General features: G+C 72.0%; 55 protein-coding genes and 1 pseudogene (1 of these 56 cut by a window edge). 26 read left to right on the top strand and 30 right to left on the bottom strand.

Going from position 1 to position 56,353, the window contains the following annotated elements; translation table 11 throughout:
* On the top strand, positions 1-757 hold the 3' portion of the coding sequence (locus AYO52_RS03180; RefSeq protein WP_313314231.1) for a dienelactone hydrolase family protein. The gene continues 23 nt to the left of window position 1, outside the view; the window shows 757 of its 780 coding nt (coding positions 24-780); its start codon lies off the left edge, out of view; its stop codon occupies positions 755-757.
* A gap of 281 nt (positions 758-1,038) precedes the next feature.
* Here the strand turns inward: AYO52_RS03180 and AYO52_RS03175 are convergent, their stop codons facing one another.
* From AYO52_RS03175 to AYO52_RS03140, 8 genes are all read right to left on the bottom strand, one after another.
* The gene (locus AYO52_RS03175; protein WP_067713067.1) at positions 1,039-3,210 is read right to left on the bottom strand and encodes a bifunctional lysylphosphatidylglycerol flippase/synthetase MprF; all 2,172 of its coding nucleotides are present in this window, start codon (positions 3,208-3,210) and stop codon (positions 1,039-1,041) included.
* A gap of 83 nt (positions 3,211-3,293) precedes the next feature.
* Positions 3,294-4,199 carry a dihydrodipicolinate synthase family protein gene (locus AYO52_RS03170; RefSeq protein WP_253701828.1) on the bottom strand — a complete coding sequence of 302 codons (906 nt, stop codon included), beginning with the start codon at positions 4,197-4,199 and terminating at the stop codon, positions 3,294-3,296.
* Positions 4,196-4,726 (bottom strand): bifunctional adenosylcobinamide kinase/adenosylcobinamide-phosphate guanylyltransferase, encoded by a 531-nt coding sequence (locus tag AYO52_RS03165; protein WP_067713064.1) that lies wholly within the window; start codon positions 4,724-4,726, stop codon positions 4,196-4,198. Before AYO52_RS03165 ends, AYO52_RS03170 begins: the two co-directional genes overlap by 4 nt.
* Positions 4,723-5,019 (bottom strand): hypothetical protein, encoded by a 297-nt coding sequence (locus tag AYO52_RS03160; RefSeq protein ID WP_067713061.1) that lies wholly within the window; start codon positions 5,017-5,019, stop codon positions 4,723-4,725. The genes AYO52_RS03165 and AYO52_RS03160 overlap by 4 nt, the downstream gene beginning before the upstream one ends.
* On the bottom strand, positions 5,019-5,234 hold the full coding sequence (locus AYO52_RS03155; RefSeq protein WP_067713058.1) for a hypothetical protein: 216 nt from the start codon (positions 5,232-5,234) through the stop codon (positions 5,019-5,021). The genes AYO52_RS03160 and AYO52_RS03155 overlap by 1 nt, the downstream gene beginning before the upstream one ends.
* 26 nt (positions 5,235-5,260) lie before the next feature.
* Positions 5,261-6,169 carry a cytochrome c oxidase assembly protein gene (locus tag AYO52_RS03150; RefSeq protein WP_253695492.1) on the bottom strand — a complete coding sequence of 303 codons (909 nt, stop codon included), beginning with the start codon at positions 6,167-6,169 and terminating at the stop codon, positions 5,261-5,263.
* Between the two features lie 6 nt (positions 6,170-6,175).
* On the bottom strand, positions 6,176-6,706 hold the full coding sequence (locus AYO52_RS03145) for a DUF2243 domain-containing protein (RefSeq protein WP_067713055.1): 531 nt from the start codon (positions 6,704-6,706) through the stop codon (positions 6,176-6,178).
* Positions 6,707-6,721: 15 nt separating this feature from the next.
* The gene (locus AYO52_RS03140) at positions 6,722-8,200 is read right to left on the bottom strand and encodes a sodium/glutamate symporter (RefSeq protein WP_067713052.1); all 1,479 of its coding nucleotides are present in this window, start codon (positions 8,198-8,200) and stop codon (positions 6,722-6,724) included.
* Positions 8,201-8,344: 144 nt separating this feature from the next.
* Between AYO52_RS03140 and AYO52_RS17545 the strand changes: the two are divergent.
* The 4 genes and pseudogenes from AYO52_RS17545 (at position 8,345) to AYO52_RS03120 (ending at position 11,919) form a co-directional block, all read left to right on the top strand.
* A pseudogene (locus AYO52_RS17545) lies at positions 8,345-8,802 on the top strand (SDR family oxidoreductase).
* Positions 8,803-8,856: 54 nt separating this feature from the next.
* On the top strand, positions 8,857-9,561 hold the full coding sequence (locus tag AYO52_RS03130) for a potassium channel family protein (protein ID WP_253701826.1): 705 nt from the start codon (positions 8,857-8,859) through the stop codon (positions 9,559-9,561).
* Complete coding sequence (locus AYO52_RS03125) at positions 9,558-11,003, top strand: YdiU family protein (RefSeq protein WP_067713046.1); 1,446 nt, start codon at positions 9,558-9,560, stop codon at positions 11,001-11,003. Before AYO52_RS03130 ends, AYO52_RS03125 begins: the two co-directional genes overlap by 4 nt.
* Positions 11,004-11,142: 139 nt before the next feature.
* Positions 11,143-11,919 carry a hypothetical protein gene (locus AYO52_RS03120; protein WP_067713044.1) on the top strand — a complete coding sequence of 259 codons (777 nt, stop codon included), beginning with the start codon at positions 11,143-11,145 and terminating at the stop codon, positions 11,917-11,919.
* A 68-nt stretch (positions 11,920-11,987) separates the two neighbouring features.
* Here AYO52_RS03120 and AYO52_RS03115 read toward each other — a convergent pair whose 3' ends face one another.
* From AYO52_RS03115 to AYO52_RS03100, 4 genes are all read right to left on the bottom strand, one after another.
* Positions 11,988-13,547, bottom strand: coding sequence for an FAD-dependent oxidoreductase (locus AYO52_RS03115; protein WP_082923730.1), 1,560 nt, complete (start codon positions 13,545-13,547; stop codon positions 11,988-11,990).
* Between the two features lie 9 nt (positions 13,548-13,556).
* Positions 13,557-14,546 carry a diiron oxygenase gene (locus tag AYO52_RS03110; RefSeq protein ID WP_067713041.1) on the bottom strand — a complete coding sequence of 330 codons (990 nt, stop codon included), beginning with the start codon at positions 14,544-14,546 and terminating at the stop codon, positions 13,557-13,559.
* Positions 14,547-14,974: 428 nt separating this feature from the next.
* Positions 14,975-15,439: a TetR/AcrR family transcriptional regulator gene (locus AYO52_RS03105; RefSeq protein WP_253701823.1), complete on the bottom strand. Its 465-nt coding sequence runs from the start codon at positions 15,437-15,439 to the stop codon at positions 14,975-14,977.
* Positions 15,436-16,473: an AraC family transcriptional regulator gene (locus AYO52_RS03100; RefSeq protein ID WP_067713037.1), complete on the bottom strand. Its 1,038-nt coding sequence runs from the start codon at positions 16,471-16,473 to the stop codon at positions 15,436-15,438. The genes AYO52_RS03105 and AYO52_RS03100 overlap by 4 nt, the downstream gene beginning before the upstream one ends.
* Before the next feature lie 90 nt (positions 16,474-16,563).
* On the opposite strand from AYO52_RS03100, the gene AYO52_RS03095 reads away from it, so the two are divergent.
* Both AYO52_RS03095 and AYO52_RS03090 read left to right on the top strand, forming a co-directional pair.
* Entirely contained in the window at positions 16,564-18,150 is a 1,587-nt protein-coding gene (locus tag AYO52_RS03095; RefSeq protein WP_067713035.1) for an NAD(P)/FAD-dependent oxidoreductase, read from the top strand.
* Positions 18,147-18,980 carry an SDR family NAD(P)-dependent oxidoreductase gene (locus AYO52_RS03090; RefSeq protein WP_082923729.1) on the top strand — a complete coding sequence of 278 codons (834 nt, stop codon included), beginning with the start codon at positions 18,147-18,149 and terminating at the stop codon, positions 18,978-18,980. Before AYO52_RS03095 ends, AYO52_RS03090 begins: the two co-directional genes overlap by 4 nt.
* Before the next feature lie 19 nt (positions 18,981-18,999).
* Here the strand turns inward: AYO52_RS03090 and AYO52_RS03085 are convergent, their stop codons facing one another.
* The 3 genes from AYO52_RS03085 to AYO52_RS03075 are packed head-to-tail and all read right to left on the bottom strand — an operon-like array spanning position 19,000 to position 22,798.
* Positions 19,000-20,133, bottom strand: coding sequence for an ABC transporter ATP-binding protein (locus AYO52_RS03085; RefSeq protein ID WP_067713032.1), 1,134 nt, complete (start codon positions 20,131-20,133; stop codon positions 19,000-19,002).
* Positions 20,126-21,706: an iron ABC transporter permease gene (locus AYO52_RS03080; RefSeq protein ID WP_082923737.1), complete on the bottom strand. Its 1,581-nt coding sequence runs from the start codon at positions 21,704-21,706 to the stop codon at positions 20,126-20,128. Before AYO52_RS03080 ends, AYO52_RS03085 begins: the two co-directional genes overlap by 8 nt.
* Positions 21,707-21,754: 48 nt before the next feature.
* Entirely contained in the window at positions 21,755-22,798 is a 1,044-nt protein-coding gene (locus tag AYO52_RS03075) for an ABC transporter substrate-binding protein (protein WP_067713163.1), read from the bottom strand.
* Positions 22,799-22,949: 151 nt separating this feature from the next.
* Here AYO52_RS03075 and AYO52_RS03070 point away from each other — a divergent pair, with 151 nt between their 5' ends.
* Positions 22,950-23,414, top strand: coding sequence for an SRPBCC family protein (locus AYO52_RS03070; RefSeq protein WP_067713027.1), 465 nt, complete (start codon positions 22,950-22,952; stop codon positions 23,412-23,414).
* Positions 23,415-23,613: 199 nt separating this feature from the next.
* Here the strand turns inward: AYO52_RS03070 and AYO52_RS03065 are convergent, their stop codons facing one another.
* Together AYO52_RS03065 and AYO52_RS03060 are read right to left on the bottom strand one after the other, a co-directional pair.
* On the bottom strand, positions 23,614-23,823 hold the full coding sequence (locus tag AYO52_RS03065) for a DUF2945 domain-containing protein (RefSeq protein WP_067713023.1): 210 nt from the start codon (positions 23,821-23,823) through the stop codon (positions 23,614-23,616).
* Between the two features lie 110 nt (positions 23,824-23,933).
* Entirely contained in the window at positions 23,934-24,812 is an 879-nt protein-coding gene (locus AYO52_RS03060; RefSeq protein ID WP_067713020.1) for an alpha/beta fold hydrolase, read from the bottom strand.
* Positions 24,813-25,095: 283 nt separating this feature from the next.
* Between AYO52_RS03060 and AYO52_RS03055 the strand changes: the two genes are divergently transcribed.
* On the top strand, positions 25,096-25,437 hold the full coding sequence (locus tag AYO52_RS03055; RefSeq protein WP_067713017.1) for a transglycosylase family protein: 342 nt from the start codon (positions 25,096-25,098) through the stop codon (positions 25,435-25,437).
* Between the two features lie 147 nt (positions 25,438-25,584).
* A complete protein-coding gene (locus AYO52_RS03050) occupies positions 25,585-26,952 on the top strand; it encodes an MFS transporter (RefSeq protein ID WP_253701821.1) in 1,368 nt (455 codons plus the stop codon).
* Between the two features lie 3 nt (positions 26,953-26,955).
* On the opposite strand, the gene AYO52_RS03045 is transcribed toward AYO52_RS03050, so the two are convergent.
* Positions 26,956-27,543, bottom strand: coding sequence for a dihydrofolate reductase family protein (locus AYO52_RS03045; RefSeq protein ID WP_067713014.1), 588 nt, complete (start codon positions 27,541-27,543; stop codon positions 26,956-26,958).
* A gap of 116 nt (positions 27,544-27,659) precedes the next feature.
* Between AYO52_RS03045 and AYO52_RS03040 the strand changes: the two genes are divergently transcribed.
* The 3 genes from AYO52_RS03040 (at position 27,660) to AYO52_RS03030 (ending at position 30,788) form a co-directional block, all read left to right on the top strand.
* A complete protein-coding gene (locus tag AYO52_RS03040; protein ID WP_067713012.1) occupies positions 27,660-28,154 on the top strand; it encodes a glutathione peroxidase in 495 nt (164 codons plus the stop codon).
* An 81-nt stretch (positions 28,155-28,235) separates the two neighbouring features.
* Positions 28,236-29,522 (top strand): alpha/beta hydrolase family protein, encoded by a 1,287-nt coding sequence (locus AYO52_RS03035; RefSeq protein WP_067713009.1) that lies wholly within the window; start codon positions 28,236-28,238, stop codon positions 29,520-29,522.
* 93 nt (positions 29,523-29,615) lie between these two features.
* Positions 29,616-30,788 (top strand): alpha/beta hydrolase family protein, encoded by a 1,173-nt coding sequence (locus AYO52_RS03030; protein WP_067713006.1) that lies wholly within the window; start codon positions 29,616-29,618, stop codon positions 30,786-30,788.
* A 120-nt stretch (positions 30,789-30,908) separates the two neighbouring features.
* On the opposite strand, the gene AYO52_RS03025 is transcribed toward AYO52_RS03030, so the two are convergent.
* Positions 30,909-32,138, bottom strand: coding sequence for a pyridoxal phosphate-dependent aminotransferase (locus AYO52_RS03025; RefSeq protein ID WP_067713159.1), 1,230 nt, complete (start codon positions 32,136-32,138; stop codon positions 30,909-30,911).
* A 95-nt stretch (positions 32,139-32,233) separates the two neighbouring features.
* Here AYO52_RS03025 and AYO52_RS03020 point away from each other — a divergent pair, with 95 nt between their 5' ends.
* From AYO52_RS03020 to AYO52_RS03010, 3 genes are all read left to right on the top strand, one after another.
* A complete protein-coding gene (locus AYO52_RS03020) occupies positions 32,234-33,796 on the top strand; it encodes a PLP-dependent aminotransferase family protein (RefSeq protein WP_067713004.1) in 1,563 nt (520 codons plus the stop codon).
* A 37-nt stretch (positions 33,797-33,833) separates the two neighbouring features.
* Positions 33,834-34,661: a mycofactocin-coupled SDR family oxidoreductase gene (locus AYO52_RS03015; RefSeq protein WP_067713001.1), complete on the top strand. Its 828-nt coding sequence runs from the start codon at positions 33,834-33,836 to the stop codon at positions 34,659-34,661.
* A gap of 117 nt (positions 34,662-34,778) precedes the next feature.
* Positions 34,779-36,242, top strand: a complete 1,464-nt coding sequence (locus AYO52_RS03010; RefSeq protein ID WP_082923727.1) for an FAD-dependent oxidoreductase — start codon at positions 34,779-34,781, stop codon at positions 36,240-36,242.
* Between the two features lie 117 nt (positions 36,243-36,359).
* On the opposite strand, the gene AYO52_RS03005 is transcribed toward AYO52_RS03010, so the two are convergent.
* Positions 36,360-36,668 carry a fasciclin domain-containing protein gene (locus AYO52_RS03005; RefSeq protein ID WP_067712999.1) on the bottom strand — a complete coding sequence of 103 codons (309 nt, stop codon included), beginning with the start codon at positions 36,666-36,668 and terminating at the stop codon, positions 36,360-36,362.
* A gap of 2 nt (positions 36,669-36,670) precedes the next feature.
* On the opposite strand from AYO52_RS03005, the gene AYO52_RS03000 reads away from it, so the two are divergent.
* On the top strand, positions 36,671-37,078 hold the full coding sequence (locus AYO52_RS03000; RefSeq protein WP_067712996.1) for a cupin domain-containing protein: 408 nt from the start codon (positions 36,671-36,673) through the stop codon (positions 37,076-37,078).
* Positions 37,079-37,196: 118 nt separating this feature from the next.
* Positions 37,197-38,453 (top strand): glutaminase, encoded by a 1,257-nt coding sequence (locus AYO52_RS02995; protein ID WP_067712993.1) that lies wholly within the window; start codon positions 37,197-37,199, stop codon positions 38,451-38,453.
* A gap of 45 nt (positions 38,454-38,498) precedes the next feature.
* On the opposite strand, the gene AYO52_RS02990 is transcribed toward AYO52_RS02995, so the two are convergent.
* From AYO52_RS02990 to AYO52_RS02970, 5 genes are all read right to left on the bottom strand, one after another.
* Entirely contained in the window at positions 38,499-40,052 is a 1,554-nt protein-coding gene (locus AYO52_RS02990) for an NAD(P)/FAD-dependent oxidoreductase (RefSeq protein WP_067712990.1), read from the bottom strand.
* On the bottom strand, positions 40,049-40,978 hold the full coding sequence (locus AYO52_RS02985) for a patatin-like phospholipase family protein (RefSeq protein ID WP_067712987.1): 930 nt from the start codon (positions 40,976-40,978) through the stop codon (positions 40,049-40,051). Before AYO52_RS02985 ends, AYO52_RS02990 begins: the two co-directional genes overlap by 4 nt.
* Before the next feature lie 57 nt (positions 40,979-41,035).
* Entirely contained in the window at positions 41,036-41,473 is a 438-nt protein-coding gene (locus AYO52_RS02980; RefSeq protein WP_067712984.1) for a nitroreductase family deazaflavin-dependent oxidoreductase, read from the bottom strand.
* A 74-nt stretch (positions 41,474-41,547) separates the two neighbouring features.
* Positions 41,548-42,771, bottom strand: coding sequence for an alpha/beta hydrolase (locus AYO52_RS02975; protein WP_067712981.1), 1,224 nt, complete (start codon positions 42,769-42,771; stop codon positions 41,548-41,550).
* Position 42,772: 1 nt separating this feature from the next.
* On the bottom strand, positions 42,773-43,207 hold the full coding sequence (locus AYO52_RS02970) for a pyrimidine dimer DNA glycosylase/endonuclease V (RefSeq protein ID WP_067712978.1): 435 nt from the start codon (positions 43,205-43,207) through the stop codon (positions 42,773-42,775).
* A gap of 101 nt (positions 43,208-43,308) precedes the next feature.
* On the opposite strand from AYO52_RS02970, the gene AYO52_RS02965 reads away from it, so the two are divergent.
* On the top strand, positions 43,309-43,986 hold the full coding sequence (locus AYO52_RS02965; RefSeq protein ID WP_067712975.1) for a DNA alkylation repair protein: 678 nt from the start codon (positions 43,309-43,311) through the stop codon (positions 43,984-43,986).
* A gap of 129 nt (positions 43,987-44,115) precedes the next feature.
* On the opposite strand, the gene AYO52_RS02960 is transcribed toward AYO52_RS02965, so the two are convergent.
* Positions 44,116-45,369 carry a glycosyltransferase gene (locus tag AYO52_RS02960; protein WP_253701818.1) on the bottom strand — a complete coding sequence of 418 codons (1,254 nt, stop codon included), beginning with the start codon at positions 45,367-45,369 and terminating at the stop codon, positions 44,116-44,118.
* Positions 45,370-45,430: 61 nt separating this feature from the next.
* Between AYO52_RS02960 and AYO52_RS02955 the strand changes: the two genes are divergently transcribed.
* From AYO52_RS02955 to AYO52_RS02930, 6 genes are all read left to right on the top strand, one after another.
* On the top strand, positions 45,431-46,315 hold the full coding sequence (locus AYO52_RS02955) for a WcbI family polysaccharide biosynthesis putative acetyltransferase (RefSeq protein ID WP_067712972.1): 885 nt from the start codon (positions 45,431-45,433) through the stop codon (positions 46,313-46,315).
* Positions 46,312-47,334: a hypothetical protein gene (locus tag AYO52_RS02950; RefSeq protein ID WP_253701816.1), complete on the top strand. Its 1,023-nt coding sequence runs from the start codon at positions 46,312-46,314 to the stop codon at positions 47,332-47,334. Before AYO52_RS02955 ends, AYO52_RS02950 begins: the two co-directional genes overlap by 4 nt.
* The gene (locus AYO52_RS02945; RefSeq protein ID WP_253701814.1) at positions 47,331-48,698 is read left to right on the top strand and encodes a glycosyltransferase family 2 protein; all 1,368 of its coding nucleotides are present in this window, start codon (positions 47,331-47,333) and stop codon (positions 48,696-48,698) included. The genes AYO52_RS02950 and AYO52_RS02945 overlap by 4 nt, the downstream gene beginning before the upstream one ends.
* 104 nt (positions 48,699-48,802) lie before the next feature.
* Complete coding sequence (locus tag AYO52_RS02940; protein ID WP_067712965.1) at positions 48,803-50,032, top strand: glycosyltransferase; 1,230 nt, start codon at positions 48,803-48,805, stop codon at positions 50,030-50,032.
* Positions 50,029-51,159 (top strand): glycosyltransferase, encoded by a 1,131-nt coding sequence (locus tag AYO52_RS02935; protein ID WP_156523503.1) that lies wholly within the window; start codon positions 50,029-50,031, stop codon positions 51,157-51,159. Before AYO52_RS02940 ends, AYO52_RS02935 begins: the two co-directional genes overlap by 4 nt.
* Complete coding sequence (locus tag AYO52_RS02930; protein WP_067712963.1) at positions 51,156-52,001, top strand: glycosyltransferase family 2 protein; 846 nt, start codon at positions 51,156-51,158, stop codon at positions 51,999-52,001. Before AYO52_RS02935 ends, AYO52_RS02930 begins: the two co-directional genes overlap by 4 nt.
* A gap of 175 nt (positions 52,002-52,176) precedes the next feature.
* Here AYO52_RS02930 and AYO52_RS02925 read toward each other — a convergent pair whose 3' ends face one another.
* From AYO52_RS02925 to AYO52_RS02910, 4 genes are all read right to left on the bottom strand, one after another.
* Positions 52,177-52,968 carry an ABC transporter ATP-binding protein gene (locus tag AYO52_RS02925; RefSeq protein WP_067712961.1) on the bottom strand — a complete coding sequence of 264 codons (792 nt, stop codon included), beginning with the start codon at positions 52,966-52,968 and terminating at the stop codon, positions 52,177-52,179.
* A gap of 2 nt (positions 52,969-52,970) precedes the next feature.
* Complete coding sequence (locus AYO52_RS02920) at positions 52,971-53,945, bottom strand: ABC transporter permease (protein WP_067712958.1); 975 nt, start codon at positions 53,943-53,945, stop codon at positions 52,971-52,973.
* On the bottom strand, positions 53,942-54,925 hold the full coding sequence (locus AYO52_RS02915) for an ABC transporter substrate-binding protein (RefSeq protein ID WP_067712954.1): 984 nt from the start codon (positions 54,923-54,925) through the stop codon (positions 53,942-53,944). Before AYO52_RS02915 ends, AYO52_RS02920 begins: the two co-directional genes overlap by 4 nt.
* Before the next feature lie 114 nt (positions 54,926-55,039).
* Positions 55,040-55,843 (bottom strand): siderophore-interacting protein, encoded by an 804-nt coding sequence (locus AYO52_RS02910; protein ID WP_067712951.1) that lies wholly within the window; start codon positions 55,841-55,843, stop codon positions 55,040-55,042.
* A gap of 45 nt (positions 55,844-55,888) precedes the next feature.
* Between AYO52_RS02910 and AYO52_RS02905 the strand changes: the two genes are divergently transcribed.
* Complete coding sequence (locus tag AYO52_RS02905) at positions 55,889-56,209, top strand: oxygenase MpaB family protein (RefSeq protein ID WP_067712949.1); 321 nt, start codon at positions 55,889-55,891, stop codon at positions 56,207-56,209.
* Positions 56,210-56,353: the final 144 nt, after the last annotated feature.

Genomic DNA, 56,353 nt, shown 5'->3' with positions numbered 1-56,353 from the left:
CGTGGACCTGACCATCGACACGGCGGACGGCACCGCGGAGGCGTTCGTCTCGCGGCCCGAGACCGCCGAGCACGACGTGCCGGGCGTGCTGCTGTTCCCGGACATCTTCGGTCTGAGGCCGCAGATACGCACGATGATGGATCGCATCGCGAGCTGGGGTTACGTCGTCCTCGCGCCGAACGTCTTCTACCGCTCCGGCACCGTCGACGACCTGGCCCCGACCGTCGATCTACGCGAACCGGGCGAGCGGGACGGCTACATCGCGAAGGTATTCCCTCTGAGGGAGGGACTCACCTCGGACCTGTCGCGACCGGACACCGCGGCCTACCTGGACGCGCTGCTGACGCTGCCCGGGGTCACCGGCGACGTGGGGGTCATCGGCTACTGCATGGGAGCGCGACTCGCGTTGCGCGCGGGCGGGGACCACACGGACCGCATCGCCACCGTCGGGGGATTCCACGGCGGCGGGCTGGCGACGGACGAGAGCGACAGTCCCCACCTGAGTCTCGCGACCACCCGGGCCGCCGTCCTCCTGCGTCACGCTGACGACGACCCGTCGATGCCGCGGGAAGGGATGGACGTCATCGCGTCCCTGGCCCGGGAATCCGGTGTGCCCCTGGACCAGGACGTCTACCCCGGTGCCCCACACGGGTACTCGATGGCGGATACGTCGATGTACGACGAGACCGCCGCGGAACGGCACTTCGAGGACCTGCGCGAGCATCTGGCACGGCGCCTCGCGCGCCACGGCGAATGAGCTGAGCCCGGACGGAGACCCCCGGCCCACCGCGGCCCTCACGGCCCCTCGGTTACTCCCGCCCGTCACGATGAACTCTCGCCTGCCCGCCGGGGCACGCGAGACGCCAGGCACGGGAGCGGCTGCGTGGTGGGCGGTCAGGCGGGGGAGCGAGACGCCAGGCACGGGAGCGGATGCAGGGCGGGCCGGTGGGCGAGGCGCCAGGCTCGGGAGCGAGACGCCAGGCGCGGGAGCGGATGCCGGGAGGTCAGGGGCGCAGTGGTGCGTCCCGCCCGGGGACGTCAGACGTCGACGGTCTCCGAGGGGCCCGAGCGGGCCAGGGCCGCGAGCTGGCGGGTCGTCGCTCCCGGCAGGTACGCCCGGCCGATCGCCACCCCGATCCGCGGCAGGTCCGCCTCGTCGCGGAAACACAGGTAGACGGGCTCGATCCTCGGATTGAACTTCGACTTGAACTGGTGGAGCGACCGGAACCCGTAGTAGGGCTCGAGTGCCTGACCCAGCAGATCGAGTCCGCGGTCGAGGACGGCCACCTCGTCGTCGTCGCCACTTCGCGCCAACGGCGCACCGGACAACGAGACGTAGTCGGCGCCCTCGTCCTTGAACTCCAGCGCGGAGCGGGCGATGAGGAACTCGACCATGTTGTTCGCGCCGGGGCCGTTGCGTTTGCGCATGAGATCCAGGGTCCAGCCGCGTACGCCACCGTCGGGCTCGCCGCGGTAGACCGGCAGCCAGGACAGCGCCGCCTGGACCACCCCGCCGGAGTCCACGGCCAGCGCGATGCGCACGTCGTCGTCGAGCGCCTCCTCGACCGTGCCGAGCGTGAAGCCCATTTCCGGCAGCTCCTTGTCGCCGACCCACTGCTCGGAGATCTCCCGCACCTGCGCCAGCACCGCGGCGGGCTGCTCGCGCAGTAGCCCGGAGACGTAGGTGGTGCCGCTCTTGTCCGCCTTGTTCATCGCGGACCGGATCTTCTGCCACTTCTTGCCCGCGAAGGCCAGGTCGGGCAAATCCATGATGGTGTCCTCGGCGATCTGCAGTGCCCGCCACCCGTGCACCCGCATCCGATCCGCCGTCTCGCCGGACACCGAGAACAGGCACGGGACGGCGGCCTGCGCCTCGGCGAAGTCGACGAACGAGCTCAGCAGCACGTCGCGGTCGGCGGGGTCGGCGACGGGGTCGGCCAGCGCGATGATGGTGCCGACGTGCACCCGGTACCCCACGACCCCCGCCGAGTCGGGGCCCGCGGTGCTGGTGCCCGCGCCGAAGAAGTAGTTCATCGGCTGCCACGTGATCATCCACGACATCGTGCTGCCGCCGTGGCGCCGGATGAGCTCACGGACGCGCTCCACGACGTCGTCGGAATGGACGCGCGACCCGGTCACCCGTCGCCGCACCCGCACGCCGAACGCGCCCCGGCCCACCACCAGCAGCACGGCCTCGCCCACCCAGAGCAGACCGGTACCGAGGGTGACGGCGCCGAGGGACTCGAAGTCCGCGGCGACGACCAAGACCGTGACGACGAGGGTGACCACCGCGGTGACCAGGGCATAGGCGAGGGCGACGCCCCACGCTGCCCGGTAGCCACGGCGCAGCAGCTCCGCCGTGGCCGCGGCGATGAGGACGGACAGGAGCATGCCGATCAGGTTCACGTCCTCGGCCTCGGTGGGCCCGAGGGGGCCGTCGGAGGGCAGGAAATACACCACCACGTGGACCGCGGCGATGAACCACATGCCCGCCGACACCACGAGCCGGGTCTCCCGTCGCGTCCGCGGCCGCAGGCCGTGTTCGGTGCCGGAGAAGAACCGCTCGCCGACGGCGAGGAACACCACGAACGCGACGAGGTGGGTGAGGTCGGCCAGGCTCCCGACGAACAGGAACGACACGATCACATAGCCGTAGAGCAGCGCCCGCGCGCGCAGTCGCCAGGGCGAGACGAGGGTGGCCGTGGCGGCGGCGAGCACGGCGATCACCGCGGTCGAGCAGCCGACATCCAGCACCACCGACAGCTCCGTGGCCCACTCCCAGCCGACCGCGTCGCCGGGGACGATCACGGCGACCGCCCCGAGCACGCCGATGAGCTGCCCGACGGCCGCGGTCAGCGCAGTCCGCACCGGGCCCAGGCGCCACTCGCCCATCCCGATGCCCGCCGCCACCAGCACCAGCAGGGACACGTGCTGCAGCGGGGTGAGCCCGAGCCAGGGCCCGGTCACGAGTGTCCACCAGCGGCCGCCCTCCAGCGCGGGCACACCGTAGGCGACGTCGGGGAACCAGGTGGCGTCGCGGGCGCTGCGCCACAGGGCCTCGAACACCACCCCGGTGACGAGCAGCGCGGCGACGATCACCGCCGTGACGGGGAGCCGTCGCGCCGCCGTGGCGACCGCGCGGGCGACGGCGGCCACGGGCGAGGGTGCGGCGGGCTCGTCGGACTTCTCGGTCAACTGGTCGGTGCTCACGGGGTCCTCCGGGGGCGGCGCACGGCGAGGGGCGGGGTGGGGGCGGGTGCTCCAAGTATGGAGCCGCCGGCATGAGTGTGCGGTTATTTCCCCAGCGAAAGGGCTGTGACCACCGTCTCTACGACCGTCCGGTCGGCACCGGTGAGGCCGAGCACGGGCCGGGGCAGACAGTTCTCCGCGGCCAGCCCGAGGATCTCGGCGACGGCCGCGACCACCCGCAGGCTGCCGTGCGCGGAGAAGAGTTCCCACAGCGGCGTCAGCCCGGCGGACTCGGCCAACGCCTCCTCGGCCCGACCGGACAGCGCCGCCCGCGCGATCGCCAGGGCGGGGCCCGGGACGGTGCCGGCCAGCACCGAGTACCAGCTGTCGCAGCCCGCGAGCAGTGCCGCCGCGGCCGAGGGGTCGCCGGAGACCCCCAGGCCCACACGCTCGGGCACCGCGGAGCGCAGTCGGGCGAGGTGCTCACGCGCCGCTGTGGGCTCCGCCGGCGGCGGCGGGATCTTGATCGAGGCCACCTGCGGGAGTTCGGCCAGTCGCAGGTAGAGCTCGGGCGTGAATCCGAAACGGGTGGTGCCGGGGTTGTCGTAGACCACCAGTGGCACGGAGAGTTCACCGGCGACGTCCGTGTACAGGCCCATCACGTCGTCGTCGGTGAGCGGCTGGTAGCTCATGGGCGCGAGCATCACCGCCGAGGCGCCGGCCGCCTGCGCGTCGTGGGCGAGGGCCTGCGCGTGGAAGGTCCGCAGGGCACTGATCCCGACGATCACCGGAACCCCCGCCGCGTGTCGGACGGTCGCCTCGGCGACCCGGCGCCGCTCCTCGCGGTCGAAGTAGGCATACGAACCGGTGGAACCGAGCGCACCGATCGAGTCGACGCCCGCGCGTACCAGTCGCTCGATGATCGCCGCATAGGCGCTCTCGTCGACCCGGTCGTCGCTCAGAGGTGTGAGCGGGAAGGCGCTCAGGCCGGTCGCCACATGCCCGGTCACAGCGTGAGGACCCGCCCGCACACGACCAGGTGCACCTCGTCGCAGCATTCGGCGACGGACTGGTTGAGCGCGCCCAGCAGGTCCCGGAACACGCCGCCCGAGCGGTACGGGGGCACGACCCCGGATCCGACCTCGTTGGTCACCAGCACCACGTCGTCGCGGGCGGTGAGGGCGGCGCAGAGGGCGTCGGTCCGTTCGTCGACGGCGGCGCGCGCCTCGTCGGCGGGGGCGTCCCACAGGCCCAGGTCGTCGACGGTGGCGGTGAGCCAGGTGCCCAGGCAGTCGATGAGGACCGGGCCGGGGGCGTGGCGCAGCGCGGAGGCCACATCGGGGGATTCCAGGGTGCGCCACCCCGCGGGCCGGTGTGCCCGGTGGTGGTCGACGCGCGCGGCCCAGTCGGGGTCGTCGAGCTCGTCGGCGGGGCGGCCCGGCGCGACGAACGTCACCGTGTCGGTGTCGCCGAGCAGTCGCACCGCGTGCCGGGACTTGCCGGATCGGACTCCGCCGGTCACCAGGACGCGCGTCATCCCCGCCGCCCCCGGCCGCCGGCGAGGGCCGGGCCAGAGAACAGGGCCAGTCCCACGACGAAGCCGAAGTCGTACCAGTTGCCGTTGTTGTTCACCTCGTAGATCGTCACGGTGTCGGTGAAGAGGGAGATGACGAAGGTGACGGGGAGGATGATCCCGTGCCACAGGCCGAGGAGGAACCCGGCGCCGGTGGGGGCGACGTCGACGTTGGGTCCGGCCGCGCACGCGCCCAGGGCGAGGACGACGACGAGGAGGACACCGGTGGCCAGGCCGGCCCGTGACCGGGTGGTCACTACCGCCGCCCGCGGGTGAAGTAGAGGATCGGCCCGATGAAGTTGATCGCGATGATCGCGGCCCATTTGCCCTTGGAGCCCTGCACCTTCGCCGCGGGACGGGAGGCGAGGTCCGCCCACGCGGTCGCGGCGAGTGACACCTGCACCGAGATGAGCGTGAGCAGGACCGTCTTCTGCGTGTCGGTCAGGTCGTTCCAGCGCTTCTTCGTGGCCACGGCGTACCTCCCGGATCGGATTTTTCTTATCCTAGGCGCTGCCCGGCGCGAGGGATACGCCGTTCGCGGCGTTCGCGCGGGTGACCGGGCAGCAGCCGGGGTCGGAGGCGCGAGCCGGGGTACCACCCGGCGAACAACAGGATGAGGATCGCCAGGTCCACGACGTCGCCCCCGTAGTACATGAGCTGCGCGCCGGCGCGGGCGTCGACCGGGTCCACGCCGGCGGGCGGGTGCGCGTAGAGCCACTTGGCGAGGATCGAGTGGGCGGCGATGAACACCACCAGCACGGTCGCGCGGACGCGCAGGGAGGCGCGGTGCGGGTTGGGGTCCGGGCCGATCATCGCCACGGTGAACGCGATCCCGGCGAGCAGGACGTGGACGTGGACCAGCAGGTGCAGGGCCATCGACCGGTGCATGAGCTCGAAGAGTTCGGTCGCGTAGAGGAGCCACACCCCGCCGCCGTTGAGGACGGCGGCGACGACCGGGTGGGTGACCACCCGTGCGGGCCGAGAGCGCAGGACGGCGGACACGGTGCGTGCGCCCGACGTCGGAAGCGTCCGCAGGGCCAGGGTGACCGGGGCCGCCAGCACGAGGAGCAGCGGCCCGATCATGCCCACGAGCAGGTGGGTGGCCATGTGGGCCGTGAAGTCGTGGCGGGCCGCCTCCGCGAGCGGACCGGCCCAGCCGACGCCCACACTGGTCAGCCCGGCGATCCAGACGGTGGTGCGCCACCAGGCCCACGGTCCGCGGCCACGGTGCCGGTACACACCGAGGAGGTACGCGGTCAGGGCCAGGACGAGGACGGCCGGTCCGACGGACTCGAGGATCCACCACTCGGCGGCGACGGAGGTCGCGTGGTCTCCCGGCGTGGTGCCGACCGCGCCGGCGCCCCCCGGCGTGGCGTCGCGACCGTCGTGCGCGTGTCCGTTGCCCACCGTCGATCAGCTCCGGGGCCGCCGAACCACGGGGGATGTGAGCGGCGCGTTCCTGGTCCGGCGCAACATGACCAGGCCGATCGTCAGCAGGATGATCGCGGAGAGGATCCACACCAGGTCGTAGACGAGCAGGTCCACGCCGTAGCGGATCTGGTGGATGCCGAGGAGCTTGTGGAACACGATCCCGTCGACCAGTTGGAAGAACCCGATGCCGGTGAGGACCGCCCCGGCCCAGCGCGTCCACGGGACGACGATCTGCTGGCGGACGTCCGCGAACATGAACAGCCCCCACACGGTGATCAGCCAGGTCGCCCCGTGGAACAGGCCGTCGGCGACCAGCGCCGTCGTCGTGGTGGACAGGTCGTAGAAGTGATGCCACTGCAGGAGCAGGTGGAAGACGAACAGGTCGATGACCGAGCCGGCGATCCCGCACCCGAAGAGGAATCCCGAGAGCACCAGGCGTCGCCCGGCGGTCGGATCGGGTGCGGGGTCCGGTCTGGGCCCGGCGGCGGGTGCGGGCGTCGACGGCGTGGGCATGGGCGGTCGCCGTGGTCAGCTCGCGGTGGCGGTGTCGGATTCGTCCTCCGGTTTCCAGGCCTTCTTCCACTCGGCCCGCTCCTTCATCTCCCTGGGTCGGAAGTAGAGCAGTCCGGACAGGACGGCGACCAGGAAGACGACCAGCATGGTGATGAACAGCGGCCAGACGCCGGTGAGGAAGATGATCGGTACGGCCATCGCGGTGACGAGTCCGCCGCCGAAGAACGGTTCGAAGACGAGCTGCTTGTAGCCGAACGCCTCGAACGCGGGGCTCTGGGCATCGGGGTCGACGATGCGCATGAGGATGAGGCCGGTGGCGGTGACGCCCATCGACTGGCCGAAGTCTCCGATGCCGCGCTCGAACCAGTAGCGGCCGATGATCCGCGGTGCCAGCCAGAGGAAGATGCCGACGTTGACCAGGATGCCGGCCACGGCGAGGATCGTGAAGGCGCCGATGTTCTCGCCGATCGCCTGCAGGGACAGGGTGCCGATCGCCGCGACGATGAGGAAGTCGAGCGCCCAGCCCTGGATCCGCAGCATGATCTGCGGGTCGATGACGTGTGCCACGCCCAGCTTGGTCGCGACCACCTGGACGATGACGCCGCCGAGCAGGGCGATGGGGAACAGCGGTACGTAGGCGAAGATCTCCAGCGGGGTGTTCTCGTCGAGCATGACCGACGCGTAGGTGGCCTGCTCGATCCATCGCAGCCCCTCGAGGATCCCCAGACCGATGAGGATCGCCAGGGTCACCAGCGCGACGTGGAGGGACAGCGGCTCCACCGACGACGGGCGGGAGGTCATCTTGCCCGCCGAGTAGTACTCGTCCTCGCGGAACAGGCCCTTCTGCTCGCTGATGGACATCTTGGCGCTGCCGCTGATGAGCTCGGTCCTTCCGGTGCGGGCGCCCCAGTTGATCAGGGCGATGCCGAGCACGATGCCACCGACGATGCCCACCGTGGCCATGCCGACGGCGAGGTCGGCCCCCACCGTGAAACCGAGTTCCTCGAACACACCCCGCATGCCGGCCGCGGTTCCGTGACCGCCCTCGAAGCCGATCTCGATGAGGGCGCCCGTCATGGGTGAGGCGCCGAGCAGGGGCACGAGGATCAGGGCGGCCAGCAACAGTCCGACGACGTACTGCCCGGAGCCCAGGGCCACGCCGAGGGAGAGCTGCGGACCGACGAGCTTGACGGCCCGAGAGGGGCGCGGCAGGTCCTGGCCGAGGAACATCGTGGCGAAGATGACGCTGATGAGCAGGCCCGGGAGGGAGGACCACACCTCCACCATCGGTTCGGTGAAGAGCCCGTTCTCGCCCCACGGTCCGGTGAACCTGCCCAGGACCTCCGGCCCGAGCAGGAGGAGCAGTGCACCGCCGACGATGGAGCTGGGGAGGAACAAGGACTGCACGATCCCGACCTTGACGCGGATGATCTTCCCGATCAACAACGCCAGTCCGAGGATGAGAAGGGCGAATCCCACAGCATTTGCGGACATTGGACGACCTCGGTTCCGGAAGTGCGGCTTACGGTGTCCTCCCGAACCTATCCGGCGGGCGCGCGAATAGTCCCCGATCCGCCCACTTCTCGGGACAGTCGACCCTATGGTGAGCCGCAGACTGCAGCGAGGACGGAGTTCGTGATGGCGGGACGAGACACGGCGGGACGACTCGAGGGCAAGGTCGCGTTCATCACGGGGGTCGCGCGCGGGCAGGGCAGGACGCACGCCGTCCGCCTGGCCGCCGAGGGCGCCGACATCATCGGACTCGACCTCGCGGGACCACTGCCGGGGCCGGTCCCCTACGACCCGGCGGGATGACCCGGGCGTTCGCGGCGGAGCTCGGCCCGAAGAATGTCCGGGTCAACAGCATCCACCCCGGCGGCGTGGCCACCCCGATGGGCGGTGGAGACATGGTGAGCACGTTGGAGGCGGTCGGCGAGTCGAACCCCCCGCTCAACCTCATGGGCACGACGTTCCTCGAGCAGACGTGGGCGGAGCCGGAGGAGATCTCGAACGTCGTCGCGTTCCTGGCCTCCGACGAGTCGACGTTCATCACCGCCGAGCACATCAGCATCGACGGCGGGTCGCAGTACTTCTGAGGCCATCACGCGTGTCCGAGGCCACCCCGCCGCGCCCGGGGGGATCATCGACGGGTGACGGAGACGCGGTGGAAGGAGCTGGCGGAGTGGCCCCTGATCGGTGCGGCTCTGGCGTTCCTGGTCGCCTACGCGGTGATGGTGGTCGGACAACCCGTGGGTCCGGTGGGAGTGGTCACCCGGATCGTGATGGCGGGGACCTGGGTTCAGTTCGCCGTGGACTTCGTGGTCAGGTTGGCGTTGGCGGAGCGTCGCGGACCGTGGTTGCTCAGGCACTGGTACGACCTCGCGGTCATCGCTCTGCCGGTCCTGCGACCGCTGCGACTGCTCCGGCTGGTGACCCTGCTCGGGGGGATGAGGCGGTCGGCGGGCACAGTGGTGCGCGGTCAGGCGATCACCTACGCCGCGGGGTGGACGGTGGTCCTGCTCGTGGTGTCCTCGCTCGCGGTGTTGAACGCGGAACGTGGGGCACCGGGGGCGTCGATCCAGACATGGGGTGAGTCCCTGTGGTGGGCGACCGTGACGGTGACGTCCGTGGGGTACGGCGACTACTCGCCGGTGACCCCGGTGGGACGCACGATCGCGGTGGGGCTCATGTTCGGCGGGATCGCCCTGCTGGGCGTGGTCACGGCGACGCTCGCCTCGTGGCTCCTGGAGAGGATCGCCGAACGCGATGGTGCGGGAGTGGACCGGGCCGGACCCGGTGAGCCCGGTCCACGCGCCGACCCGCCCGGCGGCTCGTCCGTATCGTCGGGGCCATGACCACGGACACCGCACGTCCCCTCACTCTCGGAACCCGGTACGCGAGCGAGTTCCCGGAACTGGGTGTGCCGTGGAAGGCCGCGGAGGCGTCCGGGCCGCGGCTGCTCGTGCTCAACGACGCGCTGGTCGACGAGCTCGGCCTGGACGCCGACTACCTGCGTGGCGAGGAGGGCGTGCGGGTGCTGACGGGCACTCACGTGCCGGACGGGGCCACGCCGGTCGCCCAGGCCTATGCCGGACACCAGTTCGGCGGGTACTCGCCCCGGCTCGGCGACGGGCGGGCCCTGCTGATGGGGGAGCTGCCCGATGGCCGTGACCTGCACCTCAAGGGTTCGGGGCGCACCCCGTTCGCCCGCGGTGGCGACGGACTGGCCGCGGTCGGCCCCATGCTCCGCGAGTACGTCATCAGCGAGGCGATGCACGCGCTCGGCGTCCCCACCACCCGCTCGCTCGCCGTGGTGGCCACCGGGAACACCGTGTACCGCGAGTCGCCGCTGCCGGGCGCGGTGCTGGCCCGCGTCGCCGCGAGCCACCTGAGGGTGGGGACGTTCCAGTTCGCGCGATCGGTCGACGACGACGAGCTGCTGCGTCGGCTGGCCGACCACGCCATCGCCCGGCATCACCCGCACGCCGCCGACGCGGAGAACCCGTACCTGGAGCTGTTCGCGTCCGTGCTCCGCGGCCAGGCGGAGCTCGTGGCCCGCTGGATGCTCCTCGGGTTCATCCACGGCGTCATGAACACGGACAACACCACCATCTCGGGCGAGACCATCGACTACGGGCCGTGCGCCTTCATGGATGAGTTCGACCCGGCCACGGTCTTCAGCTCCATCGACACCGGTGGCCGCTACGCCTACGCCAACCAGCCGCCGGTTCTGCAGTGGAACCTCGCCCGGTTCGCCGAGACCCTCGTCCCGCTGGTCGACCCGGACCAGGACGAGGCGGTCCGGCTCCTCACCGAGATGCTGGGTACGTTCCCGGAGCACTACCAGCGGGCGTGGACGGCCGGGATGCGCGCCAAGATCGGCCTGTCGGACGAGGTCGGGGACACCGAGGCGATCGACCTCATCGACGAGCTGTCCCGGTTGCTCAGTGCGACGCGGGCCGACTACACCGGTTTCTTCCGCGCGCTCGGGGCGGCCGCGGACGGGGATGATCAGCCGGTGCGCGAGCTGGTCGGAGCGCTCGCGGAGGGCTGGTTGACGACATGGCGGGCCCGTCGACCCGACCGGGGATCGATGGACCGGGTCAACCCGATCTACATCCCGCGCAATCATCTCGTCGAGGAGGCCCTCGACGCGGCCACGGCAGGGGACATGGGGCCGCTGTCCGAACTCCTCGTCGTCGTCACCGACCCCTACACCCGGCGCGCCGGTCACGAGCGCTATGAACGTCCCGCCCCTCCCGAGGCCGCGCCACACGTCACCTACTGCGGCACCTGACGCGCCGCCCCCAGCAGTACGCGCGTATTGATACGAAACATTTATCTTCCGTGGGTGCTGTTTGTCAGCCGTTCGTACGACAATGAGGTTGTCACATCAATCTTACGGCCGGGCCGTGAGACGGGCGGGAGGCCACCACATGCGACTACTCATCGCGGACAGCGACGGCGGGTACCGCCAGCCCTCGGCCATTCTCGGACGGTTCGTCGACGACCTCGTTGAATGGACAGGCGCCCGGGAGGCCGTTCGGGTGCAGTGGCCGGCGCCCGGGTCGGGTCGGCTCCGGCGGTCGCACACCTGGGAATCGGCGTCCGCGGCCGGGGTGGCCGACCTCAACCGCCTCGTCCATCTCCACCCGTCCGACGACCTCGTGCTCATCGGGGCGTGCTGCGGCACCCGGGTGATCCACGACTGGATGGACGCCCACCCGGAGGATCTCGACCGGGTCGCCGCCGTGGGGTTGATCGCCGACCCGTTCCGGCCGCGCGACCGCTGGCTCGTCGGCACGTCCGATCCGGGCGGGCAGGGCGTGGCGGGACCGCGCCGCGGACCGATCCCCGAGCGCACCCACTGGGTGTCGGTGCCGGGCGATCCGCTGAGCGGCGTGCAGCCGTCGAACCTTCTCCGCGGCGCCGTGAGGGACTCGGACCTGACGCCCGTCCAGGTCTACGACGAGCTGATCGAGAACCTCCCCGACTCCCGCACCCGGGTCGCCCTGCGTCTGCACGTCGTGGAGCATCCCGGACGGTGGTCGCCCCATCTGCTCCGTCAGCTCGACGACGTCACCGACACCCTGCTGACCTATCGCGACGCGGGGTACGCCGCTCTGTACGAAGCCGACGTCGACGGTGCCTCCCCGCTGGCGCGGCTCGCGAGGGACATCGCGGATCAGGTCGCGGCCGACCAGGCCGCCTGAGCGGGTCGGTACACCCAGACGGTGCGGTACAGCTGGACGGTTCGGTACAGCCAGACGGTTCGGTACGGCTAGACGGTCGCCGGGACCGGACGGCGGCTCCGGAGCAACTCCTCGAACCGCGCGGCCGGGCCCGGAGTGGGCAGGCGACCCTCGTTCGCGTCGGCGAGCAGGGAGTTGACCGTCTCGCGCGCACACGTCTTGTTGGAGCCGATGAACCCGCGCGGACCCCGCTTGATCCACCCGACCACGTAGAGCCCGGGCACCTCGCGGCCGTCGGCGGCGTCGAGGACGCGGCCCTCGCGGCTGGGGATGGTCGCGGACGCGGGGTCGAACGGCACCCCGGGCACCGCCACGCCGCGGTAGCCCACCGAGCCCAGGACCAGGCCCGCCGCGAGGGCCTCCTCGGAGCCCGGGCGGGGCACGGCGCGCACCCGGCCGTCGGGGTCGGTGACCGGTTCCGTGCGCACGACCCGCAGGCCCTCGGTCCGCGCGGTGCCCACGACCTCCACGGGCGCGGTCGCGAAACGCAGGATGATCCGGCGACGAGGGGTCGTCTCCGCGGTCCCGCGGCTCGGCCGGTCGGCGATCCGGGCAAGGAGTTCCAGCTTCAGGCGGCCCTGTCTGGTGGTCGCGGCGTCCGGGTCGATGCCGTCGGGGGCGTCGACGCGCAGGTCGATGTCCTCACGTGCGTCGAGACCGACCAGCTCGGGCAGGGTGAACGCCGCGTGCTCGGGGCCGCGACGGCCGAGAACCACGACCTCGCGGACCCGGCTTCCCCGCAGCGCCTCGAGGGAATGGCGGGCGATGGAGGTGCCCGCGAGCCGCTCCGGGTCGGTGGCCAGGATCCGGGCGACGTCCAGTGCCACGTTGCCGTTGCCGACGATCACCGCCCGCTCGTGATCCAGCGGGACGTCGGCGTCGGCGTGGTCGGGATGGTCGTTGTACCACCCGACGACCCGCGTGGCCGACGTGCTCCCCGGCAGGTCGACCCCCGGGATGTCCAGGGGGCGGTCCGTGCCGGCCCCGGTCGCGTACACCACCGCATGGTGGTGGGCCGCCAACTCCTCGGCGGTGATGTCCTCGCCGACGTGCACGCCGAGCCGGTAGCCGAACCCGGGCTGCTCCTCGATCGCGGTGAACAGGTCCGCGACCGCGCGGGTGCTGGTGTGGTCGGGCGCCACCCCGTGCCGGGCGAGCCCGTGGGGGACGGGGAGCCGATCGAACACCGTCACCTCCACGCCGGGCTGGCGGAGGAGGTCGTCGGCCGCGTACAGCGCGGCGGGGCCGGCTCCCACGACCGCGACCCGCAGGGTTGTCCGGGTGGGGCCGAGGCGGACGATCGTGGGGACGCGGGCCTGGGGCCTTCTCGGCCGGTCGTCCCCGGTCAGTGCCTCGTTGATCCCGAGGAAGTCCTGCTGCTCGGGGGCCAGCGCGGTGTGCGGGACGATCGCCCCGACCGGGCACGCCCCCACGCACGCCCCGCAGTCCACGCAGGACACCGGGTCGATGTAGAGCATCTCGGCGGTGGCGAAGTCCGGCTCGTCGGGGGTCGGGTGGATGCAGTTGACCGGGCAGGCGTGGACGCATGAGGCGTCCGCGCAGCAGGCCTGTGTGACGACGTGGGGCATGTCGGCGGCCTAGTCGCGGAACGCCACGGGCGGCTCGCCGCGGTACCGGGAGGGGCGCCCGTCGATCTTCAGGGCCTTCCACACCCGCCGCGCGGCCGGGTTCATCAGGCCCGAGTCCTCGGCGAGCCTGCGGACGTCGCCGAAGAGGTCCGACAGGAACCGCTGCGACTCGGGGCTGTCCCAGTACAGCTCGCGGACGACCTCGTCCGGGATGTCGAACGTCTCGCGGAACTCCTTGGTGGGCTTGAGGATCGCGTCGCACAGCACCCGCATGATCACGGGGAAGGCCAGCGACACGAGGAACGACTCGTTGCGCGACATCCGCGGGGCGTTGCGGGCCACGTAGGTGTGCGCGAACGAGATGTGCCGGGCCTCCTCGGCCACGTGGATCTCCATGATCCGGGACAGGACCGGCGGCAGGGTGTCCGAGTTGCGCAGGACCTGCTTCTGGGTGTGGTCGATGGGTTCCTCACCGGCCAGGACGCCGATGAAGAACGCCACCGGGAACGGGCCCGCGGCGAGCGGGATGATCGGGGACAGCCGCCGGATCCACCGCGCCATGCCGGGCACGTCGGCGCCGATGCGGTTCACGCCCTGCTGGAACATCTGGGTGTGGTGGCATTCCTCGGTGGCCTCGTGGGTGAGGTACCGGAACTCCGCGGCGCCGTTCTGGCTCTTGAAGACGTACTGCATGATCCCGCGGATGAGGATGTTCTCGAACTGCAGGCCGACCTTCATGATGTTGGCCTGACGCCACAGGCCGATCGCGATCTGCTTCTCCCGGGGCAGCCCCAGGTACCACGGGTGGCCGCCGAGCGGGTCGATCCCGGCGGGCAGGATCCAGCGCTCGTCGGTGGGGTCCACCGCGAAGTCCGGGTCGTCCCACGGGATGTCCTTGAAGGCGTCGAAGCTGCGGTGGACCGAGGCGTGCGACAGGCGCCGGAGCGTGTCCTCGTACTCCTCGGTGGTGGCCGACGGGGAGGGGGCGACAGCGGTCATGGCTCATCCTTCCGGTTCCCGACTCGTGGATCGGGAGCGTGGACTGCAGATCGACGGTGACAGAGTGACATCCGCGATCTATTTGTATCTGACGCTAGACACGCAGAGGCGATTCGTCAACCATTCATGAGGTTCGGTTCAGATCTGCGCGGCGGGGATCCTCGCGGCGAGACTCCGCGCGGCGAGACTCTGCGCGGCGGGGCTCTGCGCGGCGGGGCTCTGCACGGCGGTGCGGGTCAGCCCTCGGCGAGTCCACCGCCGAGCAGCGGGCCCAGGTGGGTGCGTGCGAACGCCCGGGAGACCTCGGGGTCGTCCAGATCGATGGCGGTCGACGGCGTGAGGACGAACGAGATGACGAGGCGAACCGTGAGCTCGGCCCCGACGAGCAGTTCCTCGTAGGGGCGGGAGTCGGGGACGGTCCGCGAGATCTAGGCGGCCAGGAAGTGTGCGGCGGCGGTGATGAGCGGCGCCCCCTGCACCGTGAAGTGCGGGACGGTCGCCTCCGGCTCGGTCTCCAGCAGGCGGTTGAGCAGGTCGTGGTCGCGGAGCGTCTCGACGGTGAACGCGAAGCCCTCGGTGAGCTTGTCCTCCACCGTGGCGTGGGCGTCGATCTCCCGCTGCAGGTCGGCGAGGAACCAGGCGGCTTCGCGCAGCAGCGTCGCCTCGACCAGTTCCTGCTTGTTGGCGAAGCGCCGGTACAGCGTCATCCGCGCCAGCCCGGCCCGCCGGGTGATGTCGTTCATCGTGCACCGGGCGATCCCCACGCTCTCGAACTGTGCGGACGCCGCGTCGAGGATCTGCTCCCGGATGGGGTCGTCCATCGAGGTGCCGTCCGGGAGGCTTCGCCCGGAACGCAACATCGCCAACGGGTCGGACGCGGGGGTGTCGCTCATGTGCGCGATTGTCCCACTCCGGGCGGGGTCGTGTGCCCGTGCCTGAACTCGCGTGCGGTCATCCCCCACCAGCGCCTCGCGTACTGGCTGAACGTCGTGGCGTCGCCGAGGGCCAGCGCCGAGGCGATCTGGGCCAGCGGGATCTCCGTCGTGGTGAGCAGGCGCACTGCGATGTCGCGGCGGACCTCGTCCCGCAGGGTCGCGAAACTCGTGCCCTCCCCGGCCAGCCCGCGTTGCAGCGTGCGTGGGGAGACCGAGAGCAATCTTGCGACCCGGGGCAGCGACGAGGTGCCGGTGTCGAGGGACTGGTGCAGGACCGCGCGCGTCCGTTCGGTCATGCTCCGCCGGTCCTCGGGGATGTGCTGATCCAGGTACCGCAGGGCGAGCTGCTGGACCGCCTCGTCGCCGCCGGAGATGGTGCGGCCCAAGAGGGCGGACGGTACGCGCAGTACCGCGGCCGGGGAGGACGGCGTGACCGGCGCGCCGAAGAGCGATTCGTACCGCGCGGCGTCGGTGTTGAGCGGGTTGGGCAGGTCGACGGACACCAGGCCGTAGTCCCCGCCGAGCACACTGCGCATGGCGCGGTGAAGGAAGAGCAGGACGAGATCCACCGTCTGCGGCGGGATGAGCTGCCCGGGGTCCCGGTAGCCGAACCGCACCCCCAGGATGTCGGCCTCGTCGCGCGGATCGGGCACCACGGTGATCTCGATCGAGCGGGAGTGGAAGAACAGGTACTTGGAGGTCACCTCGAGCGCCTGCGTGGTGGTCCGGGCGTTCTTCACGGCCACGGCGACCGGGCCGAGCATGTCGAGATCCTGGTGCCCGGCGACGCGCAGTCCCAGGTCGGGGCACCGGAGCTCCGCGGCAGCGGTCTCCAGCAGGAGGGCGATCGACAGGTCCTCCACCAGGATCTCGTCACTGTCGAGCGCGCCGGCGGGGAGCCCGGACCGGCGGGCCAGGTCGTCGGGGTCGCCGCCGAGTTCGGTGACCACCTGCCGGACCCCGCGCAGGCCGGCCGATCGGATGAACGCCATGGGACCACCCTGCGGCACTTGGCGCGATCGAGCAACTTATTGGCGCATTCCGGCAAGCCTGCGGTGCCGTCAGCGGATACCGTACCGGTCATGATCAATTCCACCGAGCGTCCGGACGGCCCGGGCGCAGCGCCCGGAGACCCGCTGGACCTGCTGATCGTCGGGGCGGGCCTGTCCGGCATCGACCTGGCCCACCACGTGCACGAGGCGTTCCCCGACTGGCGATGGGAGATGCACGACGCCCATGACGACCTGGGGGGCACGTGGCACACGTTCCGCTACCCCGGCATCCGCTCGGACTCGGACATGGCGACCTTCGGGTTCCCGTTCCGGCCCTGGCCACACGCCTCGACCCTCGGCAGCGGCGCGGAGATCAAGGAGTACCTCCGCGACACGGCCCGCGAGGCCGGCGCGCTGGACCGCCTGCACCTGCGCTCGTGGGTCGCCGACGCGGACTGGCGCAGTGATCACCAGCTCTACCGGATCACCTGCGTCACCGATGACGGCGAACGCATCGTGTGGGCGCGGCGCGTGCACTTCGGCTCCGGCTACTACTCGCACGCCGAGGGGTTCCGCCCCGAGTTCCCCGGCGAGGCGGATTTCCGCGGCGAGATCATCCACCCCCAGCAGTGGCCCGCTGACCTCGACTACACCGGCCGGAAGTTCGTGGTGATCGGGTCGGGCGCGACGGCCGTGACGCTGGTGCCGGCGCTCGCCGAGCTGGGCGCGGACGTGACCATGCTCCAGCGCACCCCCAGCTATGTCGGCCCGCTGCCGGAGAAGGACCTCATCAGCGCGGTGTGGCGCCGACTGCTGCCCGCTCCGTGGAGCTACCGGGCGGCGCGCCTCAACCACGGTGCGCGGGACACGGCCCAGTTCGTCATCGCACAGCGGCTGCCCTGGCTGTTCAAGGCGGGGCTGCGGCTCATGCAGAGGCGCTACATCTCGACCGAGCAGATCGACGAGCACTTCACCCCGCCGTACCGGCCGTGGGACCAGCGCGTATGCAAGGCTCCCGACGGCGACATCTTCCGTGCGATCCGGCGTGGTGGCGCACGGGTGGTGACCGGGCACATCGACCGGTTCACGCCCGCCGGGATCCGCCTGCGGTCGGGCGAGGAGATCGAGGCCGACGTCATCATCTCCGCGACCGGCCTGCGGCTCGAGGCGTTCGGCGGCGGCACGCTGAGTATCGACGGCGAGGCGCTGGACGTCCCGAGGTTGGCGACCTACCGCGGCATGATGCTGGCGGGCGTGCCCAACTTCAGCTTCACGGTCGGCTACATCAACTCGTCCTGGACACTGCGCGCGGACCTGGTCTCCCGGTACATGGTCAAGCTGTGGAAGGCGGGCGAGTCGGTGTACGCGCCGCGCCTTCCTGCCGGGCCGGCCGACCAGCTCCTGCTGGACTTCGACGCCGGGTACATCCAGCGCGACGGCCACAAGTTCCCCAAGCAGGGCACGACCCGGCCGTGGCGTTACGTCCAGAACTTCCTGGTGGAGATCCCCGAGCTGGCCTTCGGCGACCAGCGCCGCGAGATGGCGTTCGGGGACCGCGTGGAGCTCACCGGCGCCCGCCGTGGACCCGGGGCCGCCGGCGTCGGCCCCGACGGTGGGCAGGTCGAGGACGCACGGGATCACGAAGACGACTACGACGACGAGGTGGCCACCGCATGAGCCGATTGCTCCCACGGAAGAGTGCCGAACGGTCCGGGCGGACGGTCGCCGACGGTGGTGGCAGGCGGGTGTTCATCACCGGTGCCGCGTCGGGGTTGGGGTTGGCGCTGGCCAGGGAGTACCTGGCACTCGGGGACGAGGTGATCCTCACGGACGTCCACGCCCAGCCCCCGCCCGCCGTGCAGGAACTGGTGGGGCGGTGGACGTACCGCCGGGTCGACGTCACCTCGGATGACGACTGGCGGGCCGCCGCGGAGGAGATCGAGTCGCTGGACATCCTCGTCAACAACGCGGGGATCGCGATCGGCGGTGCGCTCGGCTCCACCTCGATGGAGGCGTGGCAGCGGATCGTGGACATCAACCTGCTCGGGGTGGTGCGCGGCTGCCGGGCGCTCGCCCCCAAGCTGGGTCGGGGTGGCTGCCTGGTCATCACCGCCTCCGCCGCCGGGCTCGTGCATGCACCCCAGATGGGCGCCTACAACGCGACCAAGGCCGCGGCGGTGGCGTTGGGGGAGACCCTGGACGCCGAGCTGCGGCCCCGCGGGGTGTCGACGTCGGTGATCTGCCCGCAGTTCTTCCGGTCCGGGTTGGCGGACTCCCTGTCCGGTGAGGACGCGCGGGCGGACGAGATGGCACGCAAGCTGCTGTCGCGGACGCGGTTGACGTCGGAGATCATCGCGCGGCGATCGGTGCGTGGCATCGAGGCCCGGCGAGTGGTGATCACGCCCGACGCCCTGGCGACGTTCTTCTGGTACTCCAAGCGCTTCACCCGCGTGCCCTTCCTGGGCTCGACGCGCCTCATCGGCAGAGTCGTGGCGCGCGGCCGCTGACCTGGCCCGGGTCCGCGTGTCAGTCGCGGGGGTAGACGAACCCGCGACGTACGTCGATCCCCACGGCCTCGCCCACCCGCGTCGGCACGGCGGTGCCCGTCGGCACGAGGACCCGCAGCTCGATGTCCCCGTGCCGACAGATGACGGTCCGACCGCTACGGCCGTACAGCGAGGTGACGAACTCCGCGCCGATCCGGTCGGGCCCGGCCCCGACCCCCGGCCCGGCCCCGACCCCCGGCCCGAATTCTGATCCGGCCGCGGTCTCGACCCCGGCGCCGGGAGTGCTCAGGGCGAGCCCTGCCGGCAGGAGGGCGAGCGTCGCCGGGCCCGTCACGGACCCGGCCGGGCCGGTCAGCGCCTCGGGGCGGAGGGTCATCCCGCCGGAGTCGGACCGGAACCCGTCACCGGAGACGGTCCCGTCGACGAGCGTGGCGTCGTGCAGGAAGCCCGCGACGAACGCACTGTTCGGCGCGGCGTCGAGCTGGTCGGGCACGTCGCACTGCACCAGCCGGCCCCGGTGGAGAACGGCCACCTCGTCCCCGATCGCCAGTGCCTCACCGCGATCGTGGGTGACGTGGACCATCGTGAGGTCGTGCTCGGCGGCCAGCCGGCGGAGCATGAGTCGGAGGGACGCGCGGAGGGGTTCGTCGAGTGCGGACAGGGCCTCGTCGAGGAGCAGCACCCCCGGCCGCGCGACGATCGCCCGGGCGAGCGAGACCCGCTGCCGCTGGCCGCCGGACAGGGTGTCGGGGCGACGACGGGCGAAGTCGCCCAGTTCGACGGTCTCGAGTGCCTCCGCGACGAGTCGACGCCGCCGGGCGGCCGGGACCTTCGCACGCCGCAGGGGGTAGGCGACGTTGTCCTCCACGCTGAGGTGCGGCCACACGGCGTGGTGCTGGAAGACCATACCGAGACCCCGTTCCTCGGGCGGGAGGTGGATGCCGTCACCGACCAGGGTCCTGTCGCCGACCCGGATCGTTCCCGCGGAGGGGCGTTCGAATCCGGCGATGGCGCGCAGGAAGGTGGACTTGCCGGACCCGGACGGCCCCACGAGCGCGAGGATCCGGCCGGAGTCCACCCGCACGTCGAGGTTGTCGAGGGCGACGGTCTCGCCGAAGCGGACGCCGACGCCGTGGGCGACGAGTTCAGGCACGGATACTCCTGGGTGCGGATTCGGACCCGGTGGCGGGTCGGCTGTAGCGGGCGCCGAAGGCGGCCAGGACCAGCAGGCCCACCACCATGAGGACCACGGACAGGGCGGAGGAGGCGTTGTAGTCCCCCGCCCGCTGGTACTGGAAGATCACCACGCCGAGGGTCTGGGTGCCGGGCGCGACGAGCAGGACCGAGAGCGTGAGTTCGCGGACCGCCGTCACCGCGACCATGATCATGCCGATCCCGACCGACGGCAACGCCAGGCGCACGCTGGTGTCGAGGCGGGAGCGCAGCGCCTTCGCCCCGCCGATCCGCGCGGCCTCCTCCATCGACGAGTGGATCCCCGCGAGCGGTCCGCGGACGGTCTGGACGACGATCGCCGTGAACGCCGTGACGTACGCGCCGAGGATGACCCAGCGGGTGTTGAACAGCCCGGTGTAGCGGCCGAGGATGAGCCACCCGGTGGCGATCACGAGGCCCGGCACGGCCTGCGGGAGCAGCACCGACAGGAGCATCGGCTCCCGGTCACGACCGGCCAACCGCGTGGTGAACAGCGCGACGAGCAGGCCGAGGACGCCACAGACCACGGCGGCGCCGAGGGCGAGCACCACGGAGTTGGTCACGCCGTCGATGGTGGTCGAGGCGGTGAGCGCGCGGCGGAAGTTGTCCAGGGTCGCGGTCTCGAGGGTGAGCGGGACCCCCGGGGCGGGCAGGAGCGCCCGGACGGCCAGCCCGACGAGCGGGGCGAGGGTCACCACGACGCTAACGACCCACGCGATCACCCCGAGCGGGACGCGCGCACGGCCGGGGGCCTGGGGGTCGGCGGGACGTCCGGTGCCGCCGAACTCCACGGACCCCTTGGTGACCTGCCGGTCCAGCAGCGTGCCCAGGACGCCGAGCAGGAGCAGCACCACCCCGATCTGGGAGACGGTCTGCAGCGGTGAGGCCACGGAACCCGACTCGAGGAACCGGTAGACCATGGTGGAGAGCGTCTCGTACCCAGCCGGGAGGCCGACGATGACGGGGATGCCGAAGTCGCCGATCCCGCTGACGAAGGTCAGGGTGAACGCCGCTGCCATGGCCGGGCGGATCAGCGGCAGCGTGATGTCGACCTGCGTCCGCGACGGCCGGGCACCGGAGAGGCGGCTCGCCTCCTCCAGTTCGGCGGGGATCCTGCGCAGCGCCGCGGCCACCACGAAGTAGGCCATCGGGTAGGCGTGCAGGGTGAGGAGGAAGACCACCCCGGGCCCGCCGTAGAAGTTCCACGGGGAGAATCCCAGCACCCGGTCCACCAGGCCGCCGTCGGTGAGCAGGCCGCTCCACGCGATGGCGCCGATGAACGGCGGGATGAACAGCGGGGTGAGCAGCAACAGTCGGAGCGCGCCGCGACCGGGCAGGTCGGTGCGGTCGAGCAGGAACGCCATCAGCGTGCCGATGATGACCGCCCCGATCGCCGAGAGCAGTGAGCTGACGAGACTGTTGGCGGTGGCGCGGAGCAGGCCCTGGTCGATGAGTTCAGGGAGGTGGTTCGCCCCCAGCCCCAGGGAGATGACCAGGGCCAGGGGCAGCACCATGACGCCCGCGAGGGACGCCCACAGTGCCAGCCGGAGGGGGAGCGTCACCTACCGGACGGCGGCGTTGAAGGCGGCCACGGCCTCGTCCTGGGAGGCGGCGATCACCTCGAGGTCCTGGTCGAACAGCGTGATGTCGGTGAGCGCCGGGGCGCCCTCGGGGGTTCCGGCGTCGTCGCGGACGGGCAGGTAGTTCTGCTCGACCGCGATCTGCTGGCCCTTCTGGGACACGATGAAGTCGAGGAAGAGCTTGGCGGCCTCGGGGTTCGGGGCGTCGGCGAAGACCGCGCCGGGCTGGGTGATGTAGGGGACGCCCTCGCTCGGGTAGCTCACGGCGATGGGCGAGCCCTGCGCGGCGAGATCGCGGACCAGGTAGTCCACCACGATGCCGACGGGCTTGGATCCCTCGGCGACGGCCTGGGAGACGGGGCCGTTCGACTCGGCGACCTGCGGGTTGTTGGCGCCGAGCCGGTTGATCCACTCCTCGCCGAGGTCGGGCTGCAGGCTCCACGCCGCTGCGTTGAAGGCGGCCGCACCGGAGACGTCCGGGTTGGGCAGGATGATCCGGTCGAGGTACTCCGGTTCGGCCAGCTCGGCCCAGGACGTGGGCGGGTCCGTGACGTCGCCTGTGTTGTAGGCGATCACGGTGGGGATGATGCGGGTGCCGACGTAGAACCCGTCCGGGTCGACGGCGACATCCTCGATGGCGTCGGCCTCGCTCGGCTCGAACTCCTGGAAGAGGTCCTGGTCCTTGTACTGCTCGAACGTCGGGACGTCGGCCGCGAGCAGGATGTCGGCGGCCACCGCGCCGGTGCTCCGCTCCGCCTCGATGCGGGCCTTGAGGTCGCCGGTGCCCGCACGGAAGACCTTCACCTCGATGTCCGGCTGCTCCTCGTTGAACGCGGAGATGATCTCGTCGATCTTGGCCTGGGGTTCCGAGGTGTACAGGGTGACCTCCCCGGACGCGGCCGCGGAGTCGGACGTCGCGCCGGAGCCCGTGGTGGCGGGCTCGGAACAGCCCGCCAATCCGAGGGCGCCGGCCGCGAACACCGCGACCGACGCCAGAACCGCCCGGCGACCAACAGACCTCGACACAGCGACCACTCCCAATCTAGGACCTTCGAATCGATATCCCATCCTGGCACCCGCATCGGTCGGGCTAGGGCTATCGGGGTGAATCCACGGTGAATTGGGAGCGGACGACCGACCGGATGCGTTCCGCTGCCCCGGGGTGCACGGTGGGGTCATGAGTAATTCCACTGCCATCACCGTCGAGCGCGTGATCGACCACTCGGCGGCCGAGATTTTCGAGTTCCTCTCCAACCCGGAGAACCACGCCCGTCTCGACGGGTCGGGCTTCGTCCGGGGCGACTACAAGTCCGACCGCATCCAGCAGGTCGGCGACGTCTTCTCCATGGACATGGAGGGCGAGCACATGGGCGGTGAGTACCGCATGGACAACCACGTGACCGGATTCGGCAAGGACAAGATCCTGGCGTGGCAGCCCGCGCCCGCCGGTACCGACCCCAAGGGCTGGGAGTGGGTCTGGGAGCTCGAGGCGCAGGGCCCGGACTCCACGCTGGTGCGTCACACCTACGACTGGTCCAAGGTCACGGACAAGGACGTGCTCAAGAAGGTGTCGTTCCCACTGGTGTCGGAGCAGCAGATGGGGGATTCGCTGTCCAACCTCGCCTCCGCCGTCTCCGGCTGAGCTCGGGCGTGACCGCCGGCCCGCGTCCGTAACAGCCGAAATCCACCTATCCGAGTGCGATCCACCGATGGGCCTCCGTCGGTGGATCGCACGTGGATGTGCCAATCGTGGCGGGTTGCTCCCGCCGCAGCCCCCGCCGCAGCGCGGGCTGCTCCTGCCTGTGCGCGAGGCCGGCCCCCCGCGCGCGCGCCGGCCCCGGCTAGTCGATCTTCCGTAGCGCCGAGCCCTTGTGCATGGCCAGGTGGCCGGTCTTGTCGCTCTCGATCTCGTACTGCGGTTCGTCCGTGCTGCAGCGCCGCATGCGCCCCTTGAACTCGACGTCCTCGGTGTGGATCTCGCGGATCACGCCGCGCACCATCCCGGCCTCGGAGTTCCACTCGACGTGGTCGCCCTTCGTGTAGTCACTCATGCGGCCAGTATGTGCGCCGGGCGGCGGGAGTGCACGGCCATCTCTCCCGCCAGCTCGAGCGGGCGAGCTCACACGGGCGAACTCGAGCGGGCGAACTCACGCGGGCGAGCTCACGCCGGCGCGGTCAGCGCGCGCAGCATCTCGTCCCAGTGGGCCAGCGGCAGCAGATGCCCCTCGCCCTCGTAGACCGTCAGGTGGGCCGAGCCCAGATGCGCGGCGAGCCATCGCCCGTGGTCGGGTGGGGCGATCTCGTCGTCGTCGCCGTACCAGAGCAGCACCGGCGCGGCGATGTCCTCGATCCGGAAACCCCAGGGCCCCACGAACGCCACGTTGTCCCACGCGATCGCGTCGGCGCCCCGGCGCAGCGCCTCGCGGAAGTTGACGAACAGGGCGTGTCGGGCGTCGGGGTCCGCGACCACGGCCGGGTCGCTGGCCGCGAACATCCAGTCGACCCAGGGCGCCGCCTCGTCGTCGCGGACCGAGAGCATCGCGTCGAGGAAATCGGAGTTGCCGGTGCGGAACACCTCCGCCGCCCGGTCCGGGTCGTCGGGCAGGTGGGACAGCGCGTCGAGGTCGTTCGGCGTAAGTGACTCCCGCGCGCCCGGCCTGCGCTCGTACGGCGCGAGCCCACCGGAGACCCCGACCCGCAGCACCCGCCCGGGCAACGCGGCGGCGGTGGCCAGCGCGAACGCCCCGCCCCCAGACCACGCCGACACCGCGAACCTCCCGAGGCCCAGGGTGTCGGCGATCGCCTCTACATCCCGTGTGACGCCGGCCAGGCTGATCGGCCCCGCGTCCGACCGGCCGTACCCGGGTCGGTCGAATCCGATCACGCGGACGCCGGCCCGTTCGGCGAGCCCGGCCCCGAAGTCCGCCTCGAGCCGCGATCCTGGCGTGCCGTGGAAGTGGATGAGCGGCGCGCCCGCGGGATCTCCGCACTCGTGCACGGCCACCGTGCGGCCGTCGATGTCCACCCGGTGTTCGGTCATGTCGACGAGCCTAGGGGGGCCTGGACATCCGGCGGGTCGACGACGACGAGGTGAGCCTTCTCACGCGACCGGTCCGCCTGGCGTCGATTCCGCCGAACCGGTGCGGTGACCAGCAATGATCCGTCCCCGCCGTGCCCCCGTGTGCTGCTCGGCCCCGCCCCCGGACCCGCGGAGGGGGTTGCGGGGACCCGCCGGTCGGTTCGTAGGGTCGGCCGCCACGACAGGAGATCGACGCACGACAAGAGGTCGACGCACGACACGAGACCCACAGGAGGTCACGGAGATGCAGAAGAAGCTCGTACGAACCCTGACCGGCGCGATCATGGCCGGCGGTATCGCCGCCGGGGGCGCGTCACTGGCCGCTCCGGCGGCGAACGCGGCCCCGCCGAGCGCGTGGGACCAGGTCGCGCAGTGTGAGTCCGGTGGCGACTGGCACATCAACACCGGCAACGGCTACTACGGCGGCCTGCAGTTCGCGGCCCAGACGTGGAGCGGGTACGGCGGCGGCGAGTTCGCAGCTACGGCAGATCAGGCCACGCGCGAGCAGCAGATCCAGATCGGTGAGCGCGTGCTCGCGGGCCAGGGCCCGGGCGCGTGGCCGAACTGCGGCGGCCCGCTCGCCTGATCCGGGCGCGTCCGCTTGCCTGATCCGGGCGGACGCGCGCAGAGAGCACACGACCGGCGCCGGGGTGATCCCCCGGCGCCGGTCGTCGTCTGTCCGAGGCCGCGAAGGGGCCCGGATGCCCCGGCCGGCGGGCCGCTACCCTCTTGAATGGTGACCACCGCCGACCGCTTCTATTCTCGCCTCGTCACCCGCGATGCCGACTCCGAGGGCGACCTCCCCGACGTCGTCCGCCGTGAGCTTCCGCGCAACGGGCTGCGGCTCGTGGCCGCCAACACGCTGCAGTCCTCGGGAGACCAGACGGTCAACGCGTCGACCGTGCTGCCGTGGCTGTTCCACGTGCTCGGGGTGCCGGCGGCACTGGTCGGTCTGCTGGTGCCGATCCGGGAGTCCGGGTCGATGCTGCCGCAGGCGTTCCTCACCCCGCTGGTGGTGCGGGTGCGCCGCCGCAAGTGGGTGTTCGTCACGGGCGCGCTGGTGCAGGCGGCATCGGTGGCGGTGATGGCCGCGATCGCCGCCCTCGGGCACGGGACGGCGGCGGGCGTCGGCGTCCTGGCCGCGCTCGTGGTGTTCTCGCTGGGCCGCTGCCTGTGTTCGATCGCGTCGAAGGACGTGCAGGGCCGCACCATCCCGTCGGGGGAGCGCGGCCAGATCATCGGGTTGGCCACGTCGGCGGCGGGGTTGGTCGCGATCACGCTCGGCCTGGCCATCCGGATCCTAGGCGGCGGCGACCTCGGCAGCACCGAACTGGCGTTCCTGCTGGTGGCGGGCGCGGTGCTGTGGTTGCTCTCGGCGTCGACGTACTCCCGCGTGGTCGAGCCGGCCGGGGAGGGGCGCTCCCGCCGGGGAGCGAAGGACCACGGCGCGGCCGCCGGCGGCGCGTCGGAGGAGTCGACGTCGTGGTTCGCGGACGCGGCCCGCCTGTTCCGCGACGACGCCACGTTCCGCAAGTTCGTGACCGTTCGTGGCCTGCTGCTGGTGTCGTCCCTGAGCCCGCCGTTCATCGTGTCGATGTCGGTCGCCTCGGGCACCGGGGCCCTGGCCGGGTTGGGCGGGTTCATCCTCGCCTCGGGAGTGGCGTCACTGATCGGGGGACGCGTCTTCGGGCGGCTGGCCGACCGGTCGAGCCGACTGCTCATGGCGGGTGCGGCCACGGCCGCGTCGGCGGTGGCGGTCGCGTTGGTGCTCGCGGTCTCGGTCCCGGGCTTCGACGGTGGGTCCGCCCTCGGGGTCACGGTCTTCGTCGGCGCCTACTTCTTGCTCACGCTGCTGCACTCCGGTGTCCGCGTCGGCCGCAAGACCTACGTGGTGGACGTGGCCGAGGGTAACCTCCGGACGACCTACGTGGCAGTGGGCAACACGGCCATGGGGATCATCCTGCTGGTGGTGGGCGGGATCAGCTCGGCACTCGCGGTGCTGGGCGTGCAGTGGGCGCTGGTCTTCCTCGCCGTGCTCGGGGTGGTCGGCGCGGTGTCGGCGGTGACGATGCCCGAGGTCTCCCGCGGTGCGGCCCGCTAGATCTCAGACGCCCGGGTCGAATCCGCCGACGTCGTAGATCAGCTTCTGCACACCATTGGAATACGCCTGGCTCTCGACCAACTCCAGCTTCTGCCGGGGCTTGTCGGTGTCGCTCCACATGCGCTTGCCGGCGCCGAGGACGAACGGGAACACCAACAGGTGATAGCGGTCGATGAGCCCGGCGTCGGAGAGGTTCCGGGCCAGCGTCGCCGACCCGTGCACGAGGATCGGCGCCGGTTCGGCCTCCTTCACCGCGGCCACCTCGTCGAGGTTGCGCAGGATCGTCGTCGTCCCCCATCCCTCGACGAGGTCACCCTCGGCCAACGTCGTGGACACCACGTACTTGGGCATGGCGTTGTAGCGGGGGAACTCGTCGTCCATCTGCGGCCACACGGCGGAGAACGCCTGGTAGCTGACGCGGCCGAGCAGCATCGCGCCGGCCTCGTCCTGCTCGCGTGCCTTGATCGAGTAGACGTCCTCGTCGAAGTCGACGGCGAACGTCCAGCCGGTGTTGCGGTAGCCGGGCTCGCCGCCCGGGGCCTCGACGACGCCGTCGAGCGAGACGAAGGCGGTGTAGATGACGTGACTCACGGGCGGACTTCTCACGCGCGGGTCTGCCAGAGTACGCCCGCACGCGGCGCCTGAATACGGTCACAATGGCGTCGAGGGCCGGCCGACCGGGGTCGGGACGACGACGAGGAGTGCCCATGCGCCACGACCAGACCACTCTCGCGGATTTCCGGGCGAGCCTGCTCGACGGGAGCGGGAAGGACTTGTCCGACTACGCCGGGCAGGTCGTCCTGGTGGTCAACACCGCGAGCAAGTGTGGGTTCACGCCGCAGTACAAGGGGTTGCAGAAGCTGTACGAGGAGTTTCGCGACGAGGGCTTCGTGGTGCTCGGGTTCCCGTGTGACCAGTTCGCGCACCAGGAGCCGGGCTCCGACGAGGAGATCGGCGCGTTCTGCGAGCGCAACTTCGGCGTGGAGTTCCCGCTGTTCTCCAAGGTCGAGGTCAACGGCTCGGATGCTCACCCGCTCTATGAGTGGCTCAAGTCCGAGAAGTCCGGGGTGCTCGGCGGCCGGATCAAGTGGAATTTCACCAAGTTCCTCGTGGGCCGCGACGGCCACGTGATCGACAGGTTCGGACCCAACCGGAAGCCCGAGGACCTGCGCGAGGCGGTCGAGGCGGCACTGCGGGGGTAGCGACTCGCACGGCGCGAGTAACGATTTCAGCTGAGAACGGATTAAGCTCCGTAAGTCACTACTCACAACATATGGAGCTTCATGTCCTTCGGACTCCGCCGCGCCGCGGCCGCGACCGCCGGCGCACTCGCCGTCGCCCTGACCCTCGGGTCGGCCACTCCCGCTTTCGCCCAGACCGCCAGCATCGACCCCTCGACGCTCATCGACCCGTCGGCGCTCGGCCAGGAGGACTTCGAGGCGATCATCGACGCCGTCGGCTCCGTGCCGATCGGCTCGGCCGCAGGGATTCTCGGGTCGGTCGGCTCGGCCGACGTCCCACTCGGGGAAGGGTCCTCGGAAACCGTCGGCACGCCCACTCCGGTCGACGAGTCGATCACCAAGACGGAGTTTCGTGGAATCGAGCGCTACCGCGCCGATAAGGCCGGGAACGATCAGGCGTACGAGTACTGGACCATCGCCTCGAAGGCAATGCAGCGTGAGATCACCGTCGAGGTCGTCCCCTCGCGCGGCACGGGCGAGGCGCCCGTCCTCTACATGCTCGACGGCGTGGGTGCGCCGATCAGCAGCACCGGCTGGGCTCACCAGGCGTACATCGCTGATCGGATGGAGGACGAGAACGTTCACGTGGTGAACCCGGCGGGTGCCTACGCCTCGTACTACACCGACTGGGAGGAGATCGACCCGGTCTTGGGCAACAACAAGTGGGAGACGTTCCTCACCGAGGAACTGCCGGCGATCGTCGATGAGCGGCTCAACACGAATGACAAGGCAGCCGTCGGCGGCATCTCCATGGGCGCTCAGGCGGCCATGCATCTTGCGGCTACACACCCTGATGTCTACGACGCCGTGATGTCTTTCAGTGGCTTCTACTCGACCATGGACGCCCTCGGGTACCAGACCGTGCGGCTTTCCGTTGAGACTCGCGGTGGAGACGTCGAGAACATGTGGGGCCCGCACCGCAGCGCGCGGTGGGCGGAGAACGACACCATCTCGCACCCGGAGGGCCTGCGTGGCAAGGCTGTGTACTTCTCGGCCGGCAACGCCGAGATCGGTCCCGATGACGTCAAGCAGTACGGTGCCAACTACCAGGACCTGATAATCGGGTTGGTGCTGGAGATGGGCGTGTACGAGAACTCGAAGGCCTTCGAGAAGGCACTCGATCGTGCCGGGATCGAGCACAAGGTGGACTTCGCCGACACCGGCCTGCACAACTGGCCGAACTTCCTCAAGAACTTCGAGTCCGGATGGGACTACATCAAGCCCGCCTTGTACGGCGGAGACGTCGAGCCCGGAACGGGCACCCCGGGTGCATCCGGCTCAGCCGGTTCCTCCGGCTCGGCCGGGTCCCTGGGCTCGTCCGGAGCCTGATTCATCATCTGAGAAGCGGTCCTGCGCCCTCCCTCACCGGGGCGCAGGGCCGCTTCTGCATCGTCTGATCAGATTCGCAATGAAGGGCACCCGATGAACATCCGCCACCGCACCACCGCCACCGCTCTCGCGGCCATCCTGTCCCTGGGATTCGCCGCGCCCGCCTCCGCCCAGATCGGCGGCGATATCGACACCTCGTCCCTGGGACTCGAGGAGGTCGAGCTGATCGGGTCGGCGGCCGGGTCCCTTCCGTTGGGCTCGACACTCGGGTCGCTCGGGTCGGCCGGTTCCACCAACATCCCGCTCGGTGGCACCGGGTCCTACGTGGAACTCCCCAACCCACCGCGACCGCGCGATGAGTCGATCGACTCGGTCGAACTCCGCGCCATCACTCAGCACGGAGAGTACGAGCACTGGCTCGTCACGTCCGCTGCCATGCAGCGCGAGATCGTGCTCGAGGTGCTCCCGTCCCGCGTGACGGACGAGGGTCCGGCGCCCGTGTTGTATCTCCTCGACGGGGTCGACTCGGTCGAAGGTAACTCGGGCTGGAAGCGGGCCGGGAACATGCCCGCGCGCATGGCCGAGGAGAACGTCCACCTGGTGACACCTACGGGAGGCCCCTCCTCGTATTGGTCCGATTGGCAGAGCGAGGACGAGGTCTTCGGCTACAACAAGTGGGAGACGTTCCTCACCGAGGAGCTGCCCGGCCTCGTCGAGGCGGAGCTCGCGACCCGGGGTACGAAGCACAACGGCAAGAACGGTATCGCCGGCGCGTCGATGGGTGCGCAGGCGGCAATGCATCTAGCGGCCACGTACCCGGGGCTGTACGACGGCGTCATGGCGCTCTCCGGCTACTACTCGACCACCGATGAGCTGGGCTACCAGTCGGTCCGTGGCTCGGTGGATGGGCGCGGCGGCGATTCCGCCAACATGTGGGGCCCGCGCGGAAGCGATCTGTGGAAGTACCACGACACGATCTCCCACCCGGAGGGTCTCGAGGGCACCGCGGTGTACTTCGCGACCGGGGGCACGGCGGTGTCCGAAGGGGATCTCCGGAACTACGGCGACGACTACTTCGCCATGCTGCAGGGCCTGGTGCTGGAGAAGGGGGTCATCGAGGGGGCCAGGAGCTTCTCCCGCGAACTCGACCGCCGCGGCATCGCGCATCGCGTGGACTACGGCGACGAGGGTCTCCACGGGTGGCAGACGTTCGTCGACTACATCACGCCCGGTTGGAACCACATCAAGCCTGCGCTGCAGAACTGAGCGACGGCGGGAATCCCCCGCGCACGCCCGTCGAGAAGACAGTTCCGCACACCCGCCTCTCGCGCGACGTGTGCGGAACTGTCTTTTCGATGGAGTCGACGGGGTCGATGCGGCGGCTGGTCAGGCCGCGGCCAGCCGAAGGCGGTCGAGGTGCCGGGCGATCGCGTCGAGCGCCCGGTCGAGCACCGGCGCCTCCGGCAGGCACACGATGCGGAAATGGTCGGGTTCGGGCCAGTTGAAGCCGGTGCCGTGGGTGACCAGCACGTGCTCGGAGCGAAGGAGGTCCAGGGCGAACTGCTCGTCGCTGGAGATGCCGAACATCTCGCGGTCGAGACGCGGGAAGCAGTACAGCGCGCCCCGCGGCGCCACGCAGCTCACGCCGGGGATGGCGTTGAGGCGCTCGGTGGTCCGGGCCAGCTGCCGTTCGAGCCGGCCGTCCGGGTCCACCACGTCGTGGCCCCACGGTGAGTTCTCGGCCAGGGCGACGGGGATCGCGTGCTGTGCGGGGACGCCGGGGCAGACCCGCATGTTGGACAGCAGGGTCAGTCCCTCCAGCAGGTCGGCGGCGTGGGCGATCGGGCCGGTCGCGACCACCCAGCCGGCCCGGTATCCGCACACCCTGTACGCCTTGGACAGCCCGCCGAAGGTCAGGCACAGCACGTCCTCGCCGGCCGCCCGCGCGGCGTGGTGGTGGCGGGCGTCGCCGAAGAGGACCTTCTCGTAGATCTCGTCGGACAGCAGGACGAGCCCGTGGCGGCGCGCGATGTCGGCCATCCCCCGGACGGTGTCCTCGCTGTACACCGCGCCTGTGGGGTTGTTGGGGTTGATCATCACCAGGGCGGTGGTCCGCGGGGTGACCCGGGATTCGATGTCCTCGAGCGACGGGTTCCACCCGTCGGACTCGTCGGCGAGGTAGTGGACGGGCACGCCCCCGGTGAGGTTCACGGCGCCCGTCCAGGTCGGGTAGTCGGGGGCGGGGACCAGGATCTCGTCGCCGGGGTCGACCATGGCCTGCAGGACCAGCGTGATGAGTTCGCTCACGCCGTTGCCGAGGAAGACGTTCTCGGGCGAGACGCCACCGATCCCGTGTCGGCGGTAGTAGTCCGCCACGGCCTCGCGGGCGGTGGGGATGCCGCGGGAGTCGGAGTAGGCCTGCCCGGCGGCGAGTCCCGCCGCCACCGCGTCGACGAGCTCCGGCCGGGCGGTGAGCCCGAAGGGGTGCATGTTGCCCAGGTTGAGTCGCAGGATGTCGTGTCCCTCGGCCTCGAGGCGCATCGCCTCGGTGAGGATCGGGCCACGCACGTCGTAGCGCACGTCGCGGAGTCGTCGGGACTGGCGGTAGGTCGGCATGGGACCCATCCCACCCCGAAAGTGGCGCCCTCGGGAGGTCCATTTCGCGCAGATGCGTGAGACCACTTTGCGGTGTCGTGGCCTACGCTCACCCCATGGCCCGTACCGCACGCCCCGGATCCCTGGTGGTGGGGCGGGTGTCGGGGGCTGCGGAGCTGGCGGACGCGATCATCGACCTGGTCGCCGGCGGATCCGTGGCCGACGGCGACCGGTTGCCCTCCACACGCGCGCTCGCCGAGCAGACCGGACTCTCCCGCGGGACCGTGGTCCGCGCGTTCGATGAACTGTCGGCGGCCGGCTTCGTCGTCTCCACCCAGGGGTCGGGCACCCGGGTCGCCGCCGGAGCCGGTCAGGCTGCACGGGCCGGGGCGCGGACGCGCGGAATCAGCCGAACCTCGTCGTCGTCGCCACTCATGCGGCAGGGCACCCGCACCTCGTCACCGGAGGTTCCGGCGGCGACCACTGCGTCACCCGCGCCCGCGCCCCCGGCGCCGGCTCCGCCCGCACCGCGCCGCGGCCGGTCGCCGCGCGATCTCCGTCCCGGGATCCCCGATGCCTCCCTCATCGACGATCGTGCCTGGCGGTCGGCGGTGCGCGCCGCCGCGGCGCAGGGTCTGGCGGGCCTGAACCCGTGGGAGGAGCCGAGCCCGGCGTTGCGCGTGGCGGTGGCCGATCACCTCCGCCGTCATCGGGGGATCGCCGCGGGCGACCCGGTGCTGTTCGACAGCTCGCGGTCGGCGATCGCGGCCCTGTGCGCGGCGTTCGCCGCCGGGCAGCAGGGACCGGCCGGGGGCGGAGCCGTGCGGTTCCACACGGAGGACCCCGGGTACCGCGGCGCGGTGCTCATGGCCCGCGAGCAGGGCCTGGAGGTGCGGTTTCATCCGGCGGAGCCCGGCGGCCTCGACGCGGCGCGGCTGGGGTCGGAGCCGGCGATCGTCTTCACCACGCCCGCGCACCAGTTCCCGCTGGGGCACCGCATGAGTGTGGACCGCCGGGTCGCGCTCGTGGAGTGGGCGCGTCGGACCGGGTCGCTGGTGATCGAGGACGACTACGACGGCGAATTCCGCTACGGCGTCGCCCCCCTGCCCGCGCTGGTCAGCCTCCCCGCCGCCACCGATCACGTCGCCTACGTGGGCACCTCCTCCAAATCCGTGGCCCCGGACTTGCGCGTGGCGTGGTGCCTGCCGCCGACGGCGATGCGCCGCGACGTCGAGCGCTGGCTCGCGGTGCACCGGCGGGGCCCGTCGACGCTGCCCGCCGAGGCGCTGGCCGCGTTCATCACCTCGGGCGCGATGGACCGGCACCTGGCGCGGGCGGCCCGCGTGTACAGCGACCGCCGTTCCCGGCTGGTGGCGGCGCTGCGCCGGGAACGCCCGGACCTCGAGGTCACGGGCGTGGAGGCGGGCCTGCACCTGTGCGTGGTGCTACCCGGATATGACGACGACGAGGTGGTGCGCGAGCTCGAGCGGGCCGGGTGGCGCACGCGGTCGCTCAGCGGGCAGTCCGCGCAGCACGCGGTGTCCGGCCTGGTGCTGAGCTACGCGCGGCTCTCCTCGCGCGACGCGGCCGACTTCGCGGTGGAGCTCCGACGGGTGCTGGAGCGGCTCGGATCGGGAGGAACGCCGACCACTCGGACCCCGACGGTGCTTGAATCCTGACGGTAGTCAACTCATCGCATCGGAAAGCGGTTCACACATGGGTCAGGAACAGTCACTGGCGGGCAGGGTCGCCTTCATCACCGGCGCGGCGAGGGGGCAGGGGCGCAGTCACGCCGTGGAGCTCGCCCGGCGGGGGGCGCGGATCCTCGCGCTCGACATCTGCAAGGACATCGATACCGTCCCCTACGGGCTGGCAACCGCCGACGACCTGCAGCAGACGGTCGCCGAGGTCGAGGCGGTCGGCGGGGAGATCGTCGCGGTGACGGGCGACGTGCGCGAGCCGGCGGACGTCGCGGCGGCGGTCGACGCCTGCCGGGAGCGGTTCGGCGTCCCGGACATCGTGGTGGCCAACGCGGGGATCAACTCCCAGCGAGGCGAGGAGCCGGATGCCCAGCAGGCGTTCCTGGACACCATCATGGTGAACCTCGTGGGGGTGTGGAACACGGTCCACGCGATCGCCCCGCTGATGATCGAGCGCGGCGAGGGCGGGTCGATCGTCCTCATCTCGTCGACCAACGGCTTGTCCGGGCGGGGAGGCGACGGGTCAGGCGCGGCCACGGGGTACACCGCCAGCAAGCACGGGGTGGTGGGGCTCATGCGCAGCTTCATGATCTGGCTCGCGCCGCACAACATCCGCATCAACACGATCCACCCGGCCGGCGTCCTGACGGCGATGGTGGCGCACGACGAGATGGCCAGGTGGTTCGCGAACAACCCCGAGGGCCACACGATGGGCAACGCCCTGCCCGTGCCGATGCTCGAGCCCATCGACATCTCGCGGGCCGTGCTCTACCTGGTGGAGGAGTCGGGTCGTCACATCACCGGCGTCGCCCTGCCGGTGGACGCCGGGTTCACGGCGAAGTAGCCCGGCCGGCCGCCGGTGGGGAGACCGGCGGCCGGAGGAGCGGATGCGAGGCGACGTGACCGGTCTTACAGTGAGCGCCAGCGACATCCCCGGCGAGCACCCTCCAGGAGACGCACGATGGGCACTTCATTCTGGCGACGCACGACGATCAATCCCCCGGCGGCCGAGTTCCCGGGCGGCGAGCACGTCGACCTGGTGATCGCGGGTGCCGGGTTCACCGGGCTGATCACGGCATTGATGGCCGCCGCGCGCGGCAAGTCGGTCGTGGTCCTGGAGGCGCACACGGTGGGTGCGGGGGCCAGCGGTGCGACCACTGCCAAGGTCTCGGTCCTGCAGGGCACCCGGCTGTCGAGCATCCGCTCCAAGCACGGGTTGGAGACGGCGCGCGCGTACGCCGACGCCAACCGGTACGGACTCGACTGGTGGGCCGAGTTCTGCGAGGCCCACGGCGTCGACTCCCAGCGTCGGCGTGCGGTGACGTTCTCCAAGGGGCGGATGGGCACGTCGACCCTGCGCAAGGAGATGAAGACCCTCGTCGACCTGGGTCTGCCCGCCCGCTGGTACGACCGCGTGGACGTGCCGTTCCCGGCCCGGTCCGCCGTGGAGCTGCCGGATCAGATGCAGATCGACCCGGTGGAGGCGCTCGCGGCGCTGGCCCGCGCGGCCACGGCCCTCGGCGTGCGGATCGTGGAGCACGCCCGTGTCACCGGACTCACAGCGCAGGGGACCGGGGAGGACGCGTTCGTCAAGGTCACCGCGCATCCGGGCACGATGACCGCCCGCGACGTCGTGCTGGCGACCGCGTCCCCGGCCCTGGACCGCGGCCCGACCGTGGCGACGATGGAACCCGAGCGGTCCTACCTCTGCGCGTTCGAGTACTCCGGAGGCCTGCCGGAGGGGATGTACGGCTCGGTCGAGAGCCCGGTCCGCTCGCTGCGGACGGTGCCCTCGCCCGGCGGTGAGGTGCTGTTCGTCGGCGGCAACGGGCACCGCACCGGCACCGCCACGGGGACCGCGTCCAAGATCGACTCGCTGCGGGAGTACGCGGAGAAGTACTTCCCCGGCGCGACGATGACCCACGGCTGGTCCGCGCAGGACTTCCACCCGGTGACGATGCTGCCCAAGTCCGGGCCCCTGCCATGGGGTAAGGGGCGCGTGCACTTCGCGGGCGGCTACAGCAAGTGGGGCCTCACGGGCGCGCCGGCGGCGGCCGGGATCATGGTCGATCGGCTCGAGGGCGTGGACCCGCGGGTGTCGTTCGGCAAGCCCAGCATCACGGGCATCGCGAAGAACGCCGTCCCACTGTTCGCGGACGTGCCCGTCCAGCTCGCGGCGACCGCGGCGCAGGCGATCGTGCGCAAGCCACGGCCGAGTATCCGACCGATCGGGGAGGCGACGGGCGACGACGGCGAGACCTGCCGCGTCGGCCTGCTGTGCCCCCACATGGGAGCCGCGCTGACGTGGAACGACGTGGAGCGGTCGTGGGACTGCCCCTGGCACGGGTCCCGCTTCTCGGCGTGTGGCGAGCTCATCGAGGGCCCGGCCACCAGTGACCTCAAGAGGTACGACACGCCCCGCTGACCCGACCGGCTGGCGCGCGCAGCTGACACGTCCAGCTTGCACGTCCGCCTGACACGAGCCGCGCCCCGGCCGGTCGGGGAAGGACCGGGTCGGGGCGCAGCGAGTGTCACCGGCCGGTCAGGCGGGCGGCATCAGGACTCCGTCGAGGACGTGGATGACGCCGTTGGTGGCGTCCACGTCGGTCTGGACGACGTTGATGCGGGTGCCGTTCCCATCGACGAGGGCGACGTTCTCGCCCTGCGCAGGGGGTACGTGAACCCTCGTGGCCTGATCGTTGTGGCCCCGTGACGGGATGGGGACATGTCGCCCGGGCCGCGCCTCGGGAGGATGCCCTTGCTTGCGAGCGTCCCGGGAGTCGTCGAAACTCGAGACGGAACGCTGGCCGCCGGCCACCGCGTACACCCGTTTACGAAGAAGCAGGAGCATCGATGAGCCCCACCGATCAGGGTCCGAACCCGTTCGTCGTCGACATCGAGGACGCCACCCTCGCCAACGACAACTACCGCACCACGCTGTGGACGGGATCGCACATGCAGCTCACCGTCATGAGCATCAAGCCCGGGGACGACATCGGTCTCGAGGTCCACGACGACCACGACCAGTTCCTGCGCGTCGAGGCCGGGAAGGGTCGGGTCGAGATGGGCCCCGCGAAGGATCAGCTCGACTTCGTGCGCGAGGTCTCCGACGACTGGGTCATCCTCGTGCCCGCCGGGAGCTGGCACAACGTCACCAACATCGGTGAGGACGACCTCAAGGTGTACTCGCTGTACGGTCCGCCGGAGCACGAGCACGGGACCGTCCACCCGACCAAGGCGGACGACCATCACGACCACTGACCACGGCTACTGACCACGAGCGCTGACGACGATCGTGACCGCGACCGGTTCGCGGTGCCGGAGGGGCCGGGGCGGTGCACACGCCGCCCCGGGCCCTCCGGCATGACACGCTGGTGGCGTGAAGACGCCGGTACCTGACTATCTGCTCGAGATCCGCGACGCCTGCTCGAACGGTGACGCCGGCCGGCTCGCCGACTACATCCCCGAACTCGCGGCCGTGGACCCCGATCGGTTCGCGGTGGCCGCCTGCACGATGGACGGCATCGTCTACACCGCCGGCGACGCGGACGCCGAGTTCACCATCCAGTCGATGAGCAAGCCGTTCGTCTACGCGCTCGCGCTGCGGGACCGGGGAATCGAGGCGGTCCTGGAGAAGGTCGAGGTGGAGCCGTCCGGGGACGCGTTCAACCAGATCTCACTGGACCGCGAGACGGGCCGGCCGCGCAACCCGATGATCAACATCGGGGCCATCACCACGCACACGCTGGTGAGCGAGCCCGACGCGACCCAGGACGACCGCGACGAGGCGGTGCGGCAGGGGTTGTCCGCCTTCGCGGGCCGCGAGCTCGGAGTGGACGACGCCGTGCTCGACTCCGAGCTGCGCACGGCGTTCCGCAACCGGGCCATGGCCAACCTTGTGCGCGCGGGCGGGATCATCGCGAACCACCCGGATGAGGTGGTGCGCGGCTACACCCGGCAGTGCGCCTACCGGGTGACCGTGCGCGACCTGGCGGTGATGGCGGTGACGCTGGCGACGGGCGGCATCAACCCGGTCACCAAGGAACGCGTGGTGTCGGCGCCGGTCGCCCGGCAGGTGCTCGCCGTGATGGCCACCTGCGGCATGTACGACGCCGCCGGGGACTGGATGTCCACCGTGGGGATCCCCGCCAAGAGCGGGGTGTCGGGCGGGATCTTCGGTGCCCTGCCCGGGCAGGTCGGGCTCGGGGTGTTCTCCCCACGACTCGACGAGCACGGCCACAGCGTGGAGGGTGTGCGCACCTTCGAGCGGCTGTCCCACGACCTCGAGTTGCACCTGATGAACACCACCGTCACGGACGTGGAGGCCGTCCGCTCGGTGCGGTTCGACGAGATCTCCGGGCGCCGCACCTTCCGGCTGCAGGGCCCCATGACGTTCGCCAGCGCCGAACAGGTCCTGCGACGCCTCGCCGAGATCCCCGAGGGGCCGAGCGAGGTGACCCTGGACCTCAGCCGCGTGTCCTCGGTCAACGCCAGCGCGCGCCGGATGCTGCTCGAGGCGATGACGCGGTTGTCGGCGGACGGCCACGTCGTCGGTCTGGCCGACCCGGGCCGGCGCCTCCCCCGACCGGACCTGGGCGACGGGACCCGGCCGGTCAACCGGCGGGCGGCCCGCTAGCTAGCCCGGGCGCGCCAGCCCGGCGCACCCAGCGGCACCGGGCACTCAGCCCACCCGGAAGTGCGAGTGGTCCGGTTCCCTCATGAGCTCGGCCAGTCGCGCCCGGTCGAAGGGGAACAGGTCGATCGTGCCGCCGTCGTGGAAGTACCAGGAGTGGCAGCCGGTGTTCCAGACCGTCGGCCCCATCGCCCCGGCGACGTCATCGTTGAACTCGGCGGTCGCCTCCTCGGTCACCTCCACCGACCGGATCGCGCCGTCGCGGAGGAGTTCGAGCCAGTGGGCGATGTACCGGGCGGTGAGTTCGGCGGTGTGCTGCAGTGAGATCGAGCCGGTGGGGGAGTTGGGGCCCAGCACGGTGAACGCGTTCGGGAAGCCCGGGATGGCGGTCATCCGGTAGGCGCGCGGGCCGTCGGCCCACTCGCGCTCGAGGGTGCGGCCGTCGCGTCCGACGACCTCCATGGGGCGCATGTAGTCGTGTGCGCGGAAGCCGGTCGCCAGCGCGATCACGTCGGCGGGACGCTCGGTGCCGTCCGCGGTGCGGATCCCGTCCGGGGTGACCTGCGCGATCGCGTCGGTGACGAGTTCGGCGTCGCTGCGCTGGATGGCGCGGTAGTACGTCCCCGAGACCACCTGCCGCTTGCACAGCGGCTCGTCGTCGGGCGTGAGCCGGGCGCGGAGGTCGGGGTCCCGGACCTGCGCCCGGAGGGAGAGCCGCGCGTAGGCCTGGACCGCGCGCCGCCGCCACGACGGTCTGGTGGTGATGTCGGCGAGGACGCCGGACCCCCACTGCAGCGCGGCGTACAGCGCGCGGTGGGCGGTGGGGAACCGCCGCAGTACCGAGCCGACGACGACGAGCTGGCGCATCCGCATCGGGGCCCACAGGATCCACTGGGGCGTGCGGGCGTAGTGCGTGACCGATCCCGCTTCACCGACGAGGGCGGACACCACCTGGACGCCGGTCGAGCCGGTCCCGAGGACGGCGACGCGGCGACCGGTCGTGTCGAGCCCGTCGGGCCAGCGCGCGGTGTGGACGACCTCCCCGCGGAAGTCCGCCAGTCCGGGGATGTCGGGGATCGCCGGGTGGTGCAGGACCCCTGTCGCGAACACGACGATGTCCGCGATGATGGTCTCGTCGCCGTCGCCGTCGTCGTCGTGACCGCGCCCGTCGGCGCTGTCGCCACCACCGCCACCGCCGCCCACGCCCCTGCCCCGGGCGGCGAGGGTCAGCTCCCACGTCGCGGTGCCCTCGTCCCAGCGGGCGGCGGCCACCTCGGTGTCGGTCCGGATGTGCCCGGCCAGGCCGAGGTCGTCGACGACCCGGCGGTGGTAGCGCTGGATCTGGGGACCGTCGGCCCACACGTGCGACCAGTCGGGTTTCGGCGCGAACCGGAACTGGTAGAGCTGGGAGGGCACGTCGCACGTCAGGCCCGGGTAGCGGTTCCAGTACCAGACCCCGCCGACGTCGGAGCCCTTCTCCAGCACGGTGACGTCGGTGAAGCCCCGCTCGCGGAAGACGTGCAGGGCGGTGATGCCGGCGACCCCGGCCCCGACGATCACCACGCGCGGCTGGCGCCACTCGCGCGATCGACCCGGACTCACACGTCGACCGCGTTGTCCGCCAGCGCGTCGCGGACGGTCTCCGGCGCGGTCACCATGGACGACTCGAACGCCGCCTCCCGTCGGGAGGCGTTCATGAAGTGGGCGCCCAGGCCGGCGAGGTCGACGACGGTGGGCAGGATCGGGACGACGGTCGTACCCCGGGCGCGGACGCTCGCGACCTCGTCGTGCAGCTGGGTGGACATCGGGCGGCGGATCAGCCGGTACTCGATCCCGCCGCCCCGGCCGGGGACGCGGACGCCGGGCGCCGAGGCCATCGGGGCGAGGACGAACACGAGGTCGGCGTCCTCCGGCCCGATCAGGTCCACGGACGCGGTGGAACCCATGCCGCCGTCGACGAAGATCCGGTCACCGACGGGCACCGGTGGCATCCACCCGGGGGTCGCCCAGGAGGCGCGCAACGCCTCGCCGACGGTGGCCATCGGCGAGCCCGGGGCGCCGAACAGGACGCGCTCCCCGGCGAGGACGTCGTAGGCGACGATCCGGGCACCGGTGTGGGGGAGCCAGGCGCCGACCTCGAAGCCCTCGGCCAGTCGCTGCAACCAGCTGGCGTCGCCGCGACCGGTGGGGGCGATACCGGTGAGGGCGCCCAGCCCGGACCGTGTGCGGAGCAGACCGGGGTTGAGCAGTGGGAGCCGGGGCAGCGGCGGCCGCCCGGGCGGGGTCGAGGCGATGTGTTCGCGCAGCCGCATGTCGCAGGCCTGCCCGCGCTGCATATCGACCAGTTCGTCGACCCCGATGCCGCCGGCGAGCATGGTCACCAGCTCGGCGCCCGCCGAGGTCCCCAGAAGGACGTCCGCCTCCCGGGGGTCGAATCCCGTCTGCTCGGTGAGCGCGTGGAGGGCGGCGATCATCCAGGCCCCGCCGATCGTGCCCCCGCATCCGAGGACGAGAGCGATTCGGCTCATCCGGCGCCCTCCTGGTGTATCGCGGAGTGTTCCGCTCTGGAATTCCCCGCGCTGAGCCTAATCGCGCGGCTCCAGGACGAACACCGGGATGGTCCGGTCGGTGTTCTGCTGGTAGTCGCGATAATCGGGGTACACGGCGACGGACCGCTCCCACCACCGGTCGCGCTCGGCGCCGCTGAGCTCGCGGGCCGTGTAGTCGCCGACCCGGTCCCTGTCGCGGACCTCCACGTGGGGATCGGCCTTCATGTTCCAGTACCAGACCGGGTGGGTGGGAGCGCCGCCCTGCGAGGCGACGGCCGCGTACGACCCCTCGTGCTCGACGCGCATCAGCGGGGTCTTGCGCAGCTTGCCGGACTTCCGGCCGACGGTGGTCACAATCACCACGGGGATGCCCGCGAGGTCACCGCCCTCCTCGCCGTCGGTCTGCTCGTACGTCTCGACCTGCGTCCGCACCCACTCGCTCGGGCTGGGTTCGTACTCGCCGGACAGTGGCATCGGGGCTCCTCGGTGATGGGGTTCCGTCGGCTGAGGGCGACACTACGCCCGCCAAGGCGTGCTTGCTGCCGACATCAGGCGAGTCGGTCGGTGAATCTCGAGACCGCGTCGACGACCGCCAAGTAGCGCCGCGAACGCACCGCGTCGAACCCGTGTTGGGCGCCGGGGAGCTCGGCGTAGACGACGGGGTTCGGCGACCCGGCGCGCAGGTGCCGTACGAGTCGGCGTGACCCCTTCACCGGCGTGTAGGTGTCGTGGGTGCCGTGGATGATCGCCACCGGCGGGGCGCCGGAGGCCGCGTGGCGCACGGGGTCGGAGACGTCCCGGGTCTCGAGGCCCAGCCGACCGTAGTAGCCGTACAACCCGATCGCGCCGGCGACCGTGGTGTCGGCGTCCTCGAATCCCGGCTGGAACCGGGGATCGTCCCCGGTCAGGGCGGTCATCATCGCGAGGTGTGCCCCGGCCGAGCTGCCCGCCACCACGATCGGCGCGTCGGCCCTGATCCCGTGCGCCGGGCCCTCGGTGCGGATCCACCGCAGGAGCCGCTTGACGTCGACCAGGTGCTGCGGGAATCCCGATTCCGGGGTCGGCGAGAGGTGGTAGGTGGTGCTGATCGCCGCCCACCCGCGCGCGGCGTGGTCGAACAGCATCTCCCGCGACTCCCGGCTCGGGCCGCCCGCCCGGAAGTGCCCACCGTGGATGTGGACGAGCACACCGCGGACGTCGCCGGCGCCACTGTCGCTGTTGCCGCCACTGCCGCTGCCACCACCGGCCCCAGACGATCCGGTACGGGTGTAGAGATCGAAGCGGTTGGCCTTCGGGTCCGGTCCGTAGACCATGCCCCGGCGGGCCCGCACCCCGCGCGGCGGCAGCGGCCACGGGCGGAACAGGACCCTCGGCCACGGCGTGCGGTGGAGGGCCGACGGGCTCGTCGTCGTCTCCCCGTCGCCCAGCCCCTCGCCCAGACCCTCGCCCAGCGCGCGGTCGAGGACGGCGGCCGCGGCGACGTGCCGCGACACCACCACACCCAGACCCGCCCAGGTCAGCGCGGCGATGCCGACCCCCACGCGATCGGGGGGACGCGCGCCCCGGCCGGACCGGCCGGCCAGCGCGGGCGCGGTCGCAGCCCCGACCAGCGCTCCGACGTGCAGCGGGAGTTCCTGCGCGGGCAGGCTCCACACCCACCCGGCGGTCGCGGCGACGAACGGTCGGCGGATCGGCCACAACGCCAGCGCCGTGGAGACCGCGGCGGGGGCGAGGCGCACGGGCAGGGGCACGTGAGCGAACGGTCTCGGCATGTCAGGCCTCCGGTAGGGGTGCGCGTTCCCAGGCGGCCACCGGCCCCGGGACGAGGTCGAACATCGGGTGCGGGCGCGGTGAGACGAGTCGGTCCAGCCACGCGGGGTCGCGCTCGGCCACCTTGGCCCGCAGGTGTGCCCACTCCAGCGCGAGCTGCCCGTCGGTGAGCGGCAGGCGTTCGACCCCGGGCGGCAGGACGACGCGCGTGCGGTCGAAGCGGTAGCCGCGCGCATCGGCGGCGTCGGCGAGCCCGTGCAGCCAGGTGGCGACCCCCGCGACCGGGTCGGGGAGCGTGCGGAAACGCTCGAGTTGCGGATGACTGCGATAGCCCTTGGTCAGCCCGCGGAGTACCTTCTGGGCCAGGAGCCCCTCGCGCCACCCGGCGACCAGCGCGGCGCGGTCGAGCAGGACGGGATCGATGCTCCACAGGCGCACGCGGCGAGTATAGGTGCGGGCGGGGCGCCGACGAGGTGCGGACGGGGAGGCGGCGCGAGGCGCGCACGGTGCCGCCGCCAGGGACGGACGAGGAGACGACGATGACGACGACGACAACGCCGACCCGCGACGAGGTGATGGCCGAGCTCGCGGAGCTCGAGGACGCGCGGATCCGGGAGGTCAACGAGCGGAACGGTGACGATCACGCGGTCAACCTCACCACGCTCCGCGCGGTGGCCAAGCGGGTGAAGAAGAACCATCCGCTGGCCCTGGAGCTGTGGGACACGGGCGACTCGGCCGCGCGGCTGCTCGCGCTGCTCATCTGCCGGCCCAAGGAGTTCTCCGCCACCGAACTGGACACGATGCTGCGCGAAGCCCGCACCCGGAAGGTCCACGACTGGCTGGTCGGCTACGTCGTGATGAAGGGCCCGCACGCCGAGGACCTGCGCGTGGCGTGGGTGGGCGACGCCGACCCTGTGGTCGCCTCCGCCGGCTGGGCGCTCACCGCCGACCGGGTGGTCAAGAAGCCCGAGGGGCTGGACCTGCCCGCGCTGCTGGACGTGATCGAGGCCGAGATGGCCGGAGCCCACGAGCGGCTGCAGTGGGAGATGAACACGTGCCTGGCCCAGATCGGGATCCAGCATCCGGATCTGCGGGCGCGCGCGCTGGAGATCGGCGAGCGCCTGGGTGTGCTGCGTGACTACCCGACGCCGCCGAACTGCACGTCGCCGTACGCGCCGGAGTGGATAAACGAGATGGTCCGCCGCCGGGAGGCCTGACGCGCCGACCGGGTCCGCCCGCCCGCCAGAGTCGTCGAGTGGTCGCAAATGTCGGTATGTCGGCGCACTCACCTGGGAAAACGTGAACAGATGTGACCACCCACCGGAAATGGAGGGGATCAGGCGGGATCAGTCGTGGTCGCGCGCCCCGGCCCGGGCCAGTGCGGTCCGGTAGATCCGGGCGTGGGCGGCGGCGACCGCGGCGTCCTCGGACGCAGGAGCCCGCGGCGGGACCGGCGGGCCGTCGAGGGCAGCCACCAGCGAGCGGCGCAGGTCGTCGGCGGTGGGGTGGGCCGGGTCGTAGACGGCCGGGCCGGATCCGACCGCCCCCGATCCGACCGTGCCCGAAACGACCGTGCCCGATCCGACCGCGCCGGGCCCGAGCGCGCCGGGGTCCCATTGCTCGGCCAGGTACCCGATCCGCGGGATGACCGGCGGCAGCCCCAGGTCGCGGCACAGCTCCAGCCAGCCGGAGTGGGTGCCGTGGCGGTGGGGCAGGACGAGCGCGTCGATTCCGGCCAGGGCCGCGCACAGGTCGTCGTCGGCGAGGTGGTCGTGGGCACGGACCTCGACGTCCGGATGGGCGGCGAGCCGGTCGAGCTCGGTCGCGGCCGCGTGGCGGGGATGCTCCGGATCGCGCGCGGCGGCCAGGGCGTCCGCGCGGACCATCACCGTCAGGTGGGCACCCTCGGGCAGCGCGGTGACCAGCGGGGCCAGGAGTTCCTCGCCGGCGACTCCCGCGCGCAGCGAGCCCAGCACCACACCGACCGTGCGCCCGCCGCCGGAGCGATCGAGCCGCGCGAGCCGGTACGGCTCGGTGACCTCCGCGGCCATGAGCCGGGGATGCGGGAGGACCTGCGCGCGAGCGCCCCACCGTTCGCGGATCTCCTCGGCAGCGCCGCGGGTCAGCGTGATCACCGCGGCGGCGCCCCGCACGAGGTGGCCGGTGCGCTCGAGATGGGCGGCGGGGTCGGGCTCGTGCGGGTTGGTCAGGTCGTGCACGGTGACCACCAGCGGCAGGCCCCGCGACCGCAACGCCGCCACGAACTCCCCGATCTGCCCGGGGGAGCGATGCTCGTAGCCGAAGTGCACATGCACGAGGTCGGCCCCGTCGAGGACCTCGGGACGGTCGGCGGCTTCGAGCGCCGGGTGCGGCCACCAGCGGGCGGGCTCGGCCGGGTCCAGCACGGGGTCCGCGAGCACCGTGACGTCGGCCGCGGGCGAGATGGCGTGGCGGACGAAGTCGTGCCCGGCCGGCACGGAGCGCACCCGGATCGGCGGCGTGGGCGGCTGCAGCGTGGGCGGCCACGGCGACGGCGGCGTTGACGGGCGCGAAGACGCCGACGACAGCGGCGGCGGGACCGGGGAGGAGCCAGTGTTCACCCCGCCACCGTGCCACGCCCGCCGGTTGCCGCCACCTGGGCCCCTGCATACGCTCGGCCCGGTGAGCACCCCCGACCTCCCGACCGTCATGGTGATCGGCAACTGCCAGGCGGACGTCTACCGCGACCTGCTCCGGGCCTCCGCGGAGGTCCGGGTGGTGGACGTGCGGCCGGTGTACGAGATGACGGCCGACGACCTGCCCGGCCTGGAGGCGGACCTCGCCCGCACGGACGTGCTGATCGTCCAACCCGTTCGCGACGACTACCGCGACCTCCCGCTCGGACACCGCCAGCTCGCCGCGCGCTTGCCGGCCTCGGCCACGGTCGTGCTGACCCCCGTCCTGCGGTACGCCGGACTGCATCCATACCAGGTGCTGGTCCGCCCACCCCACGACCGCTCCCTGGTCCCGCCGATCGCGCCGTACCACGACCTGCGGGCGATCGTCGCCGCCGCGACCGGTGACCGGAGCGTTCTCGACGCCGCTCCGACCCCGGAGCAGGCGCGGGCCGCGGCCGCCGAGTCGGTGGAGGCGCTGCGCGTGCGCGAGCAGGCCCACGGCACGCTGGTCGCCTCGGACCTCCTCGAGGGGGTCCCGTGCTGGCACACCATCAACCACCCCGACCGGCACACGCTGGCCACGGTGTTCGACCGCATCATCGAGCGCCTGCCCGCGGGCCTGCTCACCGACCCGCCCCGCATCGGCGACCGCGAGCCCCTCGGCGGCACGCGCGCGCCGGTGGAGTCGACCGTCGCACGGGCGCTCGGCGTGGAGGCCGGTGATGTCGCCGGGGGCGCCCGCTCGGGCGAGTGGCTGGTCGACGGCGTCCCGGTGCCCAGCCGCGGGATCATCGACGCCCACCTCGACTGGTACGCGGCCACGCCCGGAGTGGTGGAGGAAGGCCTGCGTCGGCACGCCGCCCGCATCGAGATGCTGGGGCTGAGGTGAGCGGTGCGGGGGCCGGCGAGCAGCACGCGCCGCTGACGATCGCCCCGCTCACACTCGCCCTGGGGCCGCCCGAACACGGGGTGACCCGGTTCGCGGTGGAGTGCGCCCGCGCGGCCGGGACGGAGGTGCTCGAGGTCGCGGACGTCGCCGGGGTACGCGAGGTACTCGACGCCCGACCCGGCGTGCCGGTCCACCTGCACGTCACCGATTCCCTCTTCGGCGCCACCGCTGACGAGGCCGCGACGACCGTGGAGGATCTGGCGCGCCGCCGCCGCATCGCGGTCACCCTGCATGACGTCCCCCAGCCTGCGGAGGGCGCCGAGCGGTGTCGGCGGCGCACGCGGGCCTACCAGCGCATCGCGGGGGCGGCGGGGCTCGTCGTGGCGAGCTCCGAGCACGAGCGCCACCTCTGCGCGGCGGCCGACATCGCTGTCGACGCCGTCATCCCGCTGCCCGTCCCCGACCTGGCGCCGCCCGCCGACCTGACCCCCGACGCCCGGTCGGTGGGCGTGTTCGGATTCCTGCACCCGGGCAAGGCCGTCGACGTGGTGGCCGACGCCGTCGCCGCGCTCGCCGACGCCGGCGACGAGGCCGTGTCACTACGCCTGTTGGGGACGCCCGCCGAGGGGCACGACGACTACGTCCACGCCGCGCTGGAGATCGTCCGGGCCGCCGGTGGCGGCGCGGAGGTGACGGGTCGGATCGACGACGACGACCTCGCCCGCGTCCTCGGCGAGGTCACCGTGCCCGTCGCCCTGTTCCGGAACGTGTCGGCGTCGGGGTCGCTCAACACCTGGGCCGCGGCCGGGCGACGCCCCCTGGTCTACGACTCGGACTACACCCGCGAGATGGAACGCCGGCATCCCGGCTCCCTGCTGATCACCGACGGGGCGGATCTCGCCGGCGACCTGCGCCGACTCCTCGACGACCCGTCCCCCACCCGTCGCGAGGCGGCGCCGTCGGGGATGGCCGACCTCGGCCGGGCGTACCGCCGGGCGTGGGAGGGATGGCTCGCATGACAGACTCCGCGAGCACTGACGCACCGAACAGTGTCGACGTGGTGATCCCGTTCTACGAGGACCAGCCGATGCTCGACCGGATCCTCACGGCGCTGCGCCACCAGAGCGACCCCCGACGGGCCGTGCGCGTCATCGTCGCCGACGACGGCTCTCGCACCGCGCCGGTGGTCCCGCCCGAGGTCACTGTCGTGCGCCAGGACGATCGCGGCTTCCGTGCCTCGGCAGCGCGCCACCTCGGCGCCTGCGCGGGCGAGGGCGACCTCCTGCTGTTCCTCGACGGCGACACCGTCCCGGGGCCCGACTTCGTGGCGACGATGTGCGCTGCGCTGGACGGCCACCCGGACCTGCTCGCAGTGGGCCGCCGGCGGTACGGCCGGTTCGCCGTCACCCGGACCGGGGCCGAGCCGACTTTCGAACCGGACGAGATCCTCCCCGACCCCGCCTGGCCTGCGGCGTTCTACGCGGAGACGACGGACCTCACCCGCGGCGAGGACCTGTGGCGGGGCGTGTTGTCCGCAGCGTGCGGCCTGCACCGCCGCCTCTACGACCTCGCCGGCGGGTTCGACCCGGACATCGTCGGCTACGGCGGCGAGGACTGGGATCTGGCGTGGCGGTGCGAACAGGCCGGCGGGCGCCTGCGTTACCTACCCGACGCGGTGGCCTGGCACGACGGCCCCGACTGGGCCGGCCGCGCCGACGCCGACCACACCGACGGCGGTCAGGCGGACGGTCACCGCGACGAGTCGGACCGGCTCGCCCGGAAACTCGCCCAGAAGAACGCCGAGTCCGCCCTCCTGGCCGGCCTCATCGCCTCACCGCTCACTCGGCCGGCCGCCGGGATCTTCGCCCTGCCGTCGGTCGCGGTCCACGTCCACGCCGGCAGCCCCGAGTTCGCCGGGACGGGCTCCGCGGCCGCGACCTGCATTTCCCTGCTCGCCTGGGGCGACGTGGCCGTGACCGTCGACCCCGCCACACCCGACGCCGCCGTGATCGCCCGGCTCTTCGCCCACGACCCCCGGGTGACCCTCGGGGCGCGCGGTCGGTGGTGGCGGCCCGGGACGCCGGGCGCGGGCCCTCGTCGTCGTCCCCCGGTCCTCGTCGACATCCTCCGTCCCTGCGCGCTGGGGGCGCTCGACCCGCGGCGCCTGCGCGCGCTGTGCCCACCCGTGGGGAGCGTGACCCTGGACGACGACGAGGGCTACAGCCTCGCGGAGGTCCGCAGCTCGCGGGCGCTCGCACGCGAACTCCACTGGGGCGACCAGCCACCCGAGCCGACCGCGGTCACGGCGTCGCACGCCGGCGTCCGGGGCATCGACGACGACGGCGCGGGGGTGCGGCTCGAGAGGGTGCTCGGCGGCTGGTGAGCGCCGGGGGTGGCCAGCGGTGGCGGAGGGCCCCCCGGGGGGCCACTATCAGAGGTTCCGACATCCTCCGCACCCGCCGGGGGCGACGAGACGAGAGGGGGCCCGTGGACGCCCGCAACGAAGATCTACTCGACATCGCGGTGATCGGCCCGTCGCGGTTCCCCATCCGGGAGCCGTACGCCGGTGGGCTCGAGGTCGTGGTGGCCAAGGAGGTGCGGGCCCTGCGTGCACGGGGACACCGCGTCACGCTCTACGCCGCCGCCGGCAGTGAGGGTCACGACCGGCGCCACGAGTTCACCACCCTGGCCGCCGCCACCGGACGCGGCGACAGCTACTACCCGCCCGGCGGGTACGAGGCCGACGCTGCGGAGTTCGAGCGACTCATGGACCACGTGGCGGTGTCCGGGTTCGACGTGGTGCTCAACCACAGCCTGTCGCACGTCCCGCTCGTCCGCGCGGCCGAGATGGCCACGCCCATGATCACGACCCTGCACTGCCCGCAGCTGGCGCCCATGCAGGAGGCGTTCGACCGGCTGGGGTCGGCGACCGGCAGGGTGCTCGCCGTGAGTCACTCCGTCCTGGGGTCCTGGCGGGTGCCCCACGGTGCCGAGGTGCTGCCCAACGGGGTCGACCTGCAGATCTGGCGCCCCCGGGCAGCCGCCGCCGGGCGGACTGCCGCCCGTTCCGCCGCCCGTTCCGCCTTCCGGCCCGCCGCCGGTACCGCCGCCGCCGGTACCGCCGCTGCGGCCCGACCGGTCGCCGGGCGCACCTCCCGGGTCGGCCTCCGGCCCACCGACCGTCCCCGCGCCGTGTGGACCGGCCGGATCGTTCCGGAGAAGGGCCCGCACCTGGCGGTCGAGGCGGCCCGGCGCACCGGGCTCCGGCTCGACCTGGCCGGCCGGGTCGGCGACGACCGGTACATGGAGAGGGTGCTCGCGCCCCGGTTGCGCGACGCCGGCGACAGCGTGCGCTACCACGGTCCGCTCGGTCGGGACGCGCTCGTCCCGCTCGTCGCCTCGGCCGCGGTCGCACTGGTGACCCCGTGCTGGGAGGAACCGTTCGGGCTCACCGCCGTCGAGGCGCTGGCCTGCGGTACCCCGGTCGTGGCCCTGGCGCGTGGCGGCATCCGGGAGATCCTCAGCGGCCAACCCGGCGTGGTGCTGGTCGAACCGGGTCGCGACCCCTCGTCCGCCCTCGCGGCCGGCATCCCCGCCGCGTTGACGCTGAACCGCGCCGCGACCGCCCGCGCCGCCGCCGCCGCGTTCTCCCACGACGCTCGCATCGACCAGCTCGAGGCCCGCCTGCGCGGGCTGCTGGTGGGCGCCGCGTCGTGATCGGGATCTACGCCCACCACCAGGGCAACGGCCACGTGCAGCGGGCGCTCTCGGTCGCCGCCGACCTGGACGACGAGGTCACCGTCCTCACCTCCGCCCGCATCCGCGACGACGCCAATCCCGACCCCGGGCGGATCCGGGTCCTCCCGCTCCCACTGGACTACGGCGAGGCCGGGCCGGTGGCGGACCCGACCGCCGGAGGCAGGCTGCACTGGGTGCCGCTGGGGCAGACCGGACTCCGTCAGCGCATGGCGATGATCGCCGGGTGGATCGACCGGACCGCGCCGGACGTGTTCTGGAGCGACATCTCCGTCGAGGTGACCCTGGCCGCGCGGTTGACCGGGACTCCCGTGGTCACCACCGTCCTGCCGGGGCGCCGCGACGACGCCCCGCACGTCCTCGCGCACGGGGTGTGTTCGGCCCTGGTCGCCGGGTGGCCGCGCGCCGCCGGAGCGCCGGTCCCCGCCGGGGCGGACCGCCCGCTGGTGCCCGTCGGCGGGGTCTCGCGCTTCGCCGACCGCGCTCCCGACCCGGGCGCCCGGGGCGGTGGCCGACCGAGGGTCCTGCATCTGCGGGGCTCCGGTGGTGCCGGCAACGACGCCCGCTGGGACACCGTTCCCGGGCTACTCGGCGACGTCGAGTGGATCTCGCTCGGCGGGCCGGGCGGGCGCTGGGTGGCCGACCCGTGGGACGAGTTGTGCCGGGCCGACGTGGTGATCACCGCCGCCGGGCAGAGCTCGATAGCCGACCTCGCCGCCGCCGACGCCCACGTCGTCGTGACTCCAGAGGAACGCCCCTTCGGCGAGCAGGACGCCACCGCCGGCACCCTCCGGACGCTGGGGCTGGCGGAGGTCGTGGGCCGCGACGACCCGGTCGAGCAGCTGGTCGACTCGATCCGGCGCACGCTCGAGCGCGCCCGCTCGACCCCGGGTGCCGGGTCGGGCCTGCGGGAGGCGTGGGAGGTCGACGGCGCGGCCGCCCGCCTGGCCGGCGTGCTCACCGCGGTCGCCGCGGGTCACGAGCCGGAAGGCCACGGGGTGGGCCACGGGGTGGGCCACGGGGCCCGTCACGCGGCAGGCCACGGTGCGGGCCAGGGGGCCCGTCACGCGGCGGAGGCCACGCTGTGACCGCCGCAGCGTCGATCGCGGTGGTGACGGTCTGCACGCCCGGTCGCGCCGAGCACCTCCGCTCACAACGTCGGGCGATGGCCCAGCACCTGCCCGGCGCCCGGCACGTCGTGGTACTGCCCGAGCGGCCGGGCAGTGCCGACCTGGCCGAGGAACTCGCCGCTGACGGCGTCGAGGTCGTGGAGCTGGAGGCCGGCCCCGACCTGCCCGTCGCCCGGAGCCGCAACCTCGGCGGAGACAGAGCGGCCGAGCTGGGCGCGAAGCTGATCGTCTTCCTCGATGTCGACTGCATGCCGGGCCCCGACCTGGGGTGGTACTACTCCGAACTGCCCGACGGCGCCGTGGGCCTGGGCCCGGTCACCTACCTGCCCGAGTCCGCCGGCGCCCCCGACCCCGCCGAGTTGCCGGCCTTCACCGACCCGCACCCGGCACGCCCGTTCCCCGCCCGGGGCACCCGCGCGCTGGAGCCGGACGAGTTCGGGATGTTCTGGTCCCTGTCGTTCGCTCTGCGCCCGGCGCTGTGGGCGCGCCTACGCGCGGACTTCGGCGGGTTCGACGAGGCCTTCACCGGTTACGGCGCAGAGGACACCGACTTCGGGCGCAGGGTGCTGTACCGCCGCGTGCCGGTGCTGCTCGTGGCCGGCGCCCATGCCTACCACCGGTGGCACCCGGTCGCCGATCCGCCGGTCGACCACCTCGCCGACCTGTTGCGCAACGGCGCCCACTACGCCGAGCGTTGGGGTGACTGGCCGGCCCCCGGCTGGTTCGAGAAGTTCGAGCAGATGGGGTTGGTGCGCCGACAGGGCGACGGCTGGGAGGCGGCTGCGGCCGTCGACCGCTGAGTCGCACCCCTGCCCACAGCACCACGCGCGCCGAGAAGAGGATCTCGCGCATATCGCCCGAGAAGCGGGTGTGCGAATTCCTCTGCTCGACGGGCGGTCGGCGGCGGGGCCCGGTCGGGGTGGCGGCCAGCGGGGCCTGGTCGGGTCGCCGCCGGCGCGGGGCGCGCTCGGCGGGTCAGCCGAGGAAGGCCTGGTCTGACAGGGTCGCGCCCTTGATGTTGGTGAACTCGCGCAGCAGGTCCTGCACGGTGAGCGCGGACTTGGTCGCGGCGTCGGCCTCGTAGACGATCCGGCCCTCGTGCATCATGATGAGCCGGTTTCCCAGGCGGATGGCCTGCTCCATGTTGTGCGTGACCATGAGGGTGGTCAGACCGCCCTCGCGGACGATGCGCTCGGTGATCGTGGTGACCAGCTCCGCACGCTGCGGGTCGAGAGCCGCCGTGTGCTCGTCGAGCAGCATGATGCGCGGCTGGGTGAACCCGGCCATGAGCAGGGACAGCGCCTGCCGCTGGCCGCCCGAGAGCAGGCCGACCTTGGCGGTGAGCCGGTCCTCGAGACCGAGCTCCAGCATGGAGAGCTGCTCGGCGAACCGGCCACGGCGCTTCTTGCTCAGACCCGGGCCGAGCCCCCGCCGGCGGCCGCGCAGCAACGCGAGCGACAGGTTCTCCTCGATGGTGAGGTTGGGCGCGGTCCCGGCGAGCGGGTCCTGGAAGACGCGGCCGACGTACTTGGCGCGCCGGTGCTGCGGCAGGCGGTTGACGTTGGTGCCGTCGATCTCGATGTTCCCGCTGTCGGCGAGCAACCGCCCGGAGACGGCGTTGAGCAGTGTCGACTTGCCGGCGCCGTTGGAACCGATCACCGTGACGAAGTCGCCCTCGGCGAGCGTGAGACTGAGGTCGTGCAGCGCCCGGCGTTCGTTGACGGTGCCGGGGAAGAACGTCTTGGACACTCCGGTGACGGTCAGCATCGTCACGCCTCCTTGGTGCCGGTCGCGGCGGCGCCGGCGGACTCGGGTCCGGCGGCGACGGCGGTCCCGGTTCCCGCCGCCGCACGTTCGTTGGCGACGACCGGGGTGGTGGGTTTGCGTCCGAAGCGTCCGCCCGCGCCCTTCCAGCGGGGCAGCAGCAGCGCGACCACGACGAGGATGGCCGTGACGGCCTTCATGTCGTTGGGATCCAGGCCGACGCGGAGGGCGGCGAAGATGATGAGCTGGTAGAGCAGGGCGCCCAGGATCACGGCGAGCACCGCGAGCAGCAGCTTGCGCTGGCCGAGGATGGCCTGCCCGATGATCACCGAGGCCAGGCCGACGAGGATGAGGCCGATGCCCATCGAGATGTCGGCGAAACCGCGGTACTGGGCGATGAGCGCGCCGCACATGCCCACGAACCCGTTCGACAGGGCCAACGTGAGGGTCTTGGTGAAGTCGGTCGAGACGCCGAACGAGGAGATCATGGGGCCGTTGTCGCCCGTGGCACGGATGGACAGGCCGAGGTCGGTGGTGAGGAACCACAGGACGACCAACCCGAGCAGCAGGACCACGACCGCGAGGATGGCCACCCCGGGCCACTCGCCCAGCAGGCCGGCGTCCTTCAGGGGCGTGAACACGGTGTCGCTGCGCAGCAGCGGGATGTTCGCGCCGTCCATGATCCGCAGGTTGACGGACCACAGCGCGATCATGGTGAGGATACCGGCGAGGAGGCCGTCGATCTTGCCCTTGGTGTGCAGCAATCCCGTGACCGTGCCGGCGAGGAACCCGGTGCCGAAACCCGCGAGGGTCGCGAGCACCGGGTTCCAGCCGGCGAGAATGCCCATGGCCGCCGTCGCGGCGCCCGTGGTGAAACTGCCGTCGACGGTGAGGTCGGGGAAGTTGAGCACGCGGAAGGTCAGGTAGACCCCCAGCGCCATGACCCCGTAGATGAGGCCTACCTCGACGGTCCCGATCACTTCTTCTCAGCCTCGGCGAGGATGTCCTCGGGGATCGTCACGCCCTGACGCTCGGCGGCGTCCTCGTTGACCACGTAGGTGAACTCGGTGGCGGTCTCCACGGGCATGGTGGCCGGGTCCTCACCGTCGCGCAGGATGCGCAGGGCCATCTCGCCGGTCTGGCGGCCCAGCTCGGTGTAGTCGATGCCGAGGGTGGCGACGGCGCCGCCCTCGACCGTGCCCGACTCCGCGGCGATCACCGGGATCTGCTTGCCCTCGGCGACCTGGACCAGCGAGGCGATGCCCGAGACGACCATGTTGTCCGTGGGGACGTAGATCGCGTCGACGTCACCGAGGGCCTCGACGGCCTGCTGGATCTCGTTGACCGTGGTGACGGTCTGGGTCTCGATCTCCAGGCCCAACGGGCCCGCGGCCTCACGGGCCTGATCCACCTGGACCTGCGAGTTGACCTCGCCGGAGGCGTAGACGATGCCGATGCGCTCGGCGTCCGGGACGATCTCCTTGAGCAGCTCGAGCTGCTTCTCGATCGGGGCGGCGTCCGAGGTGCCCGTGACGTTGGCGCCCGGCTCCTCCATCGAGTCCACCAGCTCCGCCGAGACCGGGTCGGTCACCGCGGTGAACAGCAGCGGCACGTCGGTGATGTTCTGCGCCATCGCCTGGGCGGCCGGGGTGGCCACGGCCAGGGCCAGGTCCAGGTCGTCGGAGGCGAACTGCTGGGCGATGGTCAGTGCGGTGCCCTGCTCGCCGTTGGCGTTCTGCTCGTCGAACTCGACCTCGACGCCGGCCTCGGAGAAGGCCTCCTTGAAGCCGGCCGTGGCGGAGTCGAGGGCCGGGTGCTGGACGAGCTGGTTGATGCCGATGCGGTAGGACTCGCCGCCACCACCGGCGGCGTCGTCCTCACCACCGCTCGAGCAACCTGCGAGGACGAGTACCGAGGTGGCGACCAGTCCGGTGATGAGCTTCGCGCGTGAGAATGCCATATGCCATGCCCTTGTCTGTGCCTTCTGGGCCTCACGGTGTTCACGCGAGGGGCCGGATGCGAACGGTGCTGGCACATGAGGTTACCGGGTCGCCCGGGCATGGTGAGCCCGGACTCACCTCACGGGCTGCTGCGGCGCCTCCTCCGATTCCGCCAGCTGCCGCTTCCAGGTGCGGAAGCCCTCCTCCGAGCGCCCACGCCGCCAGTATCCCGAGATCGACGCCCGCGCGGCGGGGATGCCGCGATCGGTGCGCAGATAGGGGCGCAGGTGCTTCATCACCGTCTCGGCCTCGCCGTGGACGAACGCTTGCACGTCCCCGCCCGGCCACGGCATGCCCCGGACCGCGTCGATCAGCGGCGCCTCGCCGTCGATCACTCCGGGGCCGGCGTCCGCCGAGGAGGTTCCGCGGTGCACCCAGGTGATCTCCACGCCCGCCGGCGCGGTGATCGGGATCTCGTCGTCGTCGTCGGACACCTCGAGGAACACCGCGCCCGTGGCGTCCTCCGGTAGCGACTCCAGCGCCGCCGCGATCGCCGGCACCGCGGTCTCGTCACCGACCAGCAGGTGGAAATCCGCCTCCGGGTCCGGCCGGTACGCGCCGCCGGGGCCGCGCACCGCGACCAGGGCGCCGGGTGCGACGGACCGGGCCCACGGACCGGCGACACCCTCGTCACCGTGGATGACGAAGTCGATCCAGATCTCGCGCGCGTCCGCGTCGACCCGTCGGACGGTGTACGTGCGCACGACCGTCTCCCCGGCGTGGGGCAGTTCGAGCTTGACGTAGCTGTCCGTCTCCGCGCGAGCGGCGAACGAGTCGAAGCCGTCCCCGCCGAGGACGACCCGTACGAGGTGCGGGGTCACCGGCTCCGTGCGCAGCACCGTGAGGGTGAGCGGCGGGCGGGTCTGGGGGCGAGTCACGTCATTCTCCTTCGACCTGGGTTAGTTAGGTGACCCTATCCTTGCATGCTTCCGGGCGCTGCGAGGGGGGCCCCGCTCACCGAGGCCGAGCTGGACCGCATCATCGAGATGGCGCGACCCCCGGGGACGACGCTCAACGTCCCCGGGGCGCGATGGCCGGCCACCTGGGCCGAGTACGAGAAGCGCTTCGCCGACGGGCTCGTCGGTGGGAGGGCAACCGGCGCGTCGGCCGACCGCCGCGCCGGCACGGCCAACAGCTGCGACCGCAGGACCTACCGCCGCGGCGCCTCGGCCAACGACCCCGACCGCACGGCCGGGGTGGATCGTCTTCCGGCGTCGGGCCGGGCCGGTGTCAGGCCACGCTGACGGCGGCCGGTTGCGGGGACCGGAGAGGGCAGCGTTCCCTGAACCCGAACGCGCAGATCGCGGCTGCGCCTGCCACGACCACGACGATGCCGAGGATGATCGGCGCGGCGGGGAAGGGTAGTTCCTGGGACAGGACGAAGGCGC

Source organism: Dietzia sp. 111N12-1, assembly GCF_001658045.1.
Lineage (GTDB): Bacteria > Actinomycetota > Actinomycetes > Mycobacteriales > Mycobacteriaceae > Dietzia > Dietzia kunjamensis.
The sequence above is the reverse complement of the archived record's forward strand: the minus strand, read 5'-3'. Positions and strand labels throughout refer to the sequence as shown.

Bases quoted from the DNA above. Each gene is read 5' to 3' on its own strand.
- AYO52_RS03165 (WP_067713064.1), bottom strand. From the start codon at position 4,726: ATGACGCGCGTCCTGGTGACCGGCGGAGTCCGATCCGGCAAGTCCCGG.
- AYO52_RS03145 (WP_067713055.1), bottom strand. From the start codon at position 6,706: ATGCCCACGCCGTCGACGCCCGCACCCGCCGCCGGGCCCAGACCGGAC.
- AYO52_RS03140 (WP_067713052.1), bottom strand. From the start codon at position 8,200: ATGTCCGCAAATGCTGTGGGATTCGCCCTTCTCATCCTCGGACTGGCG.
- AYO52_RS03125 (WP_067713046.1), top strand. From the start codon at position 9,558: ATGACCACGGACACCGCACGTCCCCTCACTCTCGGAACCCGGTACGCG.
- AYO52_RS03120 (WP_067713044.1), top strand. From the start codon at position 11,143: ATGCGACTACTCATCGCGGACAGCGACGGCGGGTACCGCCAGCCCTCG.
- AYO52_RS03115 (WP_082923730.1), bottom strand. From the start codon at position 13,547: ATGCCCCACGTCGTCACACAGGCCTGCTGCGCGGACGCCTCATGCGTC.
- AYO52_RS03110 (WP_067713041.1), bottom strand. From the start codon at position 14,546: ATGACCGCTGTCGCCCCCTCCCCGTCGGCCACCACCGAGGAGTACGAG.
- AYO52_RS03105 (WP_253701823.1), bottom strand. From the start codon at position 15,439: ATGAGCGACACCCCCGCGTCCGACCCGTTGGCGATGTTGCGTTCCGGG.
- AYO52_RS03100 (WP_067713037.1), bottom strand. From the start codon at position 16,473: ATGGCGTTCATCCGATCGGCCGGCCTGCGCGGGGTCCGGCAGGTGGTC.
- AYO52_RS03095 (WP_067713035.1), top strand. From the start codon at position 16,564: ATGATCAATTCCACCGAGCGTCCGGACGGCCCGGGCGCAGCGCCCGGA.
- AYO52_RS03090 (WP_082923729.1), top strand. From the start codon at position 18,147: ATGAGCCGATTGCTCCCACGGAAGAGTGCCGAACGGTCCGGGCGGACG.
- AYO52_RS03080 (WP_082923737.1), bottom strand. From the start codon at position 21,706: ATGGTGCTGCCCCTGGCCCTGGTCATCTCCCTGGGGCTGGGGGCGAAC.
- AYO52_RS03070 (WP_067713027.1), top strand. From the start codon at position 22,950: ATGAGTAATTCCACTGCCATCACCGTCGAGCGCGTGATCGACCACTCG.
- AYO52_RS03065 (WP_067713023.1), bottom strand. From the start codon at position 23,823: ATGAGTGACTACACGAAGGGCGACCACGTCGAGTGGAACTCCGAGGCC.
- AYO52_RS03060 (WP_067713020.1), bottom strand. From the start codon at position 24,812: ATGACCGAACACCGGGTGGACATCGACGGCCGCACGGTGGCCGTGCAC.
- AYO52_RS03055 (WP_067713017.1), top strand. From the start codon at position 25,096: ATGCAGAAGAAGCTCGTACGAACCCTGACCGGCGCGATCATGGCCGGC.
- AYO52_RS03050 (WP_253701821.1), top strand. From the start codon at position 25,585: ATGGTGACCACCGCCGACCGCTTCTATTCTCGCCTCGTCACCCGCGAT.
- AYO52_RS03040 (WP_067713012.1), top strand. From the start codon at position 27,660: ATGCGCCACGACCAGACCACTCTCGCGGATTTCCGGGCGAGCCTGCTC.
- AYO52_RS03035 (WP_067713009.1), top strand. From the start codon at position 28,236: ATGTCCTTCGGACTCCGCCGCGCCGCGGCCGCGACCGCCGGCGCACTC.
- AYO52_RS03030 (WP_067713006.1), top strand. From the start codon at position 29,616: ATGAACATCCGCCACCGCACCACCGCCACCGCTCTCGCGGCCATCCTG.
- AYO52_RS03025 (WP_067713159.1), bottom strand. From the start codon at position 32,138: ATGCCGACCTACCGCCAGTCCCGACGACTCCGCGACGTGCGCTACGAC.
- AYO52_RS03020 (WP_067713004.1), top strand. From the start codon at position 32,234: ATGGCCCGTACCGCACGCCCCGGATCCCTGGTGGTGGGGCGGGTGTCG.
- AYO52_RS03015 (WP_067713001.1), top strand. From the start codon at position 33,834: ATGGGTCAGGAACAGTCACTGGCGGGCAGGGTCGCCTTCATCACCGGC.
- AYO52_RS03010 (WP_082923727.1), top strand. From the start codon at position 34,779: ATGGGCACTTCATTCTGGCGACGCACGACGATCAATCCCCCGGCGGCC.
- AYO52_RS03005 (WP_067712999.1), bottom strand. From the start codon at position 36,668: ATGCTCCTGCTTCTTCGTAAACGGGTGTACGCGGTGGCCGGCGGCCAG.
- AYO52_RS03000 (WP_067712996.1), top strand. From the start codon at position 36,671: ATGAGCCCCACCGATCAGGGTCCGAACCCGTTCGTCGTCGACATCGAG.
- AYO52_RS02985 (WP_067712987.1), bottom strand. From the start codon at position 40,978: ATGAGCCGAATCGCTCTCGTCCTCGGATGCGGGGGCACGATCGGCGGG.
- AYO52_RS02980 (WP_067712984.1), bottom strand. From the start codon at position 41,473: ATGCCACTGTCCGGCGAGTACGAACCCAGCCCGAGCGAGTGGGTGCGG.
- AYO52_RS02975 (WP_067712981.1), bottom strand. From the start codon at position 42,771: ATGCCGAGACCGTTCGCTCACGTGCCCCTGCCCGTGCGCCTCGCCCCC.
- AYO52_RS02965 (WP_067712975.1), top strand. From the start codon at position 43,309: ATGACGACGACGACAACGCCGACCCGCGACGAGGTGATGGCCGAGCTC.
- AYO52_RS02945 (WP_253701814.1), top strand. From the start codon at position 47,331: ATGACAGACTCCGCGAGCACTGACGCACCGAACAGTGTCGACGTGGTG.
- AYO52_RS02925 (WP_067712961.1), bottom strand. From the start codon at position 52,968: ATGCTGACCGTCACCGGAGTGTCCAAGACGTTCTTCCCCGGCACCGTC.
- AYO52_RS02915 (WP_067712954.1), bottom strand. From the start codon at position 54,925: ATGGCATTCTCACGCGCGAAGCTCATCACCGGACTGGTCGCCACCTCG.
- AYO52_RS02905 (WP_067712949.1), top strand. From the start codon at position 55,889: ATGCTTCCGGGCGCTGCGAGGGGGGCCCCGCTCACCGAGGCCGAGCTG.